The organism is Sphingomonas sp., assembly GCF_017304615.1.
Classification (GTDB): Bacteria; Pseudomonadota; Alphaproteobacteria; order Sphingomonadales; family Sphingomonadaceae; genus Sphingomonas.
In genome coordinates this window covers 220,483-275,378 of sequence record NZ_JAFKLZ010000002.1, presented here as the reverse complement: position 1 = coordinate 275,378, position 54,896 = coordinate 220,483, and the positions used below count along the sequence as shown (strand labels likewise).

Genomic DNA, 54,896 nt, shown 5'->3' with positions numbered 1-54,896 from the left:
GGGATGTTGGCGATGTCGGGTTGGAGCGGCGAGTTGCGCGGCACCCGGGTCGATGCGTTTGTCCTCTCGGCGCGATTTTGATCCTCTGGGCTGGCCGAACAGGCGGTGGCGATCAGCAGGGCGACGGGAGCAAGGCGCAGCATCGGGGCATCCGGCAAGGCACAATCTACCGGAAAAACGCGCCTGCGCGGTTCAGGTTGCGCTGAGTTCCACGAACATCTGAGAGGTGCGGGCGAAGCGGCCGCGGATCATGTCGATCGCGCCGAACCCGGCGAGCAACGGGCCGAACAGCGGATGGTCGCACATCGGGCGATCCCGCCGAATAGTGACCAGCCCCTTGCGCGAAAGGAATTCGAGCATCGACACCGCCCAGAACGGCGCGCCCTGCGTGAGCGACAGGCGGTCAACCCGAAGCGCGGCCTTGCCGGCCGCCCGGCGAAAGCTTTCGGGCGTGAACACGACCCAATGGCGCGGCGCATGCAACCCGCCCCAGCTGTGGTGGCGGAACATCCGTGCATCCAAGCTGTCGTGATTGGGTGTCTTCACCAGCACCCGACCGCCGGGTTTCAGCAGTCCGCGCACCTTTGCCAGCACGGCGACGGGATCGTCGACATGTTCTATCAGGTTGAGCATCAGGATCACGTCGAATCGCCGGTCGGTCTCGAAATCCTCGATCCGGCCCAGGAAGAATTCGTGCCCCGCAGTTCTTGCCGCGGCTTCGGCCGAGCCGTCGATGTCGACGACCTGCGTGACGGCCAGCCGCGGCTCGACCGACTTCGCCTGGGTCAGCAACCAGCCGGCGCCACCCCCGACGTCTAGGGCGGACAGCCGATCGCCGGCGATCCCCGCGAACAGCTTGCGGAACGTGCGGCGGTCGAGCGCCTGTTTGACGCGCTCGGCAAACGAGAGGTCGCCGGGTGAAAAACTGTAATAGGTATCGGGATAGATTTCGCCCAACCGGCCGCGCGGCACCGGATCGATCGACAGCGCGTCGCAATCGGCGCAGCGCAGATAGTCGAAGCTTTCTGGCGTCGAAAGATATTCGACGTCGCGGGCCGTCGCCCAATGGCGCGTGGCGGCCGAACCGCAAGCGAGGCAGGTCATCGGATACGCTCCTGGATGAGCTCGGCGAAGGTGCCGACATAGCTTGCGCGGCGCGCATCAAGGTGTCCGGCCATCGACGTGCCGCACAAATAGGCTTCCAGATCGCCGAGCCGCGTATAGCTGATCTGCGGCTCCAGATGATGCAGCAAGTGGCGGTTGAACCCGGCGCCGCCGAACGTGCGCGCGAACGGGCCGTCGCCGAACAGTCGTGTCACCGCGTCGCCTTCGTCGATCATGCCTGGCGTGGGACGATGTTCGAGCAATTGTCGCAGTGTCGCGAAGAACGGGAACACGATCGCAACGCCGCCGCACCAGGCGAGCGCGGCGGGCCAGCCGCCGGCGAGGACCAATCCAGTAAGCAGGATCCCGTGCAGAACTAGGCCGCGCAACAACGGTAAGCGGCTGGGCGCGGCTGCTTTCGTCCGGGGCTGAGCCTTGCGCTCGGCGAACACGCGCAGCGCATGCACGCCGGTCAGCATTTCCGTCACGAAGCGAAAGGTCAGCGCGTGGCGATAGGATGTCTCGGTATCGCCCGGTTTGCCGAGATGGCGGTGATGCTCCGCATGGGTCGAGCGATAGGCGGCGATCGACGTGCCGACCTGCCAGCAGATCAGCCAGTCGGCGATGCGGTCGTTGGTCCGGCGATCGGCGGCGAGGTTGTGATGCGCGCCTTCGTGGATGAACAATTGGAGATAGGCGACGAAAAAGCCGATGCCGATGCTACCGATCGCGGCCGCACCGATGCCGCCGGCCAAACCTGTCGCCTGCGCGGTCAGCCCCAGTAACGCGGCAAGCGCGGCATAGCCGAACGCGATGTCGATCAGCACCCGGCCGTACCGTGGCGTCAGCGTCTTGCGGAACGCGGCATAACGCTGTCCGGTTTCCACCAGCATGAGCTGGCGGAACGCAGCCGGCGTGACCGGAGGCGCATCGGCGGCAACGATCGGGCGTTGAAACATGAACGAAAGCTAGGCGATGGTGGTTAACGAAGGGTTGCCGTCGCGTGCGAAGCGGAGTGGAGGACGCCCGGACAATCGCTCTTGCCGAGCACCGCCGACCGGCCTATATCATCGCCACAATCTCTACATCGCTAGGTGAAGAGGTCGGGGGCAGAAGCTTCCGGCGCCGAACCTGCTTATCTGGACCAATCATGGCGGACATCGCCCGACTGACGCAATTGATCGAGCCCGAGGCGCAAGCGCTCGGCTTCGATCTCGTGCGCGTGCGGATTTTTGGCGGCGGGGACGACCTGACGCTGCAAGTGATGGCCGAGCGGCCCGATACGCGCCAGCTGACGATCGATGATTGCGCCGATCTGTCGCGGCGGATTTCGGAAGTGCTCGACGAGGCCGATCCGATCGAAGATGCCTATCGCCTCGAAGTGTCGTCGCCGGGCATCGATCGCCCGCTGACGCGGCTCCAGGACTTCGCCGACTGGGCGGGGCATGAGGCGCGAATCAAGCTGACGAGCGAGATCGATGGCCGCAAGCAATTGACCGGCGATCTCGCCGGGCTCGACGGCGACCGCATCGCCATCGACGTGAAGAAGCATGAGCGCATGACGATCGGCTTCGATCAGGTCGCCGACGCCAAGCTGCTCATCACCGACAGACTTTTAGCTGCAACCGCGCCGCTTTCCGACGAGGGCGCGGAAGAATTCGAAGAAGAAGGACAGGATTGATGGCCACCGCCGTTACCGCCAACCGTGCCGAGTTGATCGCGATCGCCAATTCGGTCGCGACCGAGAAGATGATCGACAAGGGCATCGTCATCGAGGCCATGGAGGACGCGATCCAGCGCGCCGCCAAGGCTCGCTACGGCGCCGAGAACGACATCCGCGCGAAGCTCGACCCGAATACCGGCGACCTTCGCCTGTGGCGCGTCGTCGAAGTGGTCGAGGCGGTCGACGATTATTTCAAGCAGGTCGACCTGAAGGGTGCGGAAAAGCTCCAGCCGGGCGCCGCGATCGGCGACTATATCGTCGATCCGCTGCCTCCGATCGAATTCGGCCGCATCGCCGCGCAAGCCGCTAAGCAAGTCATCTTCCAGAAGGTTCGCGATGCCGAGCGCGAGCGCCAGTTCGAGGAATTCAAGGATCGCATGGGTGAGATCATCACCGGTGTCGTCAAGCGCGTCGAGTTTGGCCATGTCGTCGTCGATCTGGGCCGCGCCGAGGGCGTGATCCGCCGCGACGCGCAGATTCCGCGCGAAGTGGTGCGCGTCAACGACCGCATCCGCTCGCTGATCCTCAACGTGCGACGTGAAAACCGTGGCCCGCAGATCTTCCTGAGCCGCGCGCACCCCGACTTCATGAAGAAGCTGTTCGCGCAGGAAGTGCCCGAAATCTACGACGGCATCATCGAGATCAAGGCGGCCGCCCGTGATCCGGGCTCGCGCGCCAAGATCGGCGTGATTTCGCATGACAGCAGCATCGACCCGGTCGGCGCCTGCGTCGGCATGAAGGGCAGCCGAGTTCAGGCGGTCGTGCAGGAAATGCAGGGCGAGAAGATCGACATCATCCCCTGGTCGGAAGACACCGCGACCTTCGTCGTCAACGCGTTGCAGCCGGCTAGCGTCAGCCGCGTCGTGATCGACGAGGAAGAGGACCGGATTGAAGTCGTCGTCCCTGACGACCAGTTGAGCCTCGCGATCGGCCGCCGCGGCCAGAACGTGCGCCTCGCGTCGCAGCTGACCGCCAAGGCGATCGACATCCTGACCGAGCAGGACGCGAGCGAGAAGCGCCAGAAGGAATTCCTCGAGCGCACCGAGATGTTCCAGAACGAGCTCGACGTCGACGAGACGCTCGCGCAGTTGCTGGTCGCCGAAGGGTTCGGCAGCCTCGAGGAAGTCGCATACGTCGAGGCCGACGAAATCGCGACGATCGAGGGCTTCGACGAGGACCTGGCCGCCGAGCTGCAGAGCCGTGCGCAGGAAGCGCTGGAGCGCCGCGAAGCCGCCGCGCGCGAGGAGCGCAAGGCGCTGGGCGTGTCGGACGATCTCGCCGCGATGCCCTACATGACCGAGGCGATGCTGGTCACGCTCGGCAAGGCCGGGATCAAGGAACTCGACGATCTCGCCGATCTCGCGACCGACGAACTGATCGAGAAGAAGCGCCAGGAACCGCGCCGCCGCGCCGAGGATGCGCCCAAGCGTCCGGAGCACAAGGGCGGCGTGCTGGCCGAATATGGCCTGACCGAAGAGCAGGGCAACGAGATCATCATGGCGGCGCGCGCGCACTGGTTCGAGGACGAGGAAGCGCCCGTAGCGGCGGAGGGTGAAGAGGCCTGATGCCGTTCGTCTCGATCCGTATTTCGGGCACCGCCACGAAGGACCAGAAGTCCGCGATCGTGGCGGACGTCACTCAGTCGCTCGTCGAGCGACTGGGAAAGGATCCGGCTGCCGTCCAGATCGTGATCGAGGAAGTGTCGACCGAAAATTATGGTGCAGGCGGCGTCCTGATCGCGGATCGCGACGCCCCGAAAGCGAAGGGAGACGCGCATGCGGACCCCTCGCAATGAGACCGCTCTAGGGCCTGAGCGTACCTGTATCCTGTCGCGCGAGCATGGGTCGCGGGAAGGGTTCATCCGTCTGGCGCTCAGTCCGGACGGTCAGGTGCTGCCCGACATTCGCGCCAAGGCCCCGGGGCGTGGCGCGTGGATCGGCGTGTCGCGCGCCGAACTCGATGCCGCGATCGCCAAGGGTAAGCTGAAGGGCGCTCTCTCCCGCGCGTTCAAGACCGGCGAGCTGGCGATTCCCGCCGATCTGAGCGACCGGATCGCCGATCAGTTGCAGCGCGCGTTCCTGGACCGGCTCGGGCTGGAGGCGAAAGCGGGCAACATCACCACCGGCACTGCGAAGATCGACGCGGCGGCAAGGAGTGGCCAGGTCCACCTCTTGCTCCACGCAGCGGACGCCAGCGCCGACGGTGCCGGCAAGCTCGCCCAGGCGTGGCGCGTCGGGCGCGATCTGGAAGGATCGGGCGAGCAGGGCTTGGCTTTGCCCGTCCCGCGCCCCATATTGTCATTGGCGCTTGGCCGCGAAAATGTGGTACATGTCGCCGTGACCGACCCCGCCGCCGGGGCCCGCGTTAAGCACGCGCTGGACCGCTGGCTGCATTTTATCGGCCCTGATTTGACACCCGAGCCTTGCGAAACGGCCTCGCAGGGCGCATCGGCGCTCCGCGTGGACGTCGGGATGGCCGGCAACGACGAGGATTTTGAGTGAGCGATACCGACAACGAAAAGCCGAAACTCGGAATGCGCCAGCCGCTGGGGCTGAAGCGCACGGTCGAGACCGGCAAGGTGAAGCAGAGCTTCAGCCACGGGCGCTCGAACACCGTCGTGGTCGAGGTCAAGCGTCGCCGTATCCTGGGTCCGGGCGGTGCGCCCGCCGAAGTGCCGGTGGTCGAGGAAGCACCCGCTCCGGCGCCCGCCCCCGCCGCGCCGGTTGCGCGCGCTCCGTCGGCTCCGGCCGGCGAGACGGCGCAGGAGCGTCAGGCCCGCCTGCTGCGCGAGGCCGAGGAACAGCGGATGCACGCGCTGGAGGAAGCGCGCCGCCGCGAGGACGCCGAGCGCCAGCAGGCCGTCGAGGACGAGAAGCGCCGCGCCGAGGAAAAGGCCAAGGCGCCGGCGGACAAGGCTGCCGAGCCGGCCGCCGCGCCCGCTGCTGCGCCTGCGTCCGAACCCGCACCGGCGCCCGCCGCCGCACCGGCCCCAGCGCCGGAGCCCGCGCCGATCGTCTCGCTCGAGCTCGACCCGTCGATGCCCGCGCCGCGCCGCTTCACGCCCGTCGCGCGTCCCGAAATCCCCAAGCCGCAGCCCAAGCCCGCACCGGCGCCGGCTGCTGCCGCGACGTCGTCGGCGCCGACCGCCCGCGCGTTGCCGACGGGTACCGGCCAGGCGACCCCGCGTCGGACCGAGACCGCGCAACCCCAGCGCCCCGGCCAGCGCGGCCGCACCGGCGACGAGCGCCGCGGCGGCAAGCTGACGGTCAATCGTGCGCTCGGTGGCGAAGACGGCGCGCGCGCCCGTTCGCTCGCCGCGCTGAAGCGGGCGCGCGAGAAGGAACATCGCCGCATGGGCGGCCCGCGCGAACTGCAGGCCAAGCAGGTCCGCGACGTCGCCGTCCCCGAATCGATCACCGTCCAGGAACTCGCCATTCGCATGGCCGAGAAGGGCGCCGACCTGGTCAAGGCGCTGTTCAAGATGGGCATGCCCGTCACGCTGACCCAGACGATCGACCAGGATACCGCCGAACTGCTGGTGACCGAATTCGGCCACAACATCACGCGCGTGTCGGACTCCGACGTCGATCTGGCGAGCGATACGGTCGAGGATGCGCCCGAGAGCCTGAAGCCGCGTCCGCCCGTGGTCACGATCATGGGTCACGTCGATCATGGCAAGACGTCGCTGCTCGATGCTCTCCGCGGTACCGACGTCGTTAAGGGCGAGGCCGGCGGCATCACCCAGCATATCGGCGCCTATCAGGTCACGCTGAAGGACAAGTCGAAGATCACCTTCCTCGACACGCCGGGCCACGAAGCGTTCAGCGAAATGCGCGCGCGCGGCGCCAACGTCACCGACATCGTCGTACTGGTGGTGGCGGCCGACGACGGGCTGATGCCGCAGACGATCGAGGCGATCAACCACACCAAGGCGGCCGGCGTGCCGATGATTGTGGCGATCAACAAGATCGACAAGCCCGAAGCGAACGCCCAGCGTGTGCGCGAGCGTCTGCTCGAGCATGACGTCCAGGTCGAGGAAATGGGTGGCGAAACACAGGACGTCGAAGTGTCGGCGACCAAGAAGACGGGTCTCGACCAGTTGATCGAGAAGATCCAGCTCCAGGCGGAATTGCTCGAGCTGAAGGCCAATCCCGACCGCGACGCCGAAGGCACCGTGATCGAGGCCAAGCTCGACAAGGGCCGCGGGCCGGTCGCGACCGTGCTCGTCACGCGCGGCACGCTGAAGGTCGGCGACGTGTTCGTGATCGGCGCCGAAAGCGGCAAGGTCCGCGCGCTCGTCAACGACAAGGGCATGCAGCTGAAGGAAGCCGGCCCGTCGATGCCGGTCGAGATCCTCGGCATTACCGGCGTGCCCCAGGCGGGCGATCAATTGCAGGTGGTCGAGAACGAAAGCCGTGCCCGCGAAGTCGCGGCCTATCGTGCCGGCGTCATCCAGGCCAAGCGCACGACCAATGCGCCCGCCAGCCTCGATTCGATGTTCTCCGCGCTGAAGGAGAAGCAGGCGATCGAATATCCGCTGGTGGTCAAGGCCGACACGCAAGGGACGGTCGAGGCGATCGTGGGCGCGATCAACAAGATTTCGACCGACCTCATCAAGGCGCGTGTGCTCCATTCGGGCGTCGGCGGCATCACCGAGAGCGACGTGACGCTCGCGGGGGCCAGCGGCGCGCCGATCATCGGCTTCAACGTCCGCGCCAACGCCAAGGCGCGCGAAATCGCCGATCGGCAGAAGGTCGCGTTGAAATATTACGACGTGATCTACGAACTGACCGACGAGATCCGCGCCGGCATGGCGGGCGAGCTCGGGCCGGAAGCGTTCGAGACGGTCGTCGGCCGCGCCGAAATCCGCGAGGTCTTCTCGGCGGGCAAGCACGGCAAGGCGGCGGGTCTGCTGGTCACCGAAGGCGTCATCCGGAAAGCGCTCAAGGCGCGCATCACCCGCGACGACGTCATCATCTATACCGGCGAAATCGCGTCGCTGCGTCGCTTCAAGGACGACGTGGCGGAAGTTCGCGCCGGCCTGGAATGCGGCGTGACGTTCAGCCAGAACTTCGTCGACATCAAGGCGGGCGACTATCTCGAAACGTTCGAGGTCGAACTGCGCGAGCGGACGCTCTGATCGGACGGCTCCGGTGAAAACCGGGGCCGCTTTTCGCCATGAAGCATAACGACGGCGCCCAGGAAAAATCAGTCCGCACGCTACGCGTCGGCGAGCAGGTGCGGCATGTCCTGTCCGAAATCCTGCAGCGCGGCGACGTGCACGACGAGACGCTCGCCAGTCATATGGTCTCGATCACCGAAGTCCGCATGTCGCCCGACCTGCGCCACGCGACGGTCTTCGTGAAGCCGTTGCTCGGTAAGGACGAGGCGGCGGTGCTGAAGGCGCTGCGCACCAACACCGCCTACCTTCAGCGCGAAGTCGCGCATCGCGTGAAGATGAAATACGCCGCGCGGCTCAAGTTCCTGGCGGACGAAAGTTTCGATGAAGGCAGCCATATCGATGCGCTGCTGCGCGACCCGCACGTCGCGCAGGATATTGGTTCGGACGACTAGCCGCGCCCCTGGCGGACCAGCAGAGTGCCGCTTGCCTATAGGATCAGCGCTGCGGCGACGCCGGTGGCGATGGCGCGATGCTCCGGCGGGAAAAAGCACGCTGCCCCTCCGATGGCGACCAGTCCGGCACCCGTACGATAATATAGCGGCACCGGAATCCACCGCGCGAGCGGAATGAAGTGCAAGCCGACGATGATCGCGATCGCGGGCATCACCAACGTCGGCAGGTGCAGGTTGATCAGCACGTTCGCGGCGATGAAGATCGCTATGCCCTCGACCCCCGTCGCGATCCCCACCACGCGGCCGACATGGTCGCCCTCAGCCGGATTGCCGGTGCCGACTGGCTGTCGTCTCGCCCAGAAAAGGATCACCGCCGACACCAGGATAGGCACGACCGCCAGCGATGCCGGAAGCCGCCCGACCATGATCGCGGCGATGCCCCAGATCGCGGCCATCACGTTGAGCACCCAGATTCCGCCGCGCATCGCTCGCTCCTTTATGTCGCCTGCATAGACGGGCGCCGCAATCCGTGGCTAGGCTGGAGGCCATGGCCAAGCTCTATTTCTACTACGCGTCGATGAACGCGGGAAAATCGACCACCCTGCTTCAGGCCGATTTCAACTATCGCGAGCGCGGCATGGCGACGATGCTGTTCACCGCCGCGATCGACGATCGTTTCGCGACGGGGACGATCACCTCGAGGATCGGGCTCGACCAGCCCGCGACGCCGTTCGACGCGGCGACCGATATCGCCGCGATTGTCGCGGAGAGGCACGCGCACGAGAAGGTCGCGTGTGTGCTGGTCGACGAGGCGCAGTTTCTGACGGGTGCGCAGGTGGATCAACTCGCGCATCTCGCCGACGTGGTCGGCATTCCTGTGCTCGCTTATGGTCTCCGCACCGACTTCCAGGGGCAATTGTTCGAGGGCTCGGCGCGGTTGCTCGCGCTGGCGGACTCGTTGGTCGAACTCAAATCAGTGTGCGAATGCGGGCGCAAGGCGACGATGAACTTGCGGGTCGATGCGCAAGGGCGCGCGGTGGCACATGGCGCGCAGACCGAGATCGGCGGCAACGACCGCTATGTCGCGCTCTGCCGCAAACACTTCACCGAGTGTTCAGCCGCCGCGGCCTAGTTTCGTCATCGGAGAATGACGATGAAGCGCTTCCTTTTCACGCTGGCGACCGCGGTTCTCGTTGCGGCGCCCGCTCTCGCCAAGCAACCCGTCTGGCCGGCCGATCAGATCGGCAAGGAGAAGAGCATCCCGTTCGTCGGCACGATCGGACTCTATGATTTCCAGCCTGATGGTGATCGTGGAGTCTGGCTGCAGGACCAGCGGCGCCGTTGGTATTATGCGACGGTGGTGGGGCCGTGCATCGGCCTTTCGGTTGCGACGCGAATCGCGGTCGATACGCGGTTCAACGGAACCCAGCTAGACCGCACCGGATCGCTGCTGGTCGATCGCGAAAGCTGCAAGATCGACAGCCTGACAGCGAGCAACGGTCCGCCGCCCAAGCCCAAGAAAGCCAAGAAGGGCTGACCGCCGCGCGCCGACCCGCTAGGGCCGCGCGGTGCATGGGTGGATCGTACTCGACAAGCCGCTGGGGCTCGGCTCGACGCAGGGCGTGAGTGCGGTCAAGCGCGCGCTGCGTCAGGGCGGTTACGGCAAGTTGAAGGTCGGGCATGGCGGCACGCTCGATCCGCTGGCCACGGGCGTGTTGCCGATCGCGATCGGCGAGGCGACCAAGCTTGCCGGACGGATGCTCGACAGCGATAAGGTGTATGACTTCACCATCGCGTTCGGGATCGAGACCGATACGCTCGACCTGGAGGGGAAGGCGGTCGCGGAGAGCGACGTGCGGCCGACCGTCGAGCAGATCGACGCGGTATTGCCGCGCTTCACCGGCGCGATCGAGCAGGTGCCGCCGGCCTATTCAGCACTCAAGGTCGATGGCGAGCGAGCCTATGATCTGGCGCGGGCGGGGGAAGAGGTCGCGCTCGCCACGCGACACGTGACGGTGCACTCCCTTACTCGTCACCCCGGCCTTGTGCCGGGGTCTGCCGCGCCTCAAGCGGGATCGCCGGTCGAGACGCAGATCCCGGGACAAGCCCGGGATGACGAGCGGGTTGATGAGGCGACCCTAACCGCGCACGTCTCCAAGGGCACCTACATCCGTTCCCTCGCGCGCGACATCGCCCGCGCGCTGGGTACCGTCGGCCACGTCACCTATCTCCGCCGCATCAAGGCCGGTCCGTTCGACCTGTCCCACGCGATATCGCTGGACAAACTGGACGAAGCCGCTAAGGGCCCCACCCTTGAACAATATCTCCTGCCGCTGAGGGCGGGGCTGGACGACATCCCGGCTCTCGCGCTCGATCCCGACCAGGCAGGGGCGCTCCGACAGGGGCGCGTTCTGGTCGGGATTGCCAAAGACGATGGCCTTCACTTCGCGACGCTGGGCGATACGCCGGTTGCATTGGTGGAAGTCACCAGCGGGGAAGCCCGTGTTGTCAGAGGCTTCAACCTATAGTCCGCGATGTCGAAGGAAACAGAATGTCGATTACGCCGGAGCGCAAGGAAGCGCTGATCAAGGAACATGCCCGCGCCGAAGGCGACACGGGTTCGCCCGAAGTCCAGGTCGCGATCCTGACCGACCGCATCAAGACCCTGACCGAGCATTTCAAGACCCACGCGAAGGACAACCATTCGCGCCGCGGCCTGCTCATGATGGTCAACAAGCGTCGCTCGCTGCTCGACTATCTCCGCAAGACCGAGGGCGATCGTTACCTCGCGCTCATCGCGAAGCTCGGTCTTCGCAAGTAACGCAATCGTTCGGCCCGCCTCGGCGGGCCGTTTACGTATTGCGTTACCCCCGCGCAGGCGGGGATCCAGAGCCACGAGCAATTCGGCACGTGGCTTCGGAGCGACAACTCGCTCCACACCGCGCGGGCCGGCTAGCCCGCACATAGGCCCCCAATCGCATCGGGCGATGGGAGTGAAGGATACAAAATGTTCGATACCAAGAAGGTAAGCATCGAGTGGGGCGGCAAGACCCTCACGCTCGAAACGGGCAAGGTTGCCCGTCAGGCCGACGGCGCGATCATGGCGACGCTCGGCGAAACCGTCGTGCTGTGCGCGGTCACCGCCGCCAAGTCAGTCAAGGAAGGGCAGGATTTCTTCCCGCTCACCGTCCACTATCAGGAAAAATATTCGGCCGCCGGGCGCATTCCGGGCGGCTTCTTCAAGCGCGAGCGCGGCGCGACCGAGAAGGAAACGCTGGTTTCCCGCCTCATCGACCGTCCGATCCGCCCGCTGTTCCCGGAAGGGTTCTACAACGAGATCAACGCGATCGCTCAGGTGCTGTCGTATGACGGCGAGAACGAGCCGGACATCCTGGCGATGGTCGCCGCGTCGGCCGCGCTGACGATTTCGGGCGTGCCCTTCATGGGTCCGATCGGGGCCGCGCGCGTCGGTTACCTGAACGGCGAATACATCCTCAACCCGACCGACGAGCAGGTCGCCGAGGGCGATCTCGACCTGGTCGTGGCCGCGACCTACGACGCGGTGATGATGGTCGAATCCGAAGCCAATGAGCTGTCGGAAGAAGTCATGCTGGGCGCGGTCCTGTTCGCGCACGACGCGTGCAAGGAAGTCGTCAAGGCGATCGTGAAGCTGGCCGAGCAGGCCGCCAAGGATCCGTGGGAAGTCGCCTCGGGCGACGACAATGCCGCGCTCAAGGACAGCCTGAAGAAGCTGATCGGCAAGGATATCGCCGCCGCCTACAAGCTGACCGACAAGTCGGCTCGTTCGAACGCGCTCAACGCGGCGCGCGCGAAGGCGAAGGAGCAGTTCACCGCCGACGGGCTGACCCCGCAACAGGTCATGGCCGGCATCAAGCTGACCAAGAAGCTGGAGGCGGAGATCGTCCGCGGCGCCATCCTGAAGGACGGCACCCGCATCGACGGCCGCTCGACCACGCAGATCCGCCCGATCGTCGCGGAAACGCACTTCCTGCCCCGCGCGCACGGTTCGGCCTTGTTCACCCGCGGCGAGACCCAGACGATCGCCACGGCGACGCTGGGCACCAAGGACGCCGAGCAGATGATCGACGGCCTCAACGGCCTGTCCTACCAGAACTTCATGCTGCACTATAACTTCCCGCCCTATTCGGTCGGCGAAGTCGGCCGCTTCGGCGCTCCCGGGCGTCGCGAAGTCGGCCACGGCAAGCTCGCCTGGCGCGCGCTGCACCCGGTGCTGCCGACGAAGGAGGAGTTCCCCTACACGATCCGCCTGACCAGCGACATCACCGAGTCGAACGGCTCGTCGTCGATGGCGTCGGTATGCGGCGGCAGCCTGGCGATGATGGACGCCGGCGTGCCGATCAAGCGCCCGGTCTCGGGCATCGCGATGGGTCTGATCCTGGAAGGCAAGGATTTCGCGATCCTGTCCGACATCCTGGGTGACGAGGATCATTTGGGCGACATGGACTTCAAGGTGGCGGGAACGTCCGAAGGCATCACCACGATGCAGATGGACATCAAGATCGCGGGCATCACGCGCGAGATCTTCGAAGCCGCGCTGAACCAGGCGAAGGCGGGCCGCGCGCACATCCTGGGCGAGATGAACAAGGCACTTGATCACACGCGTGAAGAGCTGTCGGCGCACGCCCCGCGCATCGAGACGATGCAGATCGACAAGTCGAAGATCCGCGACGTCATCGGCACCGGCGGCAAGGTGATCCGCGAGATCGTCGCGACGACCGGCGCCAAGGTCGACATCGACGACGAGGGCGTGATCAAGGTCTCGTCGAGCGACCTGACCCAGATCGAGGCGGCGATGAAGTGGATTCGCGGCATCGTCGAGGAGCCGGAAGTCGGCAAGGTCTATGACGGCAAGGTCGTCAACCTGGTCGACTTCGGCGCGTTCGTGAACTTCATGGGCGGCAAGGACGGCCTGGTCCACGTCTCCGAAATCAAGAACGAGCGCGTGGAAAAGGTGTCCGACGTCCTGAGCGAAGGCCAGGAAGTCAAGGTCAAGGTCCTCGAGATCGACCAGCGCGGCAAGGTCCGCCTGTCGATGCGCGTCGTCGACCAGGAAACCGGCGCCGAGCTGGAAGACACTCGCCCGCCGCGCGAACCGCGTGAGGGCGGTGACCGTGGCCCGCGTGGCGACCGTGGTCCGCGTCGTGACGGCGGCGGCGGTCGCGACCGTGGCCCGCGTCGCGATGGCGGCGATCGGGGTCCGCGCCGTGACGGCGGCGACCGCGGCCCGCGCCGCGAACGCTCGGAAGGCGGCGATGACCAGGGCCATGTGCCGGCGTTCCTGACGGGCGGCGACGATTAAGCCTGGCGCTTAGGTTGCAGAAAGAGGGCCTCGGCGGGAACGCCGGGGCCTTTTTTTGTTGGAATTTGACAGCTTGTCCGTGCTTCAAGGCCGATAAGCGGCGTCACCCGGCATTAGCGATGTGCGCTAGATCGTGCGGCTTGTTGACCGGCGACGGGGATTCATCTCGCAGTCTTTGCAACCTCTGCATCGACGGCAGCTTCGGCGGGTGTCTTGCCGGATTCGGCATCGTAGTTGGTTACCCTAGCGATCATACCAACTGGACGTTCCGAATCCGCGTCTGGGGTCCAAGTTAAAAAGGGCTTCTTCTGACGCAAACGAATACCTACGGCACCGCTGATCTTCATTGTTTCAGTTAGATCGCCGTCAGCCGGTCCATACTTCACCCTCCAATCGATCCGGCCTTCAAGGTATTGACCTGCCTTCAATGGAAACGAAATTGAGTCCATGTCAGCGTTCACGCTGAGGCTGGGTCCAATTGTGAGTTCGGGAAAGTCGCCTCCCGGCCTATCGGGCTTGAACTCTGCCACGCTCGATGTGACCTCGGAAACTCGAGAGCGGATTGGGTCCGCTCCTAGGTTACGGAGGATTGCCGAGAAATTGATGCGGTATTGTCCGGGCTTTTGATTAGTGCCGTCGGGAGCAACTGACATATCGACATTGACCAGACCCAACTTAACATCGGGCTCGATCTTGGGCTTTGCAGTAACCGCGTCGAAGGTCTTTCGAAGCGAGTCCAGCCCGCCAAAAAAAGCACCATAGGCTGATATGGCTCCTACGAGCGTAATCACGCTGGTCACTACCCAGTGCTTTTTGATGCTCTCCAACATTTTCCGGCCCCCACCGCTCTGTCAGTAGCCTAATCATACCAACAGCTTATTCAAGGGTGAGCCGGATGTATCGTCAGTGCTGGGCCGTCGGTGGCCGCCTCGCCTGTGGAGTAAATCCCGCGTCGTCAGACAGCGCTGGTGGCGTCGCCGGCCGACTCGGTTTTCCAGCGCGACATTAGCTGTCGCGAATGTCTGGTCGCCGCGCTTAGGCTTTCAACCGCGCGATATGGTCCACGATTGCGGGGTGCAGCGGGGTGTCGAATTCGATCCCGAACCGGTCGTCGACCGCATTGTGCCAGACGACTCGCCCCGCGAAAGACTGGAAATTGGCGATCGTCACGAACAGCCGCGCCCCGACCGGATAGACGCCCGGCGCGACGATCGCGCAGCCGCCGACCGACAGGTTCTCGATCATGCCGGTCTCGCGCCCGCTCTCGCGCGACCGCACGCTGACCGGCGCGCCCAGCTCGATGCGGGTGAACTTGCGCTGTTCGACGCGCGGCGATTTCTCCAGCGTGCAGGCAAGGTTGAGCATGCGCGCCAAGCTGACGCACAGCCGTTACCGATTGGTAAATGCGGGTGCGCGCGGGAGGCTAGTTGCGGAAGCTCGGGTCAATGCGGTCGAGCTTCCTGAGGAGCGCAGGCCAGGCGAGCCGTTCGGCGACCATGCCCATGCCCCCGGGGGCGGACTGGATCGCGACCTTTTCCTCGGTGCCCTGCGGCGGGTTGTTGAGGCCGTCGCGGCCGGCGGCGAGCATATGCACCTGCGCCTCACACGCGCGCTCCAGGAAATAGAGCCGCAGAAAACATGCCGCGACCGAATTGCCGACGGTCAGCGTGCCGTGATTGCGCAGGATCATCGCGTGCTTCTCGCCGAGATCGGCGACCAGACGCTCGCGCTCGTCCAGGTCGGTCGCGATTCCCTCATAGTCGTGATAGGCGACGTTGTGCTTGGCGATCATCGCGGTCTGGGTGTGGGGGAGCAGGCCGAATTCCATCGCCGACACGGCCTGGCCATAAGGGGTATGGAGGTGCATCACCGCGCTGGCGTCCTCGCGCGCCATGTGGATCGCGGAATGGATCGTGAAGCCCGCCGGGTTGACCGGATGTTCGGACTTGCCGACCGGATTGCCCTCGACGTCGATCTTGACCAGGCTCGACGCGGTGATCTCCTCGAACATCATGTCGTAGGGGTTGATCAGGAAGTGATGCTCCGGCCCCGGCACACGCGCCGACAGGTGCGTGAAGATGAGATCGTCCCAGCCATAGAGTGCGACGAGGCGATAGGCGGCGGCGAGATCGACTCGCGCCTCCCACTCGCCGGGGGCCATTTCGCTGCTGGTATCGACCGTCGCCAGTGTCGCCATCATCACTCTCCGAGTCTGTTTGGGAGAGCATACCGCAATTTCGAAGGGGAGGGGAAGTGGTACCGCCTCTCGTCACGCCGGACTTGAGCCGACGTACGCTCTCCAACGCGCCGGAAGCAGCTGGACCCCGGCTTAAGGCCGGGGTGACGGAGGGAATATCGTAAAGGGATGCGGCGTGGCGAAGCCACCCCGTCGGTCCTCGCGGGCGCGAGGCCGGCCGTGCTTCGTGTCGGGCGCGGACTAGCCGTGCTAATCCGCTACACGAAGCAGTGGAGAGGCTTCTGTTGCCCGGTGCCTCTCCGAACCGCTGGAATCCCTTCTGTTGCCCGGTGGGTCCAACCGCGCATTTTAGTCTAACCTTGGGCCGTTAGGCCGTAGGGTTAGGCCGCAATAGCGAGTGCTTCGTTATCGTTGGCACTTGTGTACGGGCCGTCACGGTGGTCCCATTCCGAGCAAAAGACAGCGCCTTTCAACACACGTCGATCCTGGTTCGGCCCCGTCAGAAACGGTGTCCAGTACACCACCTTTTATGGTGGAGCCGCCGGGTACTGCCCCCGGGTCCGCTGCGTCTATTATACGTCGTCGTTTATCGCCATAGCCGGGCCGAAGCCCTTGCACGGGCCAATATAAGGACTCGGCGCTTAAAGAAAAGTGGGCGCTTTTTTGCGGCGCTCTCACGCCCGATAGCTGTGATGATTGAGCCACGCCGTGACGTCAAAAAGCACCGCTTCGCCTTCCCTGCGCCACAATATTGCGTAATAAAGTATCGCACCATGTTGACGCAGCGTTCCCGGTACGCGCTCCGCGCGATGCTTTATCTGGCCGAAGCCCCGGTGGGCGGTCCGCCGATCCCAATGAACCGCATCGCCGACAACGCCAACGTCCCGCGCAAATTCCTCGAACTGATCCTCGCCGACCTGCGCGAGGCCGGGTTCATTCACAGCCATCGCGGCAAGGCCGGCGGTTACTGCCTGTCGCGCCCGACGCACCTCATTTCGCTGGGCGAGATCATCCGCGTGATCGAAGGCCCGCTGGCGCTGGTGCCGTGCGTCAGCCGCACCGCGTACCGCCGCTGCGCCGATTGCAAGGACGAAGCGACCTGCGCGATCCGCAACGCCATGGCGCGGGTGCGCGATGAGACCGCGCGCATCCTGGACGGCACCAGCCTCGCCGATGCCGTCGCTGAGGATCTGGCGGCTGCTTGAACCCGGTATTTTCCTGATCTGATCGAGTCGACCGTGCTCCGGCGAAGGCCGGAGCGTTGGCCGGGTGGGGTTTCGGTTGCCAACGCTCCGGCCTTCGCCGGAGCACAGCGTCTACCAAGCAGTGTCGGTCAGCTTTTCTTCTTCAACTCATCCCTGATTTCCCGCAGCAACACGACGTCGGCGGGGTCGCCCGCAACCTCTTCTACGGGCGGCGGCATCATGCGGTTCACCGCGCGGATCATCAGGAAGATGATGAAGGCGATGATGACGAAATTGACCGCCTGGGTGATGAACTCGCCATAACCGAGCAGCGGCACGCCGGCCTTCTTGAGCGCGGCGTAGTCGGTCGACCCAGCCAGCGCCGCCGGCACCTTTTCCGGGTTGAGGACGAGGAAATGGCTCGAGAAATCGAGTCCGCCGAATATCTTGCCGATCACCGGCATGATGATGTCGTCGGTCAGGCTGGTGACGATCTTGCCGAACGCCGCGCCGATGATCACCGCGATGGCCAGGTCCATCACGTTGCCGCGCATGATGAACGCCTTGAATTCCTTGAACATTGCCGCACCCTCTTCGCCGTGGACGCGGCGAGGTTAGGCCGCGCGCGGCGGACACTGCAAGCCGCGATTGTCGCATTTCCCTTTTCGCGCAAATGACGACCCCCTACATTGCGGCGCGCAAGGGTTCTGGAGGGTCGTTCCCATGAAGTTTCGTAGCGTTATCCTGTTTGCCGTCGCCGCCACGCTGTCGGCGTGCGGGGTCAATTCGGTGCCGACCGCAGAGGAAGCGGCGAAGGCACGCTGGGCCGACGTCCAGAACCAGTATCAGCGCCGCGCCGATCTGATCCCCAACCTCGTCGCGACGGTGAAGGCCGCCGGCGCACAGGAGAAATCGATCCTGGTCGAAGTGACCAACGCGCGCGCCGCCGCGACCAAGGTCCAGGTGTCGGCGGGCGACCTGACCGACCCCGACAAGATGGCCGCGTACCAGCGCGCCCAGGCGGGCATCACGCTGTCGCTGCAACGGCTGCAGGAGGCGTATCCCGAGCTCAAGAGCCAGGGCAATTACACCGTGCTGATGAGCCAGCTCGAAGGGACCGAGAACCGCATCACGATCGCGCGGAGCGATTACAACAATGCGGTGCAGGCCTATAACACCAAGATTCGCACGTTCCCCGACGCGATCGGCGCCAAGATTTTCTACGGCGCGAAGCCGATGGTGCCGTTCCAGGCGACGACGCCGGGCGCGGACACCGCGCCATCGGTCAATTTCGGCAATTCGAACTGATCGCTGATCGATAGGAGGCCGGGGCGATGACGCTCCGCAAGCTCGGCTGGTTGCTGGCGTTGCTGCTGTTCGCAGGAGCAGGGCCGGCAACAGCGCAGACCTTTCCCAAGTTCACGGGCTTCGTCGTCGATGCGGCGAACGTGCTGGATCCCGCGACCGAGGCCGCGCTGACAGCGAAGCTCGATGCGTTGCAGAAGGACACGCACCGACAGTTGGTCGTGGCGACGATCCCCGATCTGCAGGGCTATCCGCTCGAAGATTACGGCTATCGGCTCGGCCGCGCCTGGGGCGTTGGGCTGAAGGACGCCAATAACGGCATCATCCTGTTCATCGCGCCCAACGAGCCGGCCGGGCATCGCGGGCCGCGGATCGAGGTCGGCTACGGGCTGGAGCCGGTCGTCACCGACGCGCTGGCGAGCGTCATTATCAACCAGAAGATGATGCCGCTGCTCAAGGCAGGGCAAGTGCCGCAGGCGATGACCGCGGGTGCCGATGCATTGATCGAGCAGCTTCGCGCCTCGCCCGATGAAGCGAAGGCCCGCACTGACGCCGCGGTCGCCGAGTTCGACCGCACGCATAAGCGGTCGTCCGGCGGCGATGCCGAGATTCCGGTGGGGCTGATCATCTGGGGGCTGATCATCGCGTTCGTCATCCTGTCGAGCCTCCGCGGCGGACGGCGCGGGCGGGGCTATCGCGGTGGCAGCGCGCCGGTGATCCTGTGGGGTCCGGGCACGAGCGGATGGGGATCAGGCGGATCGTCATGGAGTTCCGGCGGATCGTCCTGGGGCGATTCGGGCGGTGGCGGCGGCTGGGGCGGCGGCGGCTTTTCGGGTGGCGGCGGCGGATCGTTCGGCGGCGGCGGGGCGTCGGGCGGATGGTGATGCCGCGCTTTCCCCTGAACGAGCAGGATCACGCGCTGGTAACCGACGCCGTGACCGCTGCTGAGGCCGGGACGGATGGCGAGATCGTGACGATCGTCACTCAGCGATCCGATGAGTATCGCGACACCGGATTGGTCTGGGGGGCGATGGCGATGCTGCTGGTCGTCGCGCTGGCGGCGGCGATGCCGTGGGCGATCGACACCAAGATAGCGCTGGTGACGGGCGGCTGGGGCGAAGCGCCTGGCATGGCGATGCGCTTCGTGGCGCTGCTGCTGATCGAGGCGATCGTGTTCGGGCTGGTTTTGCTCGCGTTCCGACGTTCTCGATTGCGCATGTTCCTGACGCCGTCACATGTCCGGGCACGGCGCGTGCGCGGGCGGGCGATCCGCTATTTCAAGGTCGGCGCGGAAAAGCGCACCGCGGCGCGGGTCGGCGTGCTGCTCTACCTGTCGCTCGACGAGCGGCTGGCCGAGATCGTCGCGGACCAGGCGATCCACGCCAAGGTGCCGCCCGAGCGTTGGGGCGACGCGATGACCGCGCTGGTCGACGAGGTGCGCGCGGGCCGCCCTGCTCAGGGCATGGCGGCGGCGGTCGCAGCGATCGGTGTCATCGTCGCCGAACATTTCCCGAAGACCGAAGACGATCGCAACGAACTCCCCGACCGGCTGATCGAATTGTGAGCGTGACCGACGCCGACGCGGCGGAGGAGGTGGTCTGGGCGGGCCGTTTCCTTGAGATGAAGAAGCGCGGTCGCTGGGAATATGTCGGTCGCGTCGGCGGCGTGCAGGCGGCGGTGGTGCTGGCGATCGATGACGGGGATGTGATCCTGGTCGAACAATATCGCGTGCCGCTAGGGCGGCGATGCCTGGAACTGCCGGCGGGGTTGGTCGGGGACGAGGAAGCGGGGGAGAGCGCGGAAGCGTCCGCCGTGCGCGAGCTGAAGGAGGAGACGGGCTATCGCGCCGATCGCGTGACTTCGCTGGGCGCGTTCTACGCCTCGCCCGGCATGGTCAGCGAATGCTTCACGCTGGTGCGCGCCGAAGGGCTGACCAAGGTGGGTGATGGAGGCGGCACGGCGGACGAGGACATCACCGTTCACCGCGTCCCGCTGACCGGGATCGCCGATTTCATCGCCGAGCGCCGCGCCGCGGGCGTCGCGATCGACGTCAAATTGCTGACGCTGCTTGGGCCGTCTTTGCTTTAGCGGAAATTGTCGGCGTAGGCCTGGATCTTGAGCGTCCGCGTCGGTGCGGGCACAACCTCGAACGCCAGCCCGTTCTTCTCGGCATAGGCGATCGCGGCTTCCACGGTCGCGAAGCCCAGCCGCACCTGCTCCCGCGTGTCGCCCGACCCTGCCCAGCCGGTCAGCGGATCGGGGTGCTTGGCTTCGGCAGGCTCGAATTCGAGCATCCAGCGATCGGTGCGATAGCGCCCCGACTGCATCGCGTTCTTGGGGCGTTGGAAGATACGGGCTTTGGCCATGCGCGTCCTCTAACTCTTCTTCGCCGTCCTTGCATCAGCGTTTTTCGTGCGCAGCGTCGGGTTGGCGGCGGCGGGATCGTCGGGCCACGGATGGCGCGGATAGCGGCCGCGCATTTCCTTCGCGACGGCGGCCCAACTGCCCGCCCAGAAGCCGGGCAGGTCGCGGGTGGTCTGGATCGGCCGGCCGGCGGGCGAGGTGAGGCTAAGCACCAGCGGCACTTGACCATTGGCGACGGTCGGGTGCTTGGCGAGTCCGAACAATGCCTGCGGGCGCAGCTCGACGGTCGGCCCGCCTTCCGCCGCATAGTCGATCGCGGCGCTCGACCCGGCGGGCGTGTCGAGCCGCGCCGGGGCGATCCGGTCGAGCGCGCGCATCGCGTCCCAGCCGATCAGGTTGCGCAGAGCCTCGGCAAGGTCGGCGTCGGACAGCCCGGAAAGGCGGCGCTTGCCCGAGAGGATCGGTGGGAGCCAGTCGTCGAGACGTTCGGTCAGCGCTTCGTCACCGAGCGAGTCCGTCCAGCCGTGCGCGGCGGCGAACGCGGCGCGATGGCGGAGCGCGGTCGCGGCGTCGCCCCAGGGGAGCAGCGACAGGCCATGCTCGCGCACCCCCTCGACCAGCGCGGCGGCGATCGCGGCCGGATCGGCGTTGCTGTCCGGCCCGCGCGACAAGGCGATCGCGCCAAGCCGCCGCTCGCGCACCGCCTCGACCGCGCCGGTCGCGGGGTCGAACGCGAAGCTGCGTCGCGTCTCGATACGGTCGGCGAACAGCGTTTCCACCGTCGTCTGGTCGATCGCCGCCGCCGACAGGATGCGCGCCCCGGCCGCCACGCCCTGCGTTTCGGCGACCGCGAGCCATTCGGCGGTCGCGAGGCTATCGGCCGGGTCGAGCCGGAACCCCCGCCCGCCGACCGACGCCCAGCGCTCGCCCGACGCGTCGCGGCGGCGGGAGACGCGGTCGGGGAAGGCGAGCGCGATGGCGATCGCGACGCCGTGCGCGTCGGGCGACCGCTGCTTCGCCTCACCGATCGTCCACCGCTCCGCCAATCTTCTCGCGCTGTCCGCCCGCGGTCCGCGCTCGCTGCGGAACCGGCGCACGCGTGTCTCCAGGTCGGTGCCCGGCCCGCCGAGCCCGCGCTCGCCAAGCAGCACGGCGACCTCTGCGGCCTGCTTCGCCAGCCCCATTTCCCCCGCCCGCACCAGCATGTGCGCGAGGCGCGGCGGCATCGGCAGCCTGGCGATTGCGCGGCCGTGCGCCGTGGGGCGGCCGTCCGTGTCGAGCGCCTCCAGCGTCGCGAGCCGTGCGCGCGCTTCCGCCACGGCGGCGTCGGGCGGCGGGTCGAGCCACGCCAGCGCGTGTGGATCGGCGACGCCCCAGATCGCGCAGTCGAGCACCAGCGCCGACAGATCGGCCTCGAGAATTTCGGGCGGGTCGAAGCGCGGCAAACCGGCGGTCGCAGCTTCCTCCCACAAGCGATACGCGACCCCCGGGCCCTGCCGCGCGGCGCGCCCGGCGCGTTGCGTCGCCGCGGCCTGGCTCGCGCGTTCGGTGACGAGGCGCGTCATCCCGGCCGCGCGGTCGTAGCGCGGGCGGCGGGCGAGGCCTGAATCGACCACCACCGAAATGCCGTCGAGTGTCAGGCTGGTCTCGGCGATGCTGGTCGCGAGGACGAGCTTGCGCATGGCCTCGGGCGCGATCGCGGCGCGCTGCGCGGGCGGCGGGATCTGGCCGTGGAGCTTGTGGAGCGCGACGCGGGGGATGTCGCCGAGCCGTTCGGCGACACGCTCGATCTCCGCGACGCCGGGCAGAAAGGCGAGCACGCCGCCCGTTTGCTCGCGCAAGGCGAGGCGGATCGCGCTCGCCATCTCGTCCTCGATCCGCGCCTCGCCGCGCCGTCCAAGGTAACGCAGGTCGAGCGGGTGGCTGCGTCCCTCGCTTTCGATCACCGGCGCGCCGCTGAGCAGTTTGGCGAACCGCGCACCGTCGAGCGTCGCCGACATCGCGACGAGGCGGAGGTCGGGGCGCAACGCGGCCTGCGCGTCGAGCGCCAGCGCCAGCCCGAAATCGCTGTCGAGGCTGCGCTCATGCACTTCGTCGAACAGCACCGCCGACACGCCCGCCAGTTCGGGATCGGCCTGAATCCGAGCGACGAAAATGCCCTCGGTCACGACCATTACGCGCGTCGCGCCCGACCGCTTCGAATCCATCCGCGTTGCGTAGCCGAAGGTCTTGCCGACCGGCTCGCCCGCGAGTGCCGCCATCCGCTCGGCGGCGGCACGCGCGGCGATGCGGCGCGGCGAAAGCAACAGCACCTCGCCCGCGCACCACGCTTCGCCCAGCAGGGCCGGTGCGACGGCGGTCGTCTTGCCCGCGCCGGGCGGCGCGACGAGCACGGCGTTCGACCGCTCGGCAAGCGACGCCAGCAAGTCCGGCAGGACGGCGAGGACGGGAAGATCGGTCATTCTGTCGCGCGTCCTAGTATCACATGCATCCGCGATGCTAGGCAGCGTTACGATGCCCCCGCACGATCATCACGGCCACGACCATGCGCACGATCATGGCAAGCCGCACAAGCACGATCACGGCCATGCCGGGCACAGCCATGGGCCGGGCGGGCACCATCACGGGCCGCTGACGTTCGACCGGGCCTTTGCGATCGGGATCAGTCTCAACATCGTCTTCGTTATCGTCGAGTTCGGACTCGGCTTCGTGTCGCAATCGGTCGCGTTGATGGCCGACGCCGGGCACAATTTGTCCGACGTCCTGGGGCTGGCGGTGGCCTGGGCCGGGGCGACGCTTGCGCGGCGCGGGGCGACCAAGCGGTTCACCTACGGCTTCAAGGCATCGACCATCCTCGCCGCGCTGCTCAACGCGTTGCTGCTGCTGATGGCGATGGGCGCGATCGTGTTCGAGGCGGTGATGCGTTTCGGCGAGCCTGCCCATGTAAAGGGCGCGGTCGTCGTCGTCGTCGCGGCGATCGGCATCCTCGTCAACGCCGCTACCGCCTGGCTGTTCGCGCGCGGGCAGAAATCCGACATCAATCTGCGCGGCGCGTATCTCCACATGGCGGCGGACGCGACCGTCTCGGCGGGGGTCATGCTGGCGGGCGTCGCGATCTGGTTCACGGGCGCGAACTGGATCGATCCGGCGACGTCGATCGTCGTGTCGGCGATCATCTTCTGGCAGACCTGGGGCCTGTTGCGCGAAACGATCGAGATGTCGCTCAATGCCGTGCCGCGCGCGATCGATATCGATCAGGTCGAGGCGGCGCTGAAGGCCCTGCCCGGCGTGAGCGCGATGCACGATCTGCACATCTGGCCGATGTCGACGACCGAAACCGTGCTGACCGCGCATCTGGTGATGGCCGACACGCCGGGGGCTACTTTCCTGGCGGAGGCGCAGACGATGCTGCACGAACGCTTTGCGATCGGGCACGCGACGATCCAGATCGAACAGGGCGAGGCCTGCGCGACCGGTTGCTAGAGCGGTTTCTTATGGTCTGAATCGTGCTCCGGCGAAGGCCGGAGCCGTGGCGATCGGCGCCTGAAGCTTTCAACGCTCCGGCCTTCGCCGGAGCACCGATGTGTTCCCATTTGTGTGGCTTAGGCGCTAGGCGAGGCCGAGCCGGCGCATCGGGCTGCCGACGATCCCCGCCACCATCGCCGCCATCACCCTGGGCGCGGGCCACACCTTGGTCAGCGGGGCGACGATGACGTCGCGGAGCAACGGCAGCATCGCGCCGTCGGACTGATAGACCGGGGTGAAGAGGCGGCTCATTAGCTGGTAGAGCGCGACATGGTCGCGGCGGAGCGACAGGGCCAGCGCCAGCGCGTCCCCCAGGGCCTCGCGTTCCCGCAGCGCGAACGCCAGCGCCCAGGCGTCGAGCAGCGCCATGTTGACCCCCTGGCCGAGCTGCGGGCTGGTCGAATGCCACGCATCGCCGAGATGGATCAGGCCGGGTTCGGCGGGACGGCGGAGCGTACGGTGGGCGTAGCGCGCGAAGGTGAGCTGGTCGGGATCGGGGATCTGGTCGAGCAAGGGCGCGGTCGCGGGCCAGAGCGCGCGTACCTCTTCCTTCCAGACGTCGAGGCCCGCGGTGCGCCAAGCATCGACCTGGTCGGCGCGGAGCGACCAGAAGAAGGCGGCTTGCCCGCGCCCGATCGGCAGCACGCCGACCATCCGGTTAGCGGCGCGATAGCGTTGTTCGAGCGCGTGGCCGTCGAACCCGTCGGTCCAGTCGAGGCTCGCCCATAACGCGCCATAGGCGAGGTCGCGCCCGGTCGGCGGCGCCAGCGTGCTGCGCGATCCGAGCGCATCGACAATCAGGTCGAACGGCCCCGCGCGCTTGCCGTCGGCGAAGGCCAGGGATCCGTGTTCATGGCCCGCGATCGTGCGCCCGCCCTCGATCGCGATCCCCGCCGCCGCGACCGCCGTGTGGAGCAGATCGAACAGGCTCGCGCGGTGAATGCCGACCCCGAACGCCCCGGCGTCGAGCTTGCCGTAGCGCACGTCGAGCACCGTCCGGTCGCGGTCGTTGCGCCCGAAGAGCCGATCGATCCGAGCGCCGCTTTCGACCAGCGCCTCCTCCAGCCCAAGCTGCCGCAACACCGCGCGCCCGGTCGGCTGGATCATCAGCCCCGAACCGATCGGCCGCGGCGTCTCGAACCGTTCGAACAGGGTCACGCGATGCCCGTCGCGGTGCAGCAACAACGCCGCCGCCAGCCCGCACGGCCCGCATCCGGCGATCGCGATGTCGAGCGCTTTGGTCAGGTTAGACCTTCTTCAGCCAGGCGAGCAGGTGGTCGAAATAATAGGCCTGGTCGTCCCACATTGCCATATGGCTGCCGTTGGGACAGACGAACCCCTGCGCGTTGGGCATCAGCGTCGCCATCTTCAGCATGTCCGCCGGGTCCATTTCGTCATAACGCGCCCCGATCGTCAGCGCGCGGGTCTTGATTTCGTGCAACCGGTCCCAGCGTTCCCAGTCCTTCAGGTTGCCGGTGACAAGGAACTCGCTCTTGCCCTGCATCTCCTCGTAGATCTTCGCGTTGAACCGCGCGAACGACCGCGTGACGGGCTCGGGCCAAGGCACGGTGCGGCACAGCATCTGCGGGTAGAGCGTGCCTTCGACGATGCGGTGATAATCGGCATTGTCGTAGTCCTGCGCCGCTTCGAGCTCGGCGAGCCGTTTGCGATCGGCGGGCGACAGCCAGTCCTTGATCGCCGCGGTGCGCCGCAGATAGGCTTTCATTCCCGCCGTCATGTTGGAGATGACCAGCCCGCGCAGATGGCGTTGATATTGCAGCGCATAGTCGATGCCGAGGATGCTGCCCCAGCTGTGGCCGAGCAGGACGAACTGGTCGAGCCCCAGGCCCTGGCGCACCTCCTCCAGCTCGCTGACAAAGCCGGGCAGCGTCCATAGCGCGGGATCGTCGGGTATGTCCGAATTGCCGCAACCGAGCTGGTCGTAATAGATCATCTGGATACCGGCGGGCGGCAGGAAGCTTTCGAACGCTTCGAGGTAATCGTGCGTCGCGGCCGGCCCGCCATGGAGTAACAGCACCTTGATCGGTCCGTCGCCGATCGTCTTGGTCCACACCTTATACTTGCCGCCGCGCACCGGGAGCATCTTGATTCCCGCCGTCTTGATGCCGGGCGGGTTGAGCGGGTCGGCGGAAGGGGTGGCAAATCCGGGTGCCGACGCCGTGCCAGCAAGCGTCAGCGCCGCACCCGACATGAGGAAATCGCGTCGATCCATGGTGTGTCCCTTATTGTTAAAACTTATCGTGATCGCGGGGAGATGGAAGTGGCTAGCGGCAGAATGGTGGGTGCTACATAATCTCCGGAAAGGGAGAACAGCATGCTGCGATTATCACCGATCATTCTCGCCGTGGTTGCATATGCCGCGCCGGCCCACGCCGTCGATTCCTGCGCGGCGACGATTCCGCCAGAGGCTGCGGCGAAGGCAAAGGCCTTCCTAGACCTGCTCGTCGCAAACAAGGGTGCGGAAGCGGTGTCCGGCGTCCTTGACGCCAACCCGATTTGGTCTGCAAAAATCGGTGCGAAGGAGCAGATGATCGGCCAGATCGACGCCGCCACCAAGGCCTATGGCAAGCCGACCAAATGGGAAGCCGTGTGCGGTGACGCGGTCGGAACCATGGCGTTCCGCGAATATTACCTGGTGCAATATCACGACGTCATCACGCGCTGGGAATTCGACTTCGCGCGCACCGCGACCGGTTGGCAGATCGGGTATTTCGGCTTCAACGACCAGATACCCACTTGGTTCTGACGCGGGTCAGTACGCCCGCGCCACCGCGAACTCGACTGCTTCGGTCATAGCGTCGCGGGCCTTGCCGGGAGCGAAGCCCGCGATCGCGTCGATCGCTCGTTGGCCATAGTGACGGGCGCGGGCGAGGGTATCGTCGATCGCGCGGGTTGCGCGGACAAGATCGACAGCGCGCGTGAAGTCTTCGTCTGACGAGCGGAAGCCGAGGATGGCGTCCTTCCAGAACTTGCGGTCCTCGTCATTCCCGCGCGCATAGGCCAGGATTACTGGCAGCGTGACCTTGCCCTCGCGGAAATCGTCACCCGAGTCCTTGCCCATCGTCCCCGCGTCGGAAACGTAATCGATCGCGTCGTCGACGAGCTGGAACGCGATGCCCAAATTGCGGCCGAATGCGTCAAGCGCCGCTTCCTCGGCCTCGGGTCGTTCGGCGACCACTGCGGCGATCTTGCAGGCCGCGGCAAACAAGGCGGCGGTCTTCGCGCCGATAATGTCGAGATAGCGTTCCTCGCCCAGGTCGACGCGGCGGGCGGCGGTGAGCTGGTTGACTTCGCCTTCCGCGATCACGGCCGACGCGTTCGACAGGATCTTCAAGACCTTCAGGCTGCCGTCCTCGACCATCAGTTCGAAGCTGCGGGAAAACAGGAAATCGCCGACCAGGATCGATGCCGGGTTACCCCAGATCAGATTCGCGGTGCGCTTGCCGCGGCGCAAATCGCTGCCGTCCACCACGTCGTCGTGGAGCAAGGTCGCGGTGTGGATGAACTCGACTGCGGCGGCTAGGCGATAGTGGCGGTTGCCGGTGTACCCCAACAGCTTCGCGCTCGCGAGCGTCAGCATCGGCCGCATCCGCTTGCCGCCGCCCGCGATCAGATGGCCGGCGAGTTCGGGGATCAGCGGGATTTCCGACTGCATGCGGTCGAGGATCACGGCGTTGACCGCGTTCATGTTGGCGGCGACCAGGCTCATCATCGGCTCGAGGCTCGGGGCCGGGCGGCTGGGATCGAGGCGGTGGATCGTGGCGCTCATCTGAGCGCGATGTGGCGGACGCGCGCAACGAAGGCAAGCGCCGGTTGCGCATGCTGGCGTGCATGCGCCACAAGGCGGTCGACTCGGGAGGGATCATGAGCGACGAAATCCTGGATGCGTATCGCAGCAGCATCGACAATATCGACGCGGCGCTGGTCCATATCCTCGCCGAACGATTCAAGGTGACGCAGGCGGTCGGCCGCTACAAGGCGAAGGCAGGGCTGCCCCCCGCCGACCCGGGTCGCGAGGAACGTCAGATCGCTCGGCTGCGCAAACTAGCCGAGGACGCCCGGCTCGATCCCGAATTCAGCGAGAAATTCCTGCGCTTCATCATCGACGAAGTGATCCGTCACCACGAACAGTTTCGGGACGAAGGCTGATACGCGTACCGCTTGCGACTCGAGGTCGACAGGTGTAATTTCTCTCGAGACGCGACCGAAAAGATAAGCCGATGGCGCGTCCGGGAGAGGATGATGCACGGCTTCCACGCCAGCGAGTGCAAGTGCAGCTACGGCCTGACCATGTTCGTGGTCAGTTTCGGGCTGGCCAGTGCGCTGTTCACGGTCGCCTGGTTGATCGCCTGACGCGATCTCAGGCAAGCTCCTCATCGGGGAGCGTTTCGGTGTCGATCTGCGCCTGCATCGGTGCGGCATAGCGCGCGCCGCGGATCGTTCCCTCGAAGATCTGGTCCACGGCGGCGATCAGCGCGGGCGTGAGCGTGACGTGGGCGGCGGCGACATCCTCCTCCAGATGCGCTAGGCTGCGCGTGCCGGGGATCGGGACGATATGGTCGCCCTGCGCCAGCACCCAGCCGATCGCCAGTTGCGCCGGCGTGATGGCCGCCTCCGCCGCCAGGGCCTCGAACCGGGCGACGACGGCCAGATTGTGCGCGAGGTTCTCGCCGTTGAAGCGCGGCATCGAACGACGGATGTCGCCCTCGACGTAATCGTCCGCCTTCACCCCGCGCGCCAGCATGCCGCGCGCGACCGGCGAAAAGGCGACCAACGCCGCACCGATGTCGCGGCAGGTGTCGAGCACGGCGACTTCGGGGTTGCGCACCACTGGCGAGTATTCGCTCTGCACCGCGGCGACGGGGTGGACGGCATGCGCGCGGCGAATCGTCGCCGCGCCCATTTCCGACAGGCCAATCGCGCCGATCTTGCCCGCCTCGACCGCGCGCTTGAGAGCGCCGACCGACTCCTCGATCGGCACCTTCTTGTCGAGACGGTGGAGGTAATAGAGGTCGATATGGTCGGTCTTGAGCCGTCCGAGCGCTCGCTCTAGCGTCGCCGTTATGGCTTCCGGCCGGCCGTCGAGCGTGCGCTTGCCGTCGACGACCTCGAGCACGCATTTCGACGCGAGCGTAAACTCGGCCTTGCGATGCATGACGTAGCGCTGGATCAGGCGTTCGCTCTGGCCACCGCCATAGATCGCGGCGGTGTCGAGGAACGTCACGCCGAGGTCGAGCGCGCGGTTGAGGAGCTTGCCCGCTTCCTCCTCCGACGGCGGCGTGCCGTAGGCGTGGCAAATGTTCATGCAGCCGAGGCCGATCGCGGAAACGCTGAACGGGCCGATCTGGCGGACGGGGAGGGTCATGCTGTGCTTTCGGGGTTGGGAGTTCGCTGTCCGATACCGGCGCGACGTGGCGCTGGCGAGGCTCCCGGACCCAAAAAATGAGCAGGAGCACCGTGTTGGGTGTTCGAACGCGCCAGCGATATAGACCTTATTGTCCTGCGGCTCTCTCTACACCGCGCCTGGCGGTCACGACTGCCTCGGCCCGGAGAGGAGCATCGGGTATGGTATCGTCAAGGCCTAAAGCTCGGTCCGCACATGCCACAGTTCGGGGAACAGTTCGACTTCGAGCATCCGGCGCAGATAGGCGACGCCCTGCGTGCCGCCGGTGCCGCGCTTCAGGCCGATGACGCGCTCGACCGTGGTAACGTGGTTGAACCGCCATCGACGGAAATAATCTTCGAGATCGACTAGTTTTTCCGCGAGTTCGTAGAGCGGCCAGTACCGTTCGGGTGCTTCGTAAACGGCTTTCCATGCAGCCTGTACGCTGGCGTTTTCGGCGCGCGGTTCGGCGAGGCTGGGACGTTCGCCGCCGACATCGAAGCCCGATCGCGCGAGCAGGCGGATCGCTTCGTCATACAGGCTCGGCCGCGCGAGGATCGCCCGTAATTCGCCGATAATTGCAGGCCGGTGTGCATGGGGTTTCAGCATCGCGGCGTTGCGGTTCCCACACAGGAATTCGATCGCGCGGTATTGATGGCTCTGGAACCCCGACGACTGGCCCAGATCCTCGCGAAACTCGGTATATTCGCTCGGCGTCAACGTGCGCAGCACATCCCACGCGCCGTTGAGCTGTTCGAGAATGCGCGACACGCGGGCGAGCATCTTGAACGCATGCGGCAATCGGTCCTCCGCGATCGCGTCGCGCGCCGATTCGAGTTCGTGGACGGCGAGTTTCATCCAGAGTTCCGACGTCTGGTGCTGGATGATGAACAGCAGTTCGTCGTGCGCCGCCGATCGCGTCTGCTGCGCGCCGAGGATCAGGTCGAGGCGCAAATAGTCGCCATAGGCCATCTTACCGTCGAAATCGGTTTCGGGCGTATCGGTCATGTTACCGCAGAGCGCGTCGCATAAGCGGGGTTATCCCACAAGCGTTCGGTCATGACGCGTTCGATGATGCGCGCGGCTTCGACCACCTCGTCCTCGCTCAGATAGAGGGGGGTGAAGCCGAAGCGGATTAGGTCGGGCGCGCGGAAATCGCCGATCACATTGTTCGCGATCAGCGCCTGCATGATCGCATAGCCCTGAGGGTGGCGGAACGAGACCTGGCTACCGCGCGCCAGCGGATCGCGCGGGGAGGCTAGTTCGAGCTCCGGACACCGCGCCTCGACCTCGGCTATGAAGCGTTCGCTCAAGCGGATCGATTGGGCGCGGACGTCCGTCATATCGACCGCATCCCACGCATCGAGCGCGGTATCGAGCACCGAGAGCGCCAAAACCGGCGGCGTGCCGACGCGCATCCGCTCGACGCTGGCGTGCGGGCGATAATCGAGGTCGAACGCGAACGGCGCTTCGTGGCCCATCCAGCCCGACAGAATCGGCTGCGCGCTGTCGGCAAAGCGCGGCGCGACATAGATGAAGGCTGGTGCGCCCGGCCCTCCGTTGAGATATTTGTAGGTGCAGCCGACCGCGAAATCGGCGTCGGCGGCGGTCAGGTCGACCGGGATCGCGCCTGCCGAATGCGCCAAGTCCCAGACCGTCAATGCCCCCGCTGCGTGGGCCTTCGCGGTCAGCGCCGCCATATCGTGCAGTCGCCCGGTGCGGTAATCGACCTCCGTGATGAGCGTTACCGCGACGCTCTCGTCGATCGCGTTGGCTACCTTTTCGGGCGGCACCAACCGCAGTTCGAGTCCGCGCCCGAGCGCCTTGAGCAGCCCCTGCGCGATGTACAAGTCCGACGGGAAATTGCCGGTGTCGGACAGCACGACCGTGCGATCCGGCCGCAGCGCGAGCGCCGCCGACAGCGCCTGGAACACCTTGATCGACAGCGTGTCGCCGGTCGCGACGCTCCCCGCCGGCGCGCCGATCAGCCGCCCGATGCGGTCGCCGATGCGGGCGGGCAGCGTGATCCAGCCGGCGCTGTTCCACGCCTTGATCAACTCGCCGCCCCATTCGCCGCGCATGACCTCCGCCACGCGCGTTTCCGCCGCGAGCGGCAGCGGCCCGAGCGAATTGCCGTCGAGATAGATCATGCCCTCGGGCAAGTGGAACAGCGCGCGGGTGGCGGCGAAGTCGGTCATCGGTCGGGATACACGGATGCCGACGCGTCGATGTAGAATTGCGCGTCGTTGGCGCGGCACCATTCTTCAAGTTCGGTCTTGAGCGCCGGCCAGAGCGACCGCGCCCAGGCAGGCGCACGGCGCTGCCACTCGTCCTCGGTCGGCAGATAAGCGGACAGGATGCCCATCGGCAGCTCCAGTACGAACGTGCCGCCCGAGCCCGTCACCACCAGTTCCTCTTTCCAGCGCGGCATGAAGCAGAACAACGGCTCGGTCATGCCGCGAGCATTATGACCCGCATCGGAGTCATGCAACGGCGGCCGGCGCCGATGGCGGACCGGCGCGTGCTGAGCTATCGCGTTGTCCATGACCGGCATCCGCAACATCGTCATCCTGACCGGCGCGGGCATTTCGGCGGAGAGCGGGATCGCGACGTTTCGCGGGCCGGGCGGGCTGTGGGAGGGGCATCGGGTCGAGGATGTCTGCACGCCGCAGGCCTTGGCGCACGACCCGGAACTGGTGCATCGCTTTTACGATCTGCGTCGCGCGGCGCTGGCGGGGGTCGAGCCCAACGCAGCGCACCGGGCGCTGGCGAGGCTCGACGCCGAGTGGCCGGGCGAATTGCTGATCGTGACGCAGAATGTCGATGATTTGCACGAGCGCGCGGGGGCGGCGCGGATGTTGCACATGCACGGCGAATTGCTTTCGGCCTTGTGCGCGGATTGCGGGGAGCGCGCTGCGTGGCCGGGCGACATGCCGCCTGGCGAGGTGTGCGGGGCGTGCGGCGCCCCGGCGCTGCGCCCCGACATCGTGTTCTTCGGCGAGATGCCCTATCACATGGACACGATCGAGCGCGCGTTGTCCCGCGCCGACCTGTTCGTGTCGATCGGCACGTCGGGCGCGGTCTATCCCGCCGCCGGGTTTGTCCAGACGGCGCGCTATCATGGCGCGGATACGCTGGAGATGAACCTCGATCGCTCCGAAGGCAGCGGCTGGTTCGCCGAGAGCCGGCGCGGGCCGGCGGGGGAATTGGTGCCGGCGTGGGTGGATAGCCTGTTGGGTTCCGGCGCGAAGTGAATTCGCGCCGTCGGGCGCCGCTATCGCGGCGCCGGCCGGGCGCACCGCTTATCGCGAAATAGCGCGGCTATTTCGCTGCGGTGAGCCTAGTCGACCCAGTCGAGACCTATGTCGCGAAACACCTCGCGGTCCTCGTCCCAATCGGCCTTCACCTTGACGTGGAGGTAGAGGTGCACCGGCCGGTCGAGCAGTTCCTTGAGCTGCGCCCGCGCCCGCGCGCCGATTTCCTTGATCCGCGCGCCGCCCTTGCCCAGCACGATCGCGCGCTGCGTGGGCCGCGCGACGAGGATCTGCTGATGGATCTCGACCGATCCGTCGGCGCGCTCCTCGAACTTCTCGGTCTCGATCGTCGAGGCGTAGGGCAGTTCGGCGTGGAGCTGGAGGTAGAGCTGTTCGCGCGTCACCTCGGCGGCCAGCGCGCGCTCGGTCGCGTCGGACACCTGGTCCTCGGGGAAATGCCAGGGCCCCTCGGGCATGTTGTAGGCGAGCGACTTCTTGAGCTCTGGCAGGCCGTCCCCGGTCTCCGCCGACACGAAGAAGGTCTCGTCGAACGCGACCGCCGCGTTGAGCCGCTCGGCATGGACGAGCAATTTGGCCTTGTCGGCGAGGTCGACCTTGTTGAGGACCAGGAACTTGCGCTCCGGCCGCCCCGCGATGCTCTCCGCGATCGGCATCACCTTGGGGCCGAGCCCGCCCTTGGCGTCGACCACCAGCGCGATCACGTCCGCGCCCTCGGTCCCGCCCCACGCCGCCGCCACCATCGCCCGGTCGAGCCGGCGCTGCGGCGCGAAGATGCCGGGGGTGTCGATCAGCAACAGCTGCGTCTCGCCCTCGATCGCGACGCCGAGCAGGCGGGTACGCGTGGTCTGGGCCTTGGGGCTGACGATCGCCACCTTCTGGCCGACCAGCGCGTTGACTAACGTGGACTTGCCGGCGTTGGGCGCGCCGAGCACAGCGACGAGGCCGCAATGCTGGGTCATGCCGCGACCTGCGCCAGTAACGCGGCGGCCGCGGCGGTTTCCGCTTCCTGCTTGCTCGTGCCCGTCGCCTCCGCCTCGGCGAACCCGCCCAAGCTCACGCGCACCGTGAAGCGGGGGGCATGCTGCGGGCCGGAGCGGTCAGTAACTTCGTAAAGTGGTGTCTTGCGGTTGTGCGCGGCCGCCCATTCCTGAAGCGCGGACTTGGGGTGTTGCGGTGCACGGGCGTCGGCGTGCACGCGGCCGCCCCACGCGCGGCGGACGAAGTTGCGCGCCGGGCTGTAGCCGCCATCGAGATAGAGCGCCCCGATCAGCGCCTCCATCACATCGCCCAGCACGTTATCGCTGTCGCTCGCGCCGTCGTCACGCGCTTGCTTGCCCAAGCGGAGCCAGGGCTGCACGCCGATCGCCCGCGCGACATCGGCGCAGACATGGCCGGTCACCAGCGCGTTGAGCCGCTTCGACAACCCGCCTTCAGGTTCGTCGCGGAAAAGCTCGTACAGCCACTCGGCCATCGCCAGCCCAAGCACGCGGTCCCCGAGAAATTCCAGCCGCTCGTAATTTTCCGCCGCCTGGCTGCCGTGCGTCAGCGCGCGGGCAAAGCTGGCGAGGTCCTTGGGCCGGTAGTCGAAGGTCTCGCCGACCCATGCGGCGAGGTCGGATGCCATCAGAAGCCTTGCCCCATCCTGCCCCAGCGCGCCGCGGTGAACCAAGTCCAGGGCAGCAGCCATTGCGCGCTGCCGTCGGTCGACCAGAAGGTAATGACCGCCTTGCCCTCAAGATTCTCCATCGGGACCATGCCGAGTCCGCCCGCGCTGACCGGAAATCGGCTGTCGCCCGAATCGTCGCGATTGTCGCCCATCATGAACACATGGCCAGGGGGCACGGTGAACAATTCGGTGTCGTCGGCGCCGGGGCGCGGACCGCGATCGAGCACCAGGTAGCTGGGGCCGCCGGGTAGCGTTTCCCTATACTGTTCGTATTTGCACGCAGGCGCGCCGTTCGCCTGGGTGATGTAGGGAGCGGGGCAATCCGATTCCTCGAGCGGGTTGGCCTTGGGCTTGTCGTTGTAATTCGGCGTCAGCGGGATGACGAAGTCGGCGACGCGGACCTTGGGCACCGCGACGCCGTTCAGGATCAGTTGCCCGCCGCGCATCTGGATCGTGTCGCCGGGCAGGCCAATGACGCGCTTGATGATGTCCTCGCCATTGCCCGCGGGGGTCTTGAACACGGCGACGTCGCCGTGCGTCGGGTTCTTCGCCAGGATGCGCCCCGGGATCAGCGGCATGCTCCACGGCAGCGAATGCCGCGAATAGCCGTAATTCCATTTCGAGATGAACAGATAGTCGCCGATGTATAGCCGCGGCAGCATCGACTGCGACGGGATCGAAAAGGGCGAGAAGAGGAAGCTCCTGAAAATGAACACGACGATCGCGAGCTTCACGAGGAAGCTCAGCGTGTCGCGCCAATCTTCCTTCTTCTTTTCCTTAACGGGCTTCGCCGCAATCGGGATCGGATCCGGCGCGATGGCGGGCGCCTCTGGCGTATCGGTCATGGCGCGCGGTTTGCGCATGGTGTGTCGTGACGTCAAGGCACTCCCTCTTCCTTGAACGGGACGGCCGGAGCGCCCATTGAGGCTGCGCGAGTCACAAAGGAGCGTGTCGATGGCCGACTGGAGCGAGATCGAGGCACTGAAGCGGACCCCGCTGACCGAGCTTTTCGCCGACGATCCCGACCGGCTGTCAAAATACAGCGCCGACATCGCCGGCATCCATTTCGACTGGTCGAAGACGCACCTGACCGATGACGGAATCAAGGCGTTCGAGCGGCTGGCCAAGGCATGCGACCTGGCGGGCAAGCGCGAGGCGTTGTTCGCGGGCGACGTCATCAACACGACCGAGGACCGCGCCGTCACGCACACGATGGAGCGCGGGGAGGGGAACAAGGAGGACGTGGCGGTCGCGCAGGGGTTTCATGCGCGGATGCGCGCGCTGATCGACGCGATCGAGCAGGGTGCGCTGGGACCGATCCGCAATATCCTGCACGTCGGGATCGGAGGATCGGCGCTGGGACCCGACCTGCTGGTCGACGCGCTGGGGCGCGACGAGACGCGGTACGAGGTCGCGATCGTCAGCAACGTCGACGGCGTCGCGCTGGAGGATGCGTTCAAGCGGTTCGATCCGACCGCGACGTTGCTCGCCGTCGCGTCGAAGACATTCACCACCACCGAGACGATGCTCAACGCCGAAAGCGTGATCGAGTGGATGCAGGCGGGTGGCGTCGAGGACCCGTACGGCCGCGTCGTCGCGCTGACCGCGAGTCCCGACAAGGCGATCGAATGGGGCGTCGACGAAACCCGCGTGCTGCCGTTCGCGGACACGGTCGGCGGGCGCTATTCACTGTGGTCGTCGATCGGCTTCCCGGCAGCGATCGCGCTCGGTTGGGACGCGTTCAGCGAGTTGCTCGAGGGCGCAGCCGAGATGGACCGCCATTTCCGGCTCGCCGCGCTGCATGAGAACGCGCCCGCGCTCGGGGCGTTCACCGACCTGCTCTACACGCAAGTGTTCGGCTGCGAGACGCGCGGGGTGTTCTGCTACGACGAGCGGCTGCGGCTGTTGCCCTCCTATCTCCAGCAGCTCGAAATGGAATCGAACGGCAAGGGCGTCACGATCGACGGCAAGCCCGTCGGCCGCCCGACCGCGGCGATCACCTGGGGCGGGGTCGGCACCGACGCGCAGCATGCGGTGTTCCAGTTGCTGCATCAGGGCACGCACCTCGTCCCGCTCGAACTGATCGGGGTGATCGAGCCGGGCGACTCGCTGAACGAGGACCATCACCGCAACCTGCTCAACAACATGTTCGCGCAAGGGGCGGCGCTGATGGCGGGCAAGGACAATCCCGGCGATCCTGCGCGCCACTATCCGGGTGACCGGCCATCGACCACGCTGCTGCTCGACGATCTCGACGCGCGCACGCTGGGCGCGCTGATCGCGTATCACGAGCACCGCGTGTTCGTGAACGGCGTGCTGCTCGGCATCAATTCGTTCGACCAGTTCGGGGTCGAGCTGGGCAAGGAAATGGCCAAGGCGGCGGGTAAGGGCGGTGGCGATTTCGACGTGTCCACCAATGATTTGTTGAAGCGGGCGTTCGGGTAAACTGCCTCGACCGTCATGCCGGGCTTGTCCCGGCATCCACCGTGCAGCAAGACCCGCACGGTTCGGACGGCGCGGCACGGTGGACCCCGGCACAAGGCCGGGGTGACGAAGGAAAGTAAGGCGAAAATGAGCGACTACGACTACGACCTGTTCGTCATCGGCGCGGGATCGGGGGGTACGCGCGCCTCTCGCGTCGCGGCGGCCCACGGCGCGAAAGTGGCGGTGGCGGAGGAATATCGCGTTGGCGGCACCTGCGTGATCCGCGGCTGCGTGCCCAAGAAGCTGCTCGTCTATGGCGCGCATTTCGCGGAGGATTTGCAGGACGCCAAGCGGTTCGGCTGGGACGTGCCGCAACCGTGCGCGTTCGACTGGAAGACGCTGACCGCCAACGTGTTCGAGGAAGTCGACCGGATCAACAAGGCCTATACCACGACGCTCGACAGCCACGGCGTCGAGATCATCAACGAACATGCCGAGATTACAGGACCCAACAGCCTGAAGCTGGCCAGCGGGCGCGATGTCACGGCGAAATACATCCTGATCGCGACCGGCGCGCGGCCGCACGTCCCGACCTGTCCGGGGCACGAATATGGCATCACGTCGAACGAGGCGTTCCACCTGGAGGGCGTGCCGAAGCGCATCCTGATCGCGGGCGCGGGCTATATTGCCAACGAATTCGCCGGCATCTTCCACGAATTCGGCGCGAAGGTGACGCTGATCAACCGCAGCGACCAGATCCTGCGCGGCTATGACGAGCAGATCCGCGACCGGCTCCTCCAGATCAGCATGATGAAGGGCATCGATTTCCGCTTCAACGCGAAATTCCAGGGGATCGAGCAGCTGGCGGACGGCAGCCTGCAGGTCAGCATGTCGAACCACGAACCGATCGAGGTCGATTGCGTGATGTTTGCGACCGGGCGCGTGCCCAATACCGAGAATCTGGGGCTGGAGGCGGCCGGGATCGCGCTGACCGAAATGGGTGCGGTCAAGGTCGACGAGGACAACCGCACCAACGTGCCGAGCATCTATGCGGTTGGCGACGTGACCAACCGCGTGCAACTGACTCCGGTCGCGATCCGCGAGGGGCAGGCGTTCGCCGATACCGTGTTCGGGGGCAAGCCGACGCGGGTCGATTACAATTGCATCCCCGCCGCTGTGTTCAGTCACCCGCAAATGGCCGGCGTCGGCCTGACCGAGAGCCAGGCCAAGCAGAAATACGGATCGGTGAAGGTCTATGTCAGCGATTTCCGCCCGATGAAGAACGTCCTGGCGAACCGCAACGAGCGCGCCTTGTACAAGATGATCTGTGAGGAGAATTCGGGGAAAATCCTCGGCATCCACATGATCGGGCCGGAGGCGGCGGAAATCCTGCAGGCGGCGGCAGTCGCGGTGAAGGCCGGCCTTACCAAGGACGCGTTCGACCAGACCGTGGCGCTGCATCCGACGATGGCGGAGGAATTGGTGCTGATGAAGTAGGTCGCGGGCGGTCCGGAATAGCGCAGCTATTCCGGGACTCGTCACGTCGGGCAGCGAGGCGGCGCAGCCGGCTCGTCTGACGGCGTGGCCGTTAGTGGCCGTTGCGACCTGGACCCGCGACAGGCAATATCTGCCGATGAAGTCGGAGAAAGCCAAACTGCCGAAGGGTCACAGTTATCCCTTAAGGCCGACAGCGTTGGAGGCGGCGTTGTCCGCTGCCGGCATAGCGATTGATACAAGCCTAATTCGCAGCCCCGGCAATTTGTTTGATGCTCATTTCTGGCCCCCAAATGAGAATGTGGCGTATGAGCGGCTTTACGTGCGCGCTGGATCTGTGCCGATCGCCGAGGCTACCGAAGCACGCCGACAGATTGAGGATGTGACCCTTCCAGCCTTGGTCAAATGGATTGGTGATATACTCGCGCTAGATCGAAAATCGCCCATTCGGCGTGAGCAGCATTATCTCAATCTAAAACCATAACTCTTCGTTGGATAAAGCCCGAGCTCGCCAATCGCCGCCGTCACGCCGTCAGACTGACCGGCTGCGCCGGCCCGCTGCCCGACGTGACGAGTCTTGGATTTGCTTGGGCAAATCCAGGCCGTCCGCTACTAACTCAATGCCACCCCCGAAATCGTGATCCGGTGCATCAGCCGCCGGTGCCCGTGATAGTCGTTCATCGCGAGGTGCCAGGTCGATCTATTGTCCCACACCGCGAGGCTGCCCGGCGCCCATTGCAGGCGGCAATGGAATTCGGAGCGCATTGCGACCGAATAGAGGTAGGCGAGGAGTGGCATGCTTTCTTCGCGCGTCCAACCTTCGAAATGCAGCGTGAAGGCCGGGTTGACGTAGAGGATCTTGCGGCCGGTCACGGGGTGGCGGATCACCGCGGGGTGGATCGCCGCGGCGTGGATCTCATGGCCCTTCAGATCGGCGGCTTGATCGGTCTTCGCATAGACGCCATCGCTGCCGTAGATATGGTCCGCCGAGTGCACCGCGCGCAGCGTTTCGAGTGTCGCCTTGAGGCCGTCGGATAGCGAATCGTAGGCCGCGCCGAGGCTGGAAAACAGCGTATCGCCGCCGGTCGGCGGGGTCTCGCGCGCGAGCAGGATCGATCCCATTGCGGGCACTTGGTCGTACGAATGATCGGTGTGCCAGCCGCCGCCGATATTGGTGGTCTGCGCCTCCGCCTTGCGCACCTCGGCGATTTCGGGATGGCCGCCGTTCGCGGGGAAATAATTGTTGATGTCGATCTCGCCCCAGCGCCGCGCGAAGGCGATGTGATCCTCCGGGCTCAATTCCTGGTCGCGGACGAACAGCACGCCGCGGTCGGCGACGGCGGCCTTCAGCGCGCTGAGTTCCGCATCGTCGAGCGTTTTGAGATCGATGCCCGACGCTTCGGCGCCGCAATGATCGGCGATCGGCTGGATGTGCATTTTGCCTCTCCTTTGTTGCGGGGATCATAGCGAGTCGCTTGCGATACGAATGCTACGATCGTAACAATTGCTGCGATGGACGTGATGGCCGCCCTGAAGCGCGGACGCTGGTTCGCCGGGTTGGACCCGAAGCTCGCTGAGGCACTGGTCGCGGCGGGCCGCGTTCGCGCGCTCGACGAGGGACAGTGGATCTATAGTGAGGGCGACGAAGAACCGGGCCTGTGCCTCGTCATCGACGGCGTGCTGCGGCTGGAGGCGAGCGCGGGGGCGGATCGCGGCGTGCTGCTCGCGCTGGTCGGGCCGGGCCAGGCGATCGGCCAGTCGCGGCGGTTCGGCGGCGGGCGGCGGATCGTCACCGCGTCGGCGCAGCGCGCGAGCCAAGTGATGCTGGTGCCCGATTCGGCACTGCCCCGGATCGCCGACCAAGCGCCGGGCGCGTGGGCGGCGGTGATCGCGTTGCTGTATGACCAGCTCGACGCGGCGGTGCATGCGGCGGCGCTCAACCTGTGCCTGACCCCGCGCCAGCGGATCGCGGCGCGGCTGGCGCAACTGGCGGATAGCGAGGGCGTGGTGGCGGCGACGCAGGCGGATGTGGCGGAGATGTGCGGACTCAGCCGCAAGTCGGCGAGCGGACATATTCTGGCGCTGGCGGAGCGCGAATGGGTGGTGCCGCTCTACCGCTCGGTGCTGGTGACGAACATCGCGGCGCTGCGCTCGTTTGCAGGCATCTAGGGCTCGATGACGATCTTGCCGACCATCCGGCTGTCGCGCATCGCCTCGAACGCCGCGCGCCAGTCGGCCAGCGGGTAGCGCGAATCGACGCGCGGACGGATTTTGCCAGCGGCGGCGAGCTGCCAGATCGCGTCCTGGTTCTCGCGACCCTTGGCGGGGAACTGCCGGCCATATTCACCCGCACGCACACCGATCACCGAGAAGCCCTTGATCAGCGGAATGTTGGTCACGACGCTCGCGATCCGGCCCGAGGTGAAGCCGACGACCAACAATCGCCCGCCGAACGCAATGCAGCGCGTACTTTCGTCGAACACGTCGCCGCCGACCGGATCGTAGATCACGTCGGCACCGCCGCCGGTCAGGTCCTTGACCGCCTCGCGGAAGCCGGGGACGGGAAGCGTGGCGTCGGGCGCGTATTCCTCCGCGACCACCGCCAGCTTTTCCGCCGATCGTGATGTGGCGATGACGCGCGCGCCGAGCGCCTTGGCAAGATCGACTGCCGCCAGCCCGACGCCGCCGGTCGCGCCGTGAACGACGACCCACTCGCCCGGCTGCACGTTGGCCAGCCGCACTAGCGATACATAGGCGGTATTGTAGGCCGCCCCGATGCTCGCAGCATGCGCGAAGTCGAGGTTGGCGGGCTTGGCGCGGACGCTCCGCGCATCGACCGCGACGAATTCGGCGAACCCGCCGAGACGAGTCGCCGCGACCACCGCATCGCCAACGGCGAAGCCGCTATCGGCTTCCGTCGCAACGACCTCGCCCGCCACCTCCATGCCGGGCACGAACGGCAAATCGGGTTTGAGCTGATACTTGCCCTCGGTCATCAAGAGATCGGGGAAGTTGAGCGATGCCGCGCGGACGCGGATCAGGATCTGGCCGGGCGCACGTACGGGGTCGGGGACGTCCGCCAGCGCACAGCCGGCGAAGTCCGGTGCAAGGCTGGAGATGACGAGCGCTTTCATCGCTCCACCCTAGCGGGCGTCACGCCGTCAGACGAGCCGGCTGCGCCGGCCCGCTGCCCGACGTGACGAGTCCTGGATTTGCGCAGCAAATCCAGGCCATCCGCACCTTACCAAATATGCACGCGCTTTTCGGGCGACAGGTACAGCGCGTCGGTCGGCTGGATGTTGAATGCCTTGTACCAGGCGTCGACGTTGCGGACGATGCCGTTGACGCGATACTTGGCTGGCGAATGCGGATCGGTCAGCAGCAATTGCCGCGCCACCCCTTCGCGCCGCTTGTTCTGCCATGCCTGCGCATAGGACAGGAAGAAGCGCTGGTCGCCGGTGAGCCCGTCGATCACCTTCGCCTTGCCATGCTTCGCCTGATACTTCTGATACGCGGCATAGGCCGCCTCGACGCCGCCGAGATCGCCGATATTCTCGCCCATCGTCAGCTTGCCGTTGACCTTGGTGCCCGGGATCGGTTCGTAGGTGTCGTATTGCGCGCCGAGCGCGGCGGTGCGTTCGGTGAAGGCTTTCTTCGACGCTGGCGTCCACCAATTCTCGAACTTGCCGGTCGGGCCGAACTGGCTGCCCTGATCGTCGAAGCCATGGCCCATTTCGTGACCGATGATCGCGCCGATCGCGCCGTAATTGACCGCCGGGTCGGCGTTTGGATCGAAATAGGGCGGCTGCAGGATCGCGGCCGGGAAGGTGATCTGGTTCGCCAGCGGGCTGTAATAGGCGTTCACCGTCTGGGGCGTCATGCCCCACAGCGTCCGGTCGACCGGCTTGGGAAAACGCTCAAGCTCGAGTTGATGCTGGAATTCGCCCGAGCGCATCACGTTGCCGAGCAGGTCGCCGCGTTCGACCTTGAAGTTCGAATAATCGATATATTTCACCGGATGGCCGATCCGCGGCTCGAATGCGGCAAGCTTGGCCAGCGCCTTCGCCTTGGTGTCGGCGTCCATCCACGTCGAGCCGGAGATGCGGTCGTGATAGGCGGCGCGCAGGTTTTCGATCAGCTCGGCCATCTTGGCCTGGCTCGACGCCGGGAAATATTTGTCGACGTAAAGCTTGCCGACCGCCTCGCCGAGCGCGCCGTTGGTCAATTGTACGCCGCGCTTCCATCGGTCGCGCTTCACTTCGACGCCCGACAGCGTCTTCGCGTAGAAATTGAACTGCGCGTCGTCGAACGCCTTGGGCAGGAATTGGGCGTGATCGCTGACGAAGTGGAAGGCGAGATAGTCCTTCCATGTCTGCAACGGCGTCGCGACCAGGATCTTGCCCGTCTCGGTCAGCGCGGTGTTGTTCGTCATCAGCACCTGCGGCGACGAGTCGAGGCCGGCGGTCTTGAGGATCAGCGCCCAGTCGACCTCGGGCGCCTTCGCCTTCAGCCCGGCGATCGTCTGCGGATCGTTGAGCTTGGCGATGTCGCGGCTCTGTTCGGGCGACCATTGCTTTTCGGCGAGCGCGGTTTCGAGCGCGAAGATCGCATCGGCCTTGGCAGCGGCGTCGGGGATGCCGGCCAGTTCCTGCATCTGCTTGATGTACGCCTTGTACGCTGCCCGGAACGCGTCGTATTTCTCGCCCTTCAACAGGTAGTAATCGCGCGGCATGCCGAGCCCGCCCTGGCCGACCACCGCGGTATAATGCGTCGGGTCGCTCAGGCTGGGGATCGTTCCCACTTCGATCGGCGAGGCATAGCCCGTGGTCGCGAACAGTGTCTGCAGGCCCGAAAGGTCGCCGACCGCTGCGATACGGTCGAGATAGGGCTTGAGCGGTGCGGCGCCCTTCGCCTCGATCCCGGCCTCGTCCATCCAGCTCGCGTAGAAGTCACCGACCTGCTTGCCGGTCGCGCCATAAGCGGCGGGGTTGGCCGACATGTCGTCCAGGATCTTGCGGACGTTCGCCTCGGCCTCGTCGGTCAGGACGTTGCCGTACCCGACCGATCCCTTGTCGGCGGGAATCTGCGTGCGCTTGTCCCACGCGCCGTTGGCATAGGTCCAGAAATCGTCGCCGGGCTTGACCGCCTTGTCCTGCGTGGTGAGATCAATGCCGAACGCGCCATACCGCGCCTTGGTCACCTGCGCGATCGTCGGGATCGCGATCGCCGCCGCCGCGACGCCCAGCATCGCCCGCACCATAACCTTTTTCATCGAGACTCTACTCCGCCCGTTTGAGTGTATTACGACGCCATATCGCCACGGCCCCAGCCGCGCAATCGCCCGCACCTCCATTTCATTGTCATCGCCGCGGCGGCGTTTGGTCCTTGAGAAACGTCAGGACGCCCGGTTCGCCACCAGATCGTCGACCACCGACGGATCGGCCAGCGTCGACGTATCGCCAAGGCTCGAGACGTCGCCCTCCGCGATTTTGCGCAGGATGCGGCGCATGATCTTACCGCTGCGCGTCTTGGGCAGGCCGGGGGCGAACTGGATCGCGTCGGGGGAGGCGATCGGGCCGATTTCCATCCGCACCCAGGCAACCAGTTCCTTGCGCAACTCATCGGACGGCGCCTCGTCGGCGTTCAAGGTGACATAGGCGTAGATGCCCTGGCCCTTGATGTCGTGCGGGAAGCCGACGACGGCGGCCTCCGCCACCTTGGCGTGGAGGACCAGCGCGCTTTCGACTTCCGCGGTGCCCATGCGGTGGCCGCTGACGTTGATCACGTCATCGACACGGCCGGTGATCCAGTAATAGCCGTCCTCGTCGCGGCGGCATCCGTCGCCGGTGAAATACTTCCCCGGATAGGTGGTGAAATAGGTCTGGAAGAAGCGATCGTGGTCGCCCCACACGCCGCGCATCTGTCCCGGCCAGCTCCGCGCGATGACGAGATTGCCCTCGGTCGCGCCGGTCAGGACGAGGCCTTCGCTGTCCACGATCTGCGGGTCCACGCCGGGGAACGGGAGCGTCGCGCTGCCGGGCTTGAGGTCGGTCGCACCGGGCAGGGGCGTGATCATGTGGCCGCCGGTCTCGGTCTGCCACCAGGTATCGACGATCGGGCACCGGCCTTCGCCGACGACGTCGTGATACCAGCGCCACGCCTCGGGATTGATCGGCTCGCCGACCGTGCCGAGCAGCTTGAGCGTCGATCGGCTGGTACGGGTGACGAACTCGTCGCCTTCCTTCATTAGAGCGCGGAGAGCGGTGGGAGCGGTGTAGAGGATCTCGACGCCATGGCGGTCGCACACTTGCCAGATGCGGCTAGCGTCGGGCCAGTTGGGGACGCCTTCGAACATCAGCGACGTGCCGCCGTTCGAAAGCGGGCCGTAGAGGATGTAGCTGTGACCGGTGACCCAGCCTATGTCCGCGGCGCACCAATAGATCTGGCCGGGGCGATAGTCGAAGGTCAGTTCGTGGCTGAGGCTGACCCAGACGAGGTAGCCGCCGGTGGTGTGGAGCACACCCTTCGGCTTCCCCGTCGATCCGCTGGTGTAGAGGATGAACAGCGGATCCTCGGCCGCCATCGGTTCGGGGCGGCAGTCGGGCTCGGCGGCCGCGAGGAGATCGTGATACCAATGGTCGCCGTCGCCCATCGCGACGTCGCCGCCGGTCGCCTTGACGACGATGACTTGCTCCAGCCCCGGCGCGTGATGGCGAGCGGCATCGACATTGGCCTTGAGCGGCACCTTCCTGCCGCCGCGGCGCCCTTCGTCGGCGGTGATGACGATGGTCGATCCGCAGTCCTCGATCCGTCCCGCGAGCGCTTCGGGCGAAAAACCGCCGAACACCACCGAATGTATCGCGCCGATGCGCGCGCAGGCGAGCAACGCCACCGCCGCCTCGGGGATCATCGGCAGATAGATGGTGACGCGGTCGCCTTTCGCGACGCCGCGGTCCTTCAGCGCGTTGGCGAATTTGCAGACCTCGGCGTGAAGCTCGCGATAGGTTATCCGGCGCGGCTGCTCGGCGGGATCGTCGGGTTCCCAGATGATCGCGACGCGGTCGCCGTTCGCCGCGAGGTGGCGGTCGAGGCAATTGGCCGCGACGTTAAGCTTGCCGTCGGCGAACCAGCGGATGTGGAAATCGGCCTTGTCGAAGGACCAGTCGCCCGCGATCTCCGGCCGCTTGATCCAGTCGAGCCGGCGCGCCTGTTCGAGCCAGAAGGTGCCGGGATCGGCCAGGCTGCGGCCATAGAGCCTTTCGTAGCCGGCGCGGTCGACCTTGGCGCGCTTCGCCCAGGCAGGCGGCACAGGATAGACGCTCTGATCGGACATTCGGCTCTCCCCTAGACAATCCCCTTGTGGCCAAAGGCAAGGGCGCTTGGCAAGCGGCGGCGATGTGGGCAGCATGAAGCGGAACTTTAGGGGGTGATGGTGAGCGAGCAGAGAAACGACCAACCGCTGCACCATGGCGCGCCGGCGCATGCGCTGGAACGGCTGGTGTTCTTTTCCGACGCGGTGTTTGCGATCTCGATCACGTTGCTGGTGATCGAACTGAAGTTTCCACATTTGCCGCGCGGCGCGAGCAACGAAGCGTTCCTTCAGGCGCTGGTCGACATGACGCCGCAATTCGTCGGCTTCATCATATCGTTCTTTGTCGTCGGCGCGTTCTGGAGCGGGCACCACCGCGCGTTCGATTGCGCGCGCCACTGGTCGCCCGGGCTGCTGATGCCCAATCTGTTCCTGCTGCTGTCGGTCGCGGGGATGCCGTTTTTCACGGCTTTGGTCAGTGACTATTACGGCAAGCTGGTTCCGTCGGCGGCGTATTGCGCGTGGCTGATGTTCGTCGCGGTATGCAACCTGTGGAACAACAGCATGGCGATTTCGCCGCCGGTCGCCGCCGACGACCTGGAGCCCGAATATGCCGCGATGATCCGGCGGCGGGGATGGGCGGTGCTGCTCGGCACGCTGACCGCGTTGCTGCTGTGCTTCGTCAATCCGTGGCTCGGGCAGCCGGGGCTGCTGTCGATGCCGGTGTGGCGCAAGGCGCTCGATGCGCTGCACCGGCGTGGCGTGATCCAGCGAGTCTGATCAGCCGAAGCGTTCTTTCAGCGCCAGCATTGCAAGCGCCGCCTTGGCCGCGCCGCCGCCCTTGTCGAGCTGCACCGGATCGGCGCGGACGATCGCCTGGGCTTCGTCCTCGGTGGTCAGGATCCCGTTGCCGATCGCGATGCCGTCCATCGTCAGCGCCATGATGCCGCGCGCGCTTTCGTTGCTTACGATCTCGAAATGATAGGTCTCGCCGCGGATCACCACGCCGAGCGCGACGAACGCGTCGTAGCGCCCGGTCTCGACCGCGAGCGCGATCGCGCCGGGAGCTTCGAGCGCGCCGGGCACGGTCATCGTCTCGTGGCTGTGCCCGGCCGCCTCAATCGCCGCGCGCGCGCCGGCGAGCAGCATGTCGTTGAGATGGTCGTAGAACCGCGCTTCGACGATCAGGATATGGGCCATGTTACTCCTCGGGTTGCCGTGTCGGGCGAGCGAGGCGCCCTGATAGCGTGGATCGGTGCTGACGTCGCGGCCGAACCAGGCGGGCGCCACGAGCGTACGGAGGCCAGCATCGTCGGGCCATTCGATCTCGGCCGTCTCCAGCCCCGCCAATGCGCCTTCGTAGCGATCGACGCTCCACGTCGCGCCGTCCTGCACCACGGCGTAGCGGCGCTTCGTCAGCGGCAGCGCCGGCAGCGTCGCGAACAGCGCGTATTCCACCTCGTCCAGATAGGCGGTGACGATCGGGCGGGCGAGCGGATCCGGCGCGTCGTACTTGCGCGTCAGCTTGACCACGGTCTCGCCGGTCCCGGCCTCGGTCACCCGCCGCAGCCGGCAGCGCGTCCCGGTCAGATAGCGGTCCTCGATCAGGACCGCGCGCAGGCCGTCGAGCGACGGGCGGCGGGCAGGATCGATCCGCCAGCGCCGCTCGCGCTCCACGAACGCATATTTGGGATCTGCCGCCTCGGTGGCGGCGGAGCGCATGCTCATCCCGCCGTGATCGCGCGCTCGCCGACGATCGACAGGCCGTAACCGTCGAGCGCGACCAGCGTGTGGTGGGTGTTGGTCAGCAGGATCATGTCGTCGATCCCGAGTTCGGTCAGGATCTGAGCGCCGACGCCATAATCGCGTATCTCCTCACTCGCCGGGCCACCAGCCTTTTGCTGGAGCGCCTGGCTGAACGCCCCCGTGCCGCCGCCGGTCGACAGCAGTACCACGACGCCGGACCCGGCGGCCCCGATCAATTCCATCGACCGCTCGAGTATTCGTCCACGATCGCCCTGTTCGCCGAACGTGTCGGCGAACAGGTTCATGGCGTGCATGCGGACCAAAGTCGGCTTGTCGGGATCGATGCGGCCCTTGATCAACGCGACCTGCTCGGTGCCGGTCGCCTTGTTATAATAGGTGCGGGCCAGCCACTCGCCGCCCCAGCGGCTGGTGAAGCGCGCCTCGGCACGGCGCTCCACGAGGTGGTCGTGCTGGCGGCGATAGGCGATCAGGTCGCGGATCGTGCCGATCTTCAGCCGGTGCGTTTCGGCGAAGGCAATCAAATCGTCCATCCGCGCCATCGTGCCGTCGTCCTTCATGATCTCGCAGATCACGCCAGAGGGGTTGAGGCCGGCCAGCCGCGAGACGTCGACCGCCGCCTCGGTATGCCCGGCGCGGACCAGCACGCCGCCGTCGCGCGCGACCAGCGGGAAGACATGGCCTGGCGTGACGATGTCCTGCTTGTGCTTGGAGGCGTCGATCGCGACCGACACGGTGCGCGCGCGGTCGTGCGCGGAGATACCGGTGGTAACGCCTTCGCGCGCCTCGATCGAGACGGTGAAGGCGGTTTCGTGGCGCGTGCCGTTGTTGCGGCTCATCAGTTCGAGGCCGAGCTGATCGACGCGATCCTTGGTCAAGGCGAGGCAGATGAGGCCGCGGCCGTGCTTCGCCATGAAGTTGATCGCGTCGGGAGTTGCCATCTGCGCGGGGACGATCAGGTCGCCCTCGTTCTCGCGATCCTCGTCGTCGACCAGGATGAACATGCGGCCGTTCCGAGCTTCCTCGATGATCTCCTCGATGGGCACGAGCGCGGGGCGTTTCTCGCGCTGGGTGAGGTAGCTTTCGAGCTTCTTCAGCGTGTCGGCGGTGGGATTCCATTCCTGCTCGTCGAGGCTGCGCAGCGAATTGGCGTGGAGCCCGGCGGCGCGGGCAAGCCCGGAGCGGGAAATCCCGCCCGAGGCGACGAGATCGCGAACGCGATCGATCAGCATCGTGCTCATGAGCGGGCGAATATCACATCACAATGTGATATGCCAAGATGATTTTCACATCAGGCTGGCTTTTGCAGCAGGCTCTGCATCCGCTGGAGATAGCGCGCGAGGACGTCGATCTCGATATTCACCGCCTGGCCCGCCTCGATCGCGCCGAGCGTCGTCACCGCCTGGGTGTGCGGGATGATGTTGACCGCGAAATGCGTCCCATCCTCGGCATCGCGAACCTGGTTGACGGTCAGCGACACGCCATCGACGGTCACCGACCCCTTGGCGGCGACGAACGGCGCAAGGGCCGGTGGCAAGCGAAAGCCGATCCGCTTCGAATCGCCGTCCGCGCATATGCCGAGTACTTCCGCGACGCCGTCGACATGGCCGGTCACGATATGGCCGCCGAGTTCGTCGCCCAGCTTCATCGCGCGTTCGAGGTTGAGCTTGCGGCCCTGGCTCCACTGGCTCGGCGCGCTGCGCGAAACGGTTTCGCCGGAGACGTCGACGGTGAACCAGCCTGGCCCCTCCGGACCGGATTTGTCGATGACAGTCAGGCACACGCCCGAGCACGAGATAGACGCGCCGAGATCGATCGTCGCGGTGTCGTACGCGGTCGCGATCCGCACGCGCAGGTCGCCGCGTTGCTCGACGCTCTCGATCGTGCCGATGTCGGTGATGATGCCGGTGAACATTATCGCACCCGTTCAAATTCTTCGAAAGTATCGATGCCCAACATCCGCCGGTCGCGCAACCGCCAGCGGCCATGCGCGTCGGCAAGATCGGTCAGGCCGATGTCACTGATCGCGGACTTGCCGCCGCCGATCAGGATCGGCGCGCGGTAGAGCAGGAGGCGATCGACCAGATCGGCGGCGAGGAATGCCGATGCGGTCTGCGCCCCGCCTTCGACGAGGAGGTGGTCGACGTTTTCGAGATCGGTGATTTGGCCCGGTGCATCGATCATCTCCCAACCGTCACCCCGGCCTCGTGCCGGGGTCCGCGCCGCCTCGGGCGATATAGCCTGCGGCTCGGCGGATGCCGGCACTAGGCCGGCATGACGACTAAGGAGAACCCGGCGCGGGCTGCGATCCTCCAGCCCGGCCAGGCGCACATCGAGGGCCGGGCTGTCCGTCTCAAACGTCCCACGTCCCACCAGGATCGCCTCATGCCGCGATCGCTCGACATGGGCGTGCGCACGCGCCGGGGCGCCGGTGATCCATTTGCTCTCGCCGTTCGCCAGCGCGATGCAACCGTCGAGCGAGGTCGCGAGCTTGAGCGTCACATGGGGTCGACCCAAGGCCCGCCGCGTCAGGAATCCTGCCATCGACCGCCGCGCATCGTCAGCCCGCAGGCCAGTTTCGACCGCGATCCCCGCCGCGCGCAACCGGTCGTGCCCGCGTCCATCGGTGCGCGGATCGGGATCGCTGAGCGCGACGACAATTGCCGCCACGCCCGCCGCGATCAGCAAGTCGCTGCACGCCGGCCCGCGGGGCGAGACATGCGCGCACGGCTCCAGAGTCGTGTAGACCGTGCTCCCGCGCGCGGCGTCGCCCGCCTCCGCCAGCGCCATCGCCTCGGCATGCGGCCGCCCGCCGGGCTGAGTCCAGCCGCGCCCGACGACTTTACCGTCCTTGACGATCACGCAGCCGACATTGGGATTGGGCGCGGTTTCGCCTCGCCCGCGTTCGGCGAGCGCCAGAGCGGCCCCCATCCATCGCGGATCGGCGGTCAGATGCCCCACTTCCTCAACTGGTCGCCCACGCGCTTGAACTCGGCGCGCTTCTTGGCCTCGAACTCGGCCTCCTTGGCGTCCTGGATCTTCTTCTTTTCCATGTCGATCTTCTGCTGCGCGATGATCTCCGCGTCGGTGCGGTCGGCACGCCACGACTGGACGTAGATGATGTCCGGCGCGACATAGGGCTTGTCGACCTTGGACGCGACCGCGAAGCCCACGACGATTCCCCCGCTAATAAAGAGGGCGGCGAACAGGAAGATGATCTCGTGCCGGCCGCGCGACGCCAGGAAGCGGCGCAAGTCAGCGAAGGCGCGCAAGGGATTGAAGCGAGCGATAGTACCCATACCGCCCAAGATAGGCGCCGGGCCGGCGAACCGCCAGCCCCGCGCGGCGTTCACTGATCCTGCAGTTCGAAGCGCAGGCTCATCGTCTTCCATTGCTCGATGGGCGTACCGTCGCTGGTCGCGGGCTTGAAGCGCCACTTGGTCAGCGCCTGTTTCTCCGCCGCGGCGAAGAAGGCGTCACTGGCGGCGGAGATGCGCTCGACCTGTTTCACGCGTCCGTCGGCGCCGATCAGCACGCGCAGCACGACGCGGCCGCTGTTGCCGGACCGGATTTCCGCCGCCGGATAGGGAGGCTGAAGCGCGCTGGCGTAGCTTGGGTCGTAGGCTGCGCCCACGATGACCGGCGCGGGCGGCGTCACCGGTGGCTTCAGGACCTCACCCGTACCCGGCGGGATAGGCGGGGGCGGCGTTTCCGGGAAAGTGGGGGCGGTGATGACCTTGTTGTCGGTGTCCACCTTCGTCGCGATTGGTGGAGTATAGACCTTCTGGTCGATCGGGTTCGACTTGGGCTGCGGCTTGGGATCGGGCGGGGGATCCTTGGGCGGAGTGATGTCGACGATGGTGATCGGCGGATGGATGATCCGCGCGATCTTCTCCGCCTGGGTGGACAGGATCAATCCCGCGATCGGCAGCGCCGTCGTCGCGAGCGCCAACGCCATGCTGCCGGGCTTGAACCCGCGGCTGGCAGCGAATTGGTTCGCATACATATGCCGTATCCTCTCTCATCGTCCCGACTTTGGTCGCCGAGTCGTGTTATGATACAACGTTACAAAATGTTGCACAAGAATGTGTCATATTCCGCGCTCCGGCGAATGCCGGAGCGTTGGAGAGGGAGCGCTTCGATCGCCAATGCTCCGGCCTTCGCCGGAGTTCTGACGGCTATTGGGACAGTCTTTCCAATGTCCGCATCCGCCCGATCAGCGGGAGCAACGCCGCCATGTCCGGGCCGTGATCGCGGCCGGTCAGCGCGCGGCGCAGGGGGAGAAAGAGCGCTTTGCCCTTGCGGCCGGTTTCGTCCTTCAGCGTGGCGGTTAGGGTATGCCAAGGGTCACGGTCCCACGCCATCTCGCCCACGACGCGATGCGCGGCGGCGAGGAAGTCACGATCCTCGGGATCGACCGTCGCGTCGATCGGCCCTTCCACCACGCGCCACCAGTCGGCGGCGTCGGCGACCTTGGTCAGGTTGGGCCGGATCGCTTCCCACCCGTTGCGGTCGATCCCGGCGGGCAGGCGATCGGCGACTGTCTCGTAATCGAGTTGGTGCACGATCCGCGCGTTCAACTGTGCCAGCTCCGCTTCATCGAATCGCGCCGGCGCGCGACCGAATCGCGCGAAATCGAACGCGGCGATCAGCGGGGCGGGATCGACGAACGGCTCGACCGGGTCGCTGGTGCCGATGCGGGCGAGCAACGACATGATCGCCTGCGGCTCGATGCCTTCATCACGGAAATGCTCGGCGCCGAGCGAGCCGAGCCGCTTCGACAATTTGCCCTCGCTGCCGGTCAGCAAAGCGGCGTGCGCGAACAGCGGGATCGGCGCGCCTAACGCCTCGAACATCTGGATCTGGAGCGCGGTGTTGGAAACATGGTCCTCGCCGCGCACGACGTGGGTTACGCCCAAGTCGATGTCATCGATCGCCGAGGGCAGCATGTAGAGCCACGAGCCGTCCGCGCGGCGGATGACGGGGTCGCTCATCGTTGTCGCGTCGAAATGCTGGTGGCCGCGGATCAGATCGCCCCATTCGATCGCGCCCGGCTCGAGCCTGAAGCGCCAGTGCGGGCGGACGCCGTCGGCTTCCAGCTTGGCGCGCTCGGCGTCGCTCAGCCTGAGCGCGGCGCGGTCGTAGATCGGGGGCAGGCCACGGCCCAACTGCACCTTGCGCTTGAGGTCGAGTTCCTGCGCGCTCTCGTACGCCGGATAGACGCGACCGGCGGTCCGCAATTCCTCGAACCGCGCCTCATAAAGATCGAACCGCTCCGACTGCCGCACCGTCACGTCCGGCGTCAGGCCCAGCCAGTCCAGATCGGCGCGAATCGAATCGACATAGCGCTCCTCGCTCCGCTCCCGGTCGGTATCGTCGATCCTGAGCACGAACTGCCCCCCGCCATGCCGCGCGCGCATCCAGTTGAGGATCGCCGTGCGGATATTACCGATATGGAGGTTGCCGGTCGGGCTGGGGGCGAAGCGGGTAACGGTCATCGCGGCGCTTTAGGGATCGGGAGCATCAGCGGCAACGGGCGGCGGATGTTGCGCTGGCGGAACGATGCGATAGACTTTGCCCATGCTGGCCTATCGCATCCTGTTCGGCGTCGTCGCTGCCACGGCCGCGATCTTTGCCTTCTTCTTCGTTTGGGGCCTGAGCGACGCGACGGTGTCGGGCGACAATATCGGGCTATGGCTGGTGATGCTCGGCGTGCCGGCTGCGGTGCTGTTCCTTGGCGATCGGCTGGCGGCGGCGGGGCAGCGGATCGCGGCGTCGGTTGTTCTCGCGCTGGTCGCGATTCCGGCGACGCTGACCGGGCTGTTCTTTCTGTCGGTGATCCTGCTCGTGCCCGACTGGAAATAACCCGGATCAGCGACGTTCCGCTTGACGCAAGACCCGCGCGATCCGATCTCGTTTCGCATGGAACACATTTCGCTCCCCGAGTCCGAATGGCGCAAGCGCCTGACGCCCGAACAGTATCACGTACTGCGCGAGGCGGGCACCGAACGTGCCTTCACCGGATTGTACAACGACAACAAGGCGGACGGCATCTACGCCTGCGCCGCGTGCGAGCTCGATCTGTTCGACAGCGCCGACAAATATGATTCGGGGTCGGGCTGGCCGAGCTTCACCCAGCCGATCGCCGAGGATCATGTCACCAACCATAGCGACATCAGCCATGGCATGACGCGGACCGAGACTCGCTGCGCGCGGTGCGACAGCCATCTGGGCCATGTCTTCCCCGACGGCCCGCCGCCGACCGGGCTGCGTTATTGCATGAATTCGGTGAGCCTCGATTTTCGGCCGCGAGGCGATGATTAACGGCCGCTTGTAGGCGCGACTCCTCTCCGGTATCTCGCGTCCGTGGCGAGTAAATCCGTTCGTATCGTGCCGAAGTGGCGGCGCTGGCTGATGCTGGCGCTGAAGATTACCGGCATCGGCTTCATCCTCGCGCTGCTGGCGCTGGTCATCGCGGTCTATGTGACGCGGGGGCAGCTGCCGAGCTTCGATGAGCTCAAATCCTCACCCAACGGCCAGATGATCCGCGTTCTCGCCGCGGACGGGACGCCGATCGTCAGCCTGGGGCCGAGTTACGGCGAATGGCTGACCTACGACCAGATCCCGCAAGTGATGAAGGACGCGATGGTCGCGGTCGAGGATCGCCGCTTCCGCGAGCATCCCGGCGTCGATCCGATCGGCATGATCCGATCGGTGCAGGTCCGCGTCACCGAAGGCCGATGGAAACAGGGCGGATCGACGATCACGCAGCAGCTGGCGCGCAACATCTTCCTGTCGTCGGCCAAGCAGTTCGGCCGCAAGTTCCGCGAGGGCATCCTGGCGCTCGCGATGGAGCGCAAGTTCACGAAGGACCAAGTGCTCGAACTATACCTCAACAAGGTTTATTTCGGGGGTGGGGCGTACGGCATCGACGCAGCGAGCCGCAAATTCTTCGGCCATGGCGCCGATCACCTGACGTTGAACGAGGCGGCGATCATCGCCGGGCTGGTCAAGGCGCCGTCGCATTATTCGCCGACCGCCGACGCGGAGGCCGCCGTCGGTCGCGCGGGCGTGGTGATCGGGCTGATGAAGGAAACCGGCAAGATAACCGCCGCGGAAGCGGCAGCCGCGAACCCGAAACTGGTCAAGCTGGCGCCCGAACCCAACCAGAACAGCGTGCGCTATTTCACCGACTGGGCGCTGCCGCAGCTCGAAAACCTGATCGACGAACCCAACCGTCCGC

General features: G+C 66.1%; 59 protein-coding genes and 1 other RNA gene (2 of these 60 only partly in view). 28 read left to right on the top strand and 32 right to left on the bottom strand.

The window, feature by feature from the left end:
* The 3 genes in view from J0J06_RS09590 to J0J06_RS09580 are tightly spaced (at most 49 nt apart) and all read right to left on the bottom strand, a layout consistent with a single transcriptional unit that may run on beyond the window.
* On the bottom strand, positions 1-143 hold the start of the coding sequence (locus tag J0J06_RS09590) for a PQQ-dependent sugar dehydrogenase (protein WP_294041390.1). It extends 1,054 nt beyond the left edge of the window; the window shows 143 of its 1,197 coding nt (coding positions 1-143); its start codon is at positions 141-143; its stop codon lies off the left edge, out of view.
* Between the two features lie 49 nt (positions 144-192).
* On the bottom strand, positions 193-1,104 hold the full coding sequence (locus J0J06_RS09585) for a class I SAM-dependent methyltransferase (RefSeq protein ID WP_294041388.1): 912 nt from the start codon (positions 1,102-1,104) through the stop codon (positions 193-195).
* Complete coding sequence (locus tag J0J06_RS09580) at positions 1,101-2,063, bottom strand: fatty acid desaturase (RefSeq protein ID WP_294041386.1); 963 nt, start codon at positions 2,061-2,063, stop codon at positions 1,101-1,103. The genes J0J06_RS09585 and J0J06_RS09580 overlap by 4 nt, the downstream gene beginning before the upstream one ends.
* Positions 2,064-2,254: 191 nt before the next feature.
* Here J0J06_RS09580 and rimP point away from each other — a divergent pair, with 191 nt between their 5' ends.
* The 6 genes from rimP to rbfA are packed head-to-tail and all read left to right on the top strand — an operon-like array spanning position 2,255 to position 8,401.
* Positions 2,255-2,785: a ribosome maturation protein RimP gene (rimP, locus tag J0J06_RS09575; RefSeq protein WP_294041385.1), complete on the top strand. Its 531-nt coding sequence runs from the start codon at positions 2,255-2,257 to the stop codon at positions 2,783-2,785.
* Complete coding sequence (gene nusA, locus J0J06_RS09570; RefSeq protein WP_294041383.1) at positions 2,785-4,392, top strand: transcription termination factor NusA; 1,608 nt, start codon at positions 2,785-2,787, stop codon at positions 4,390-4,392. The genes rimP and nusA overlap by 1 nt, the downstream gene beginning before the upstream one ends.
* Positions 4,392-4,622: a 4-oxalocrotonate tautomerase family protein gene (locus J0J06_RS09565; RefSeq protein ID WP_294041382.1), complete on the top strand. Its 231-nt coding sequence runs from the start codon at positions 4,392-4,394 to the stop codon at positions 4,620-4,622. The genes nusA and J0J06_RS09565 overlap by 1 nt, the downstream gene beginning before the upstream one ends.
* Entirely contained in the window at positions 4,603-5,328 is a 726-nt protein-coding gene (locus J0J06_RS09560) for a DUF448 domain-containing protein (RefSeq protein WP_294041380.1), read from the top strand. Before J0J06_RS09565 ends, J0J06_RS09560 begins: the two co-directional genes overlap by 20 nt.
* Positions 5,325-7,967: a translation initiation factor IF-2 gene (gene infB / locus J0J06_RS09555; protein WP_294041378.1), complete on the top strand. Its 2,643-nt coding sequence runs from the start codon at positions 5,325-5,327 to the stop codon at positions 7,965-7,967. Before J0J06_RS09560 ends, infB begins: the two co-directional genes overlap by 4 nt.
* Before the next feature lie 38 nt (positions 7,968-8,005).
* On the top strand, positions 8,006-8,401 hold the full coding sequence (gene rbfA / locus J0J06_RS09550) for a 30S ribosome-binding factor RbfA (protein ID WP_294041377.1): 396 nt from the start codon (positions 8,006-8,008) through the stop codon (positions 8,399-8,401).
* 35 nt (positions 8,402-8,436) lie between these two features.
* On the opposite strand, the gene J0J06_RS09545 is transcribed toward rbfA, so the two are convergent.
* Complete coding sequence (locus J0J06_RS09545) at positions 8,437-8,886, bottom strand: hypothetical protein (protein ID WP_294041375.1); 450 nt, start codon at positions 8,884-8,886, stop codon at positions 8,437-8,439.
* Positions 8,887-8,948: 62 nt separating this feature from the next.
* On the opposite strand from J0J06_RS09545, the gene J0J06_RS09540 reads away from it, so the two are divergent.
* The 5 genes from J0J06_RS09540 to pnp all read left to right on the top strand — a co-directional run bounded on the left by J0J06_RS09540 (position 8,949) and on the right by pnp (position 13,742).
* A complete protein-coding gene (locus J0J06_RS09540; RefSeq protein WP_294041373.1) occupies positions 8,949-9,533 on the top strand; it encodes a thymidine kinase in 585 nt (194 codons plus the stop codon).
* A 21-nt stretch (positions 9,534-9,554) separates the two neighbouring features.
* A complete protein-coding gene (locus J0J06_RS09535; RefSeq protein WP_294041371.1) occupies positions 9,555-9,938 on the top strand; it encodes a DUF6491 family protein in 384 nt (127 codons plus the stop codon).
* 31 nt (positions 9,939-9,969) lie between these two features.
* Entirely contained in the window at positions 9,970-10,929 is a 960-nt protein-coding gene (gene truB, locus J0J06_RS09530; protein WP_294041369.1) for a tRNA pseudouridine(55) synthase TruB, read from the top strand.
* Between the two features lie 23 nt (positions 10,930-10,952).
* Positions 10,953-11,222, top strand: a complete 270-nt coding sequence (gene rpsO / locus J0J06_RS09525) for a 30S ribosomal protein S15 (RefSeq protein ID WP_146569285.1) — start codon at positions 10,953-10,955, stop codon at positions 11,220-11,222.
* Between the two features lie 186 nt (positions 11,223-11,408).
* On the top strand, positions 11,409-13,742 hold the full coding sequence (gene pnp / locus J0J06_RS09520; protein WP_294041367.1) for a polyribonucleotide nucleotidyltransferase: 2,334 nt from the start codon (positions 11,409-11,411) through the stop codon (positions 13,740-13,742).
* Positions 13,743-13,903: 161 nt separating this feature from the next.
* Here pnp and J0J06_RS09515 read toward each other — a convergent pair whose 3' ends face one another.
* From J0J06_RS09515 to ssrA, 4 genes are all read right to left on the bottom strand, one after another.
* A complete protein-coding gene (locus tag J0J06_RS09515) occupies positions 13,904-14,572 on the bottom strand; it encodes a hypothetical protein (RefSeq protein ID WP_294041366.1) in 669 nt (222 codons plus the stop codon).
* A gap of 205 nt (positions 14,573-14,777) precedes the next feature.
* A complete protein-coding gene (locus J0J06_RS09510; RefSeq protein ID WP_294041364.1) occupies positions 14,778-15,107 on the bottom strand; it encodes a PilZ domain-containing protein in 330 nt (109 codons plus the stop codon).
* A 58-nt stretch (positions 15,108-15,165) separates the two neighbouring features.
* Complete coding sequence (locus tag J0J06_RS09505) at positions 15,166-15,939, bottom strand: class II aldolase/adducin family protein (RefSeq protein WP_294042467.1); 774 nt, start codon at positions 15,937-15,939, stop codon at positions 15,166-15,168.
* A gap of 308 nt (positions 15,940-16,247) precedes the next feature.
* Positions 16,248-16,594: a transfer-messenger RNA gene (gene ssrA / locus J0J06_RS09500) on the bottom strand.
* Positions 16,595-16,712: 118 nt separating this feature from the next.
* Here ssrA and J0J06_RS09495 point away from each other — a divergent pair.
* The gene (locus J0J06_RS09495; RefSeq protein ID WP_294041362.1) at positions 16,713-17,144 is read left to right on the top strand and encodes an Rrf2 family transcriptional regulator; all 432 of its coding nucleotides are present in this window, start codon (positions 16,713-16,715) and stop codon (positions 17,142-17,144) included.
* Positions 17,145-17,272: 128 nt separating this feature from the next.
* On the opposite strand, the gene mscL is transcribed toward J0J06_RS09495, so the two are convergent.
* On the bottom strand, positions 17,273-17,704 hold the full coding sequence (mscL, locus tag J0J06_RS09490; RefSeq protein ID WP_294041361.1) for a large conductance mechanosensitive channel protein MscL: 432 nt from the start codon (positions 17,702-17,704) through the stop codon (positions 17,273-17,275).
* Between the two features lie 142 nt (positions 17,705-17,846).
* On the opposite strand from mscL, the gene J0J06_RS09485 reads away from it, so the two are divergent.
* The 4 genes from J0J06_RS09485 to J0J06_RS09470 are packed head-to-tail and all read left to right on the top strand — an operon-like array spanning position 17,847 to position 20,516.
* Complete coding sequence (locus J0J06_RS09485; RefSeq protein ID WP_294041359.1) at positions 17,847-18,431, top strand: LemA family protein; 585 nt, start codon at positions 17,847-17,849, stop codon at positions 18,429-18,431.
* Positions 18,432-18,457: 26 nt separating this feature from the next.
* Positions 18,458-19,312, top strand: coding sequence for a TPM domain-containing protein (locus tag J0J06_RS09480; protein WP_294041357.1), 855 nt, complete (start codon positions 18,458-18,460; stop codon positions 19,310-19,312).
* On the top strand, positions 19,312-19,992 hold the full coding sequence (locus J0J06_RS09475; protein WP_294041355.1) for a TPM domain-containing protein: 681 nt from the start codon (positions 19,312-19,314) through the stop codon (positions 19,990-19,992). Before J0J06_RS09480 ends, J0J06_RS09475 begins: the two co-directional genes overlap by 1 nt.
* 56 nt (positions 19,993-20,048) lie before the next feature.
* Positions 20,049-20,516, top strand: a complete 468-nt coding sequence (locus tag J0J06_RS09470) for an NUDIX hydrolase (protein WP_294042465.1) — start codon at positions 20,049-20,051, stop codon at positions 20,514-20,516.
* Here the strand turns inward: J0J06_RS09470 and J0J06_RS09465 are convergent.
* Positions 20,513-20,794, bottom strand: coding sequence for an ETC complex I subunit (locus tag J0J06_RS09465; RefSeq protein WP_294041353.1), 282 nt, complete (start codon positions 20,792-20,794; stop codon positions 20,513-20,515). The two genes, J0J06_RS09470 and J0J06_RS09465, sit on opposite strands and share 4 nt — an antisense overlap.
* 9 nt (positions 20,795-20,803) lie before the next feature.
* Positions 20,804-23,254: an ATP-dependent helicase HrpB gene (gene hrpB, locus J0J06_RS09460; RefSeq protein WP_294041351.1), complete on the bottom strand. Its 2,451-nt coding sequence runs from the start codon at positions 23,252-23,254 to the stop codon at positions 20,804-20,806.
* A 52-nt stretch (positions 23,255-23,306) separates the two neighbouring features.
* On the opposite strand from hrpB, the gene J0J06_RS09455 reads away from it, so the two are divergent.
* Complete coding sequence (locus J0J06_RS09455; protein ID WP_294041349.1) at positions 23,307-24,275, top strand: cation diffusion facilitator family transporter; 969 nt, start codon at positions 23,307-23,309, stop codon at positions 24,273-24,275.
* Between the two features lie 126 nt (positions 24,276-24,401).
* Here J0J06_RS09455 and J0J06_RS09450 read toward each other — a convergent pair whose 3' ends face one another.
* Positions 24,402-25,538: an NAD(P)/FAD-dependent oxidoreductase gene (locus tag J0J06_RS09450; protein WP_366931224.1), complete on the bottom strand. Its 1,137-nt coding sequence runs from the start codon at positions 25,536-25,538 to the stop codon at positions 24,402-24,404.
* A gap of 25 nt (positions 25,539-25,563) precedes the next feature.
* A complete protein-coding gene (locus J0J06_RS09445) occupies positions 25,564-26,550 on the bottom strand; it encodes a proline iminopeptidase-family hydrolase (RefSeq protein ID WP_294041347.1) in 987 nt (328 codons plus the stop codon).
* A 102-nt stretch (positions 26,551-26,652) separates the two neighbouring features.
* Here J0J06_RS09445 and J0J06_RS09440 point away from each other — a divergent pair, with 102 nt between their 5' ends.
* Positions 26,653-27,084: a hypothetical protein gene (locus J0J06_RS09440; protein WP_294041345.1), complete on the top strand. Its 432-nt coding sequence runs from the start codon at positions 26,653-26,655 to the stop codon at positions 27,082-27,084.
* Between the two features lie 6 nt (positions 27,085-27,090).
* Here J0J06_RS09440 and J0J06_RS09435 read toward each other — a convergent pair whose 3' ends face one another.
* On the bottom strand, positions 27,091-28,107 hold the full coding sequence (locus tag J0J06_RS09435) for a polyprenyl synthetase family protein (protein WP_294041342.1): 1,017 nt from the start codon (positions 28,105-28,107) through the stop codon (positions 27,091-27,093).
* Between the two features lie 95 nt (positions 28,108-28,202).
* Here J0J06_RS09435 and J0J06_RS09430 point away from each other — a divergent pair, with 95 nt between their 5' ends.
* Positions 28,203-28,487, top strand: a complete 285-nt coding sequence (locus tag J0J06_RS09430; protein ID WP_294041340.1) for a chorismate mutase — start codon at positions 28,203-28,205, stop codon at positions 28,485-28,487.
* A 211-nt stretch (positions 28,488-28,698) separates the two neighbouring features.
* Here the strand turns inward: J0J06_RS09430 and J0J06_RS09425 are convergent, their stop codons facing one another.
* From J0J06_RS09425 to J0J06_RS09410, 4 genes are all read right to left on the bottom strand, one after another.
* Positions 28,699-29,703, bottom strand: coding sequence for an aldo/keto reductase (locus J0J06_RS09425; protein ID WP_294041339.1), 1,005 nt, complete (start codon positions 29,701-29,703; stop codon positions 28,699-28,701).
* 216 nt (positions 29,704-29,919) lie between these two features.
* Positions 29,920-30,729, bottom strand: a complete 810-nt coding sequence (gene kynA, locus J0J06_RS09420) for a tryptophan 2,3-dioxygenase (RefSeq protein WP_294041338.1) — start codon at positions 30,727-30,729, stop codon at positions 29,920-29,922.
* Positions 30,726-31,919: a kynureninase gene (gene kynU / locus J0J06_RS09415; protein WP_294041336.1), complete on the bottom strand. Its 1,194-nt coding sequence runs from the start codon at positions 31,917-31,919 to the stop codon at positions 30,726-30,728. The genes kynA and kynU overlap by 4 nt, the downstream gene beginning before the upstream one ends.
* Positions 31,916-32,176: a hypothetical protein gene (locus tag J0J06_RS09410; RefSeq protein WP_294041334.1), complete on the bottom strand. Its 261-nt coding sequence runs from the start codon at positions 32,174-32,176 to the stop codon at positions 31,916-31,918. The genes kynU and J0J06_RS09410 overlap by 4 nt, the downstream gene beginning before the upstream one ends.
* A gap of 88 nt (positions 32,177-32,264) precedes the next feature.
* Here J0J06_RS09410 and J0J06_RS09405 point away from each other — a divergent pair, with 88 nt between their 5' ends.
* A complete protein-coding gene (locus tag J0J06_RS09405; protein ID WP_294041332.1) occupies positions 32,265-32,975 on the top strand; it encodes an NAD-dependent deacylase in 711 nt (236 codons plus the stop codon).
* Between the two features lie 86 nt (positions 32,976-33,061).
* Here the strand turns inward: J0J06_RS09405 and era are convergent, their stop codons facing one another.
* Genes era through lepB form a run of 3 tightly spaced genes read right to left on the bottom strand, consistent with a single transcriptional unit; the run spans position 33,062 to position 35,507 of the window.
* Positions 33,062-33,955, bottom strand: coding sequence for a GTPase Era (gene era / locus J0J06_RS09400; protein ID WP_294041331.1), 894 nt, complete (start codon positions 33,953-33,955; stop codon positions 33,062-33,064).
* The gene (gene rnc / locus J0J06_RS09395) at positions 33,952-34,620 is read right to left on the bottom strand and encodes a ribonuclease III (RefSeq protein WP_294041329.1); all 669 of its coding nucleotides are present in this window, start codon (positions 34,618-34,620) and stop codon (positions 33,952-33,954) included. Before rnc ends, era begins: the two co-directional genes overlap by 4 nt.
* The gene (gene lepB / locus J0J06_RS09390) at positions 34,620-35,507 is read right to left on the bottom strand and encodes a signal peptidase I (RefSeq protein WP_294041327.1); all 888 of its coding nucleotides are present in this window, start codon (positions 35,505-35,507) and stop codon (positions 34,620-34,622) included. The genes rnc and lepB overlap by 1 nt, the downstream gene beginning before the upstream one ends.
* A 109-nt stretch (positions 35,508-35,616) precedes the next feature.
* Between lepB and pgi the strand changes: the two genes are divergently transcribed.
* The 3 genes from pgi to J0J06_RS09375 all read left to right on the top strand — a co-directional run bounded on the left by pgi (position 35,617) and on the right by J0J06_RS09375 (position 39,064).
* Positions 35,617-37,107 (top strand): glucose-6-phosphate isomerase, encoded by a 1,491-nt coding sequence (gene pgi, locus J0J06_RS09385; RefSeq protein WP_294041326.1) that lies wholly within the window; start codon positions 35,617-35,619, stop codon positions 37,105-37,107.
* Positions 37,108-37,233: 126 nt separating this feature from the next.
* Positions 37,234-38,583 carry a glutathione-disulfide reductase gene (gene gor / locus J0J06_RS09380; protein ID WP_294041325.1) on the top strand — a complete coding sequence of 450 codons (1,350 nt, stop codon included), beginning with the start codon at positions 37,234-37,236 and terminating at the stop codon, positions 38,581-38,583.
* Between the two features lie 94 nt (positions 38,584-38,677).
* A complete protein-coding gene (locus J0J06_RS09375) occupies positions 38,678-39,064 on the top strand; it encodes a hypothetical protein (protein WP_294041323.1) in 387 nt (128 codons plus the stop codon).
* Positions 39,065-39,192: 128 nt separating this feature from the next.
* On the opposite strand, the gene J0J06_RS09370 is transcribed toward J0J06_RS09375, so the two are convergent.
* Positions 39,193-40,017 carry a TauD/TfdA family dioxygenase gene (locus J0J06_RS09370; protein WP_294041321.1) on the bottom strand — a complete coding sequence of 275 codons (825 nt, stop codon included), beginning with the start codon at positions 40,015-40,017 and terminating at the stop codon, positions 39,193-39,195.
* Positions 40,018-40,092: 75 nt separating this feature from the next.
* Here J0J06_RS09370 and J0J06_RS09365 point away from each other — a divergent pair, with 75 nt between their 5' ends.
* Complete coding sequence (locus tag J0J06_RS09365; protein ID WP_294041319.1) at positions 40,093-40,749, top strand: Crp/Fnr family transcriptional regulator; 657 nt, start codon at positions 40,093-40,095, stop codon at positions 40,747-40,749.
* Here the strand turns inward: J0J06_RS09365 and J0J06_RS09360 are convergent.
* The 3 genes from J0J06_RS09360 to acs all read right to left on the bottom strand — a co-directional run bounded on the left by J0J06_RS09360 (position 40,746) and on the right by acs (position 45,913).
* A complete protein-coding gene (locus tag J0J06_RS09360; RefSeq protein WP_294041317.1) occupies positions 40,746-41,714 on the bottom strand; it encodes an NADPH:quinone oxidoreductase family protein in 969 nt (322 codons plus the stop codon). The genes J0J06_RS09365 and J0J06_RS09360 overlap by 4 nt on opposite strands.
* 107 nt (positions 41,715-41,821) lie before the next feature.
* Complete coding sequence (locus J0J06_RS09355) at positions 41,822-43,852, bottom strand: M13 family metallopeptidase (protein ID WP_294041316.1); 2,031 nt, start codon at positions 43,850-43,852, stop codon at positions 41,822-41,824.
* A 123-nt stretch (positions 43,853-43,975) separates the two neighbouring features.
* Positions 43,976-45,913, bottom strand: coding sequence for an acetate--CoA ligase (gene acs, locus J0J06_RS09350; RefSeq protein WP_294041314.1), 1,938 nt, complete (start codon positions 45,911-45,913; stop codon positions 43,976-43,978).
* Between the two features lie 99 nt (positions 45,914-46,012).
* Between acs and J0J06_RS09345 the strand changes: the two genes are divergently transcribed.
* Positions 46,013-46,669: a TMEM175 family protein gene (locus tag J0J06_RS09345; protein ID WP_294041312.1), complete on the top strand. Its 657-nt coding sequence runs from the start codon at positions 46,013-46,015 to the stop codon at positions 46,667-46,669.
* Here the strand turns inward: J0J06_RS09345 and ribH are convergent, their stop codons facing one another.
* The 7 genes from ribH to gltX form a co-directional block, all read right to left on the bottom strand.
* Positions 46,670-47,089 carry a 6,7-dimethyl-8-ribityllumazine synthase gene (ribH, locus tag J0J06_RS09340; RefSeq protein WP_294042461.1) on the bottom strand — a complete coding sequence of 140 codons (420 nt, stop codon included), beginning with the start codon at positions 47,087-47,089 and terminating at the stop codon, positions 46,670-46,672.
* A 524-nt stretch (positions 47,090-47,613) separates the two neighbouring features.
* A complete protein-coding gene (ribB, locus tag J0J06_RS09335) occupies positions 47,614-48,894 on the bottom strand; it encodes a 3,4-dihydroxy-2-butanone-4-phosphate synthase (protein ID WP_294041311.1) in 1,281 nt (426 codons plus the stop codon).
* A 50-nt stretch (positions 48,895-48,944) separates the two neighbouring features.
* Entirely contained in the window at positions 48,945-49,568 is a 624-nt protein-coding gene (locus J0J06_RS09330) for a riboflavin synthase (protein ID WP_294041309.1), read from the bottom strand.
* Complete coding sequence (gene ribD, locus J0J06_RS09325) at positions 49,568-50,584, bottom strand: bifunctional diaminohydroxyphosphoribosylaminopyrimidine deaminase/5-amino-6-(5-phosphoribosylamino)uracil reductase RibD (RefSeq protein ID WP_294041307.1); 1,017 nt, start codon at positions 50,582-50,584, stop codon at positions 49,568-49,570. Before ribD ends, J0J06_RS09330 begins: the two co-directional genes overlap by 1 nt.
* Before the next feature lie 17 nt (positions 50,585-50,601).
* Positions 50,602-50,952: a hypothetical protein gene (locus J0J06_RS09320; RefSeq protein ID WP_294041306.1), complete on the bottom strand. Its 351-nt coding sequence runs from the start codon at positions 50,950-50,952 to the stop codon at positions 50,602-50,604.
* Positions 50,953-51,002: 50 nt separating this feature from the next.
* A complete protein-coding gene (locus J0J06_RS09315) occupies positions 51,003-51,659 on the bottom strand; it encodes an energy transducer TonB (protein WP_294041304.1) in 657 nt (218 codons plus the stop codon).
* 172 nt (positions 51,660-51,831) lie between these two features.
* On the bottom strand, positions 51,832-53,151 hold the full coding sequence (gltX, locus tag J0J06_RS09310) for a glutamate--tRNA ligase (protein ID WP_294041302.1): 1,320 nt from the start codon (positions 53,149-53,151) through the stop codon (positions 51,832-51,834).
* 82 nt (positions 53,152-53,233) lie between these two features.
* Here gltX and J0J06_RS09305 point away from each other — a divergent pair, with 82 nt between their 5' ends.
* From J0J06_RS09305 to J0J06_RS09295, 3 genes are all read left to right on the top strand, one after another.
* A complete protein-coding gene (locus tag J0J06_RS09305; RefSeq protein ID WP_294041301.1) occupies positions 53,234-53,518 on the top strand; it encodes a hypothetical protein in 285 nt (94 codons plus the stop codon).
* A 57-nt stretch (positions 53,519-53,575) separates the two neighbouring features.
* Positions 53,576-53,977 carry a peptide-methionine (R)-S-oxide reductase MsrB gene (msrB, locus tag J0J06_RS09300; protein WP_294041299.1) on the top strand — a complete coding sequence of 134 codons (402 nt, stop codon included), beginning with the start codon at positions 53,576-53,578 and terminating at the stop codon, positions 53,975-53,977.
* A 90-nt stretch (positions 53,978-54,067) separates the two neighbouring features.
* Positions 54,068-54,896: the beginning of a transglycosylase domain-containing protein gene (locus J0J06_RS09295; RefSeq protein WP_294042459.1), read on the top strand. It continues 1,265 nt past the right edge of the window; 829 of the gene's 2,094 nt are visible here — the first part of the coding sequence; its start codon is at positions 54,068-54,070; its stop codon lies off the right edge, out of view.

Coding starts and splice junctions, on each gene's coding strand:
- J0J06_RS09585 (WP_294041388.1), bottom strand. CDS start 1,104: ATGACCTGCCTCGCTTGCGGTTCGGCCGCCACGCGCCATTGGGCGACG.
- J0J06_RS09580 (WP_294041386.1), bottom strand. CDS start 2,063: ATGTTTCAACGCCCGATCGTTGCCGCCGATGCGCCTCCGGTCACGCCG.
- rimP (WP_294041385.1), top strand. CDS start 2,255: ATGGCGGACATCGCCCGACTGACGCAATTGATCGAGCCCGAGGCGCAA.
- nusA (WP_294041383.1), top strand. CDS start 2,785: ATGGCCACCGCCGTTACCGCCAACCGTGCCGAGTTGATCGCGATCGCC.
- J0J06_RS09565 (WP_294041382.1), top strand. CDS start 4,392: ATGCCGTTCGTCTCGATCCGTATTTCGGGCACCGCCACGAAGGACCAG.
- J0J06_RS09560 (WP_294041380.1), top strand. CDS start 4,603: ATGCGGACCCCTCGCAATGAGACCGCTCTAGGGCCTGAGCGTACCTGT.
- rbfA (WP_294041377.1), top strand. CDS start 8,006: ATGAAGCATAACGACGGCGCCCAGGAAAAATCAGTCCGCACGCTACGC.
- J0J06_RS09545 (WP_294041375.1), bottom strand. CDS start 8,886: ATGCGCGGCGGAATCTGGGTGCTCAACGTGATGGCCGCGATCTGGGGC.
- J0J06_RS09540 (WP_294041373.1), top strand. CDS start 8,949: ATGGCCAAGCTCTATTTCTACTACGCGTCGATGAACGCGGGAAAATCG.
- J0J06_RS09535 (WP_294041371.1), top strand. CDS start 9,555: ATGAAGCGCTTCCTTTTCACGCTGGCGACCGCGGTTCTCGTTGCGGCG.
- rpsO (WP_146569285.1), top strand. CDS start 10,953: ATGTCGATTACGCCGGAGCGCAAGGAAGCGCTGATCAAGGAACATGCC.
- pnp (WP_294041367.1), top strand. CDS start 11,409: ATGTTCGATACCAAGAAGGTAAGCATCGAGTGGGGCGGCAAGACCCTC.
- J0J06_RS09515 (WP_294041366.1), bottom strand. CDS start 14,572: ATGTTGGAGAGCATCAAAAAGCACTGGGTAGTGACCAGCGTGATTACG.
- J0J06_RS09510 (WP_294041364.1), bottom strand. CDS start 15,107: ATGCTCAACCTTGCCTGCACGCTGGAGAAATCGCCGCGCGTCGAACAG.
- J0J06_RS09505 (WP_294042467.1), bottom strand. CDS start 15,939: ATGGCGACACTGGCGACGGTCGATACCAGCAGCGAAATGGCCCCCGGC.
- J0J06_RS09495 (WP_294041362.1), top strand. CDS start 16,713: ATGTTGACGCAGCGTTCCCGGTACGCGCTCCGCGCGATGCTTTATCTG.
- mscL (WP_294041361.1), bottom strand. CDS start 17,704: ATGTTCAAGGAATTCAAGGCGTTCATCATGCGCGGCAACGTGATGGAC.
- J0J06_RS09485 (WP_294041359.1), top strand. CDS start 17,847: ATGAAGTTTCGTAGCGTTATCCTGTTTGCCGTCGCCGCCACGCTGTCG.
- J0J06_RS09480 (WP_294041357.1), top strand. CDS start 18,458: ATGACGCTCCGCAAGCTCGGCTGGTTGCTGGCGTTGCTGCTGTTCGCA.
- J0J06_RS09475 (WP_294041355.1), top strand. CDS start 19,312: ATGCCGCGCTTTCCCCTGAACGAGCAGGATCACGCGCTGGTAACCGAC.
- J0J06_RS09470 (WP_294042465.1), top strand. CDS start 20,049: ATGAAGAAGCGCGGTCGCTGGGAATATGTCGGTCGCGTCGGCGGCGTG.
- J0J06_RS09465 (WP_294041353.1), bottom strand. CDS start 20,794: ATGGCCAAAGCCCGTATCTTCCAACGCCCCAAGAACGCGATGCAGTCG.
- hrpB (WP_294041351.1), bottom strand. CDS start 23,254: ATGACCGATCTTCCCGTCCTCGCCGTCCTGCCGGACTTGCTGGCGTCG.
- J0J06_RS09455 (WP_294041349.1), top strand. CDS start 23,307: ATGCCCCCGCACGATCATCACGGCCACGACCATGCGCACGATCATGGC.
- J0J06_RS09445 (WP_294041347.1), bottom strand. CDS start 26,550: ATGGATCGACGCGATTTCCTCATGTCGGGTGCGGCGCTGACGCTTGCT.
- J0J06_RS09440 (WP_294041345.1), top strand. CDS start 26,653: ATGCTGCGATTATCACCGATCATTCTCGCCGTGGTTGCATATGCCGCG.
- J0J06_RS09435 (WP_294041342.1), bottom strand. CDS start 28,107: ATGAGCGCCACGATCCACCGCCTCGATCCCAGCCGCCCGGCCCCGAGC.
- J0J06_RS09430 (WP_294041340.1), top strand. CDS start 28,203: ATGAGCGACGAAATCCTGGATGCGTATCGCAGCAGCATCGACAATATC.
- J0J06_RS09425 (WP_294041339.1), bottom strand. CDS start 29,703: ATGACCCTCCCCGTCCGCCAGATCGGCCCGTTCAGCGTTTCCGCGATC.
- kynA (WP_294041338.1), bottom strand. CDS start 30,729: ATGACCGATACGCCCGAAACCGATTTCGACGGTAAGATGGCCTATGGC.
- kynU (WP_294041336.1), bottom strand. CDS start 31,919: ATGACCGACTTCGCCGCCACCCGCGCGCTGTTCCACTTGCCCGAGGGC.
- J0J06_RS09410 (WP_294041334.1), bottom strand. CDS start 32,176: ATGACCGAGCCGTTGTTCTGCTTCATGCCGCGCTGGAAAGAGGAACTG.
- J0J06_RS09405 (WP_294041332.1), top strand. CDS start 32,265: ATGACCGGCATCCGCAACATCGTCATCCTGACCGGCGCGGGCATTTCG.
- era (WP_294041331.1), bottom strand. CDS start 33,955: ATGACCCAGCATTGCGGCCTCGTCGCTGTGCTCGGCGCGCCCAACGCC.
- rnc (WP_294041329.1), bottom strand. CDS start 34,620: ATGGCATCCGACCTCGCCGCATGGGTCGGCGAGACCTTCGACTACCGG.
- lepB (WP_294041327.1), bottom strand. CDS start 35,507: ATGACCGATACGCCAGAGGCGCCCGCCATCGCGCCGGATCCGATCCCG.
- pgi (WP_294041326.1), top strand. CDS start 35,617: ATGGCCGACTGGAGCGAGATCGAGGCACTGAAGCGGACCCCGCTGACC.
- gor (WP_294041325.1), top strand. CDS start 37,234: ATGAGCGACTACGACTACGACCTGTTCGTCATCGGCGCGGGATCGGGG.
- J0J06_RS09370 (WP_294041321.1), bottom strand. CDS start 40,017: ATGCACATCCAGCCGATCGCCGATCATTGCGGCGCCGAAGCGTCGGGC.
- J0J06_RS09365 (WP_294041319.1), top strand. CDS start 40,093: ATGGACGTGATGGCCGCCCTGAAGCGCGGACGCTGGTTCGCCGGGTTG.
- J0J06_RS09360 (WP_294041317.1), bottom strand. CDS start 41,714: ATGAAAGCGCTCGTCATCTCCAGCCTTGCACCGGACTTCGCCGGCTGT.
- J0J06_RS09355 (WP_294041316.1), bottom strand. CDS start 43,852: ATGAAAAAGGTTATGGTGCGGGCGATGCTGGGCGTCGCGGCGGCGGCG.
- acs (WP_294041314.1), bottom strand. CDS start 45,913: ATGTCCGATCAGAGCGTCTATCCTGTGCCGCCTGCCTGGGCGAAGCGC.
- ribH (WP_294042461.1), bottom strand. CDS start 47,089: ATGGCCCATATCCTGATCGTCGAAGCGCGGTTCTACGACCATCTCAAC.
- ribB (WP_294041311.1), bottom strand. CDS start 48,894: ATGAGCACGATGCTGATCGATCGCGTTCGCGATCTCGTCGCCTCGGGC.
- J0J06_RS09330 (WP_294041309.1), bottom strand. CDS start 49,568: ATGTTCACCGGCATCATCACCGACATCGGCACGATCGAGAGCGTCGAG.
- ribD (WP_294041307.1), bottom strand. CDS start 50,584: ATGGGGGCCGCTCTGGCGCTCGCCGAACGCGGGCGAGGCGAAACCGCG.
- J0J06_RS09320 (WP_294041306.1), bottom strand. CDS start 50,952: ATGGGTACTATCGCTCGCTTCAATCCCTTGCGCGCCTTCGCTGACTTG.
- J0J06_RS09315 (WP_294041304.1), bottom strand. CDS start 51,659: ATGTATGCGAACCAATTCGCTGCCAGCCGCGGGTTCAAGCCCGGCAGC.
- gltX (WP_294041302.1), bottom strand. CDS start 53,151: ATGACCGTTACCCGCTTCGCCCCCAGCCCGACCGGCAACCTCCATATC.
- J0J06_RS09305 (WP_294041301.1), top strand. CDS start 53,234: ATGCTGGCCTATCGCATCCTGTTCGGCGTCGTCGCTGCCACGGCCGCG.
- msrB (WP_294041299.1), top strand. CDS start 53,576: ATGGAACACATTTCGCTCCCCGAGTCCGAATGGCGCAAGCGCCTGACG.